General features: G+C 67.8%; 46 protein-coding genes and 1 pseudogene (2 of these 47 running past the window's edge). 26 read left to right on the forward strand and 21 right to left on the reverse strand.

Annotation, left to right across the window (positions count from 1 at the left end; translation table 11 throughout):
- On the forward strand, positions 1-80 hold the end of the coding sequence (locus tag QUV35_RS05960; RefSeq protein WP_300871587.1) for a response regulator. Its footprint begins 406 nt before the window's first position; 80 of the gene's 486 nt are visible here — the last part of the coding sequence; its start codon lies beyond the left edge, outside the window; it ends in the stop codon at positions 78-80.
- A gap of 6 nt (positions 81-86) precedes the next feature.
- On the opposite strand, the pseudogene QUV35_RS05965 reads toward QUV35_RS05960, so the two are convergent.
- Both QUV35_RS05965 and QUV35_RS05970 read right to left on the reverse strand, forming a co-directional pair.
- Positions 87-1,901: pseudogene (locus tag QUV35_RS05965) on the reverse strand (carboxyl transferase domain-containing protein); the annotation flags it as partial.
- A 119-nt stretch (positions 1,902-2,020) separates the two neighbouring features.
- The gene (locus QUV35_RS05970) at positions 2,021-2,326 is read right to left on the reverse strand and encodes an RNA-binding protein (protein ID WP_291216099.1); all 306 of its coding nucleotides are present in this window, start codon (positions 2,324-2,326) and stop codon (positions 2,021-2,023) included.
- A gap of 245 nt (positions 2,327-2,571) precedes the next feature.
- Between QUV35_RS05970 and QUV35_RS05975 the strand changes: the two genes are divergently transcribed.
- On the forward strand, positions 2,572-5,559 hold the full coding sequence (locus QUV35_RS05975) for a bifunctional diguanylate cyclase/phosphodiesterase (RefSeq protein WP_300871589.1): 2,988 nt from the start codon (positions 2,572-2,574) through the stop codon (positions 5,557-5,559).
- A 96-nt stretch (positions 5,560-5,655) separates the two neighbouring features.
- On the opposite strand, the gene QUV35_RS05980 is transcribed toward QUV35_RS05975, so the two are convergent.
- The gene (locus QUV35_RS05980; RefSeq protein ID WP_300871590.1) at positions 5,656-7,014 is read right to left on the reverse strand and encodes a glutamine synthetase family protein; all 1,359 of its coding nucleotides are present in this window, start codon (positions 7,012-7,014) and stop codon (positions 5,656-5,658) included.
- Positions 7,015-7,081: 67 nt separating this feature from the next.
- Positions 7,082-10,162 carry an L-glutamate gamma-semialdehyde dehydrogenase gene (locus tag QUV35_RS05985; protein ID WP_300871591.1) on the reverse strand — a complete coding sequence of 1,027 codons (3,081 nt, stop codon included), beginning with the start codon at positions 10,160-10,162 and terminating at the stop codon, positions 7,082-7,084.
- 104 nt (positions 10,163-10,266) lie between these two features.
- Here QUV35_RS05985 and QUV35_RS05990 point away from each other — a divergent pair, with 104 nt between their 5' ends.
- The gene (locus tag QUV35_RS05990; protein WP_300871593.1) at positions 10,267-10,740 is read left to right on the forward strand and encodes an Lrp/AsnC ligand binding domain-containing protein; all 474 of its coding nucleotides are present in this window, start codon (positions 10,267-10,269) and stop codon (positions 10,738-10,740) included.
- A gap of 28 nt (positions 10,741-10,768) precedes the next feature.
- Here the strand turns inward: QUV35_RS05990 and QUV35_RS05995 are convergent, their stop codons facing one another.
- From QUV35_RS05995 to QUV35_RS06010, 4 genes are all read right to left on the reverse strand, one after another.
- Positions 10,769-12,322 carry a hypothetical protein gene (locus QUV35_RS05995; protein ID WP_300871594.1) on the reverse strand — a complete coding sequence of 518 codons (1,554 nt, stop codon included), beginning with the start codon at positions 12,320-12,322 and terminating at the stop codon, positions 10,769-10,771.
- A gap of 31 nt (positions 12,323-12,353) precedes the next feature.
- On the reverse strand, positions 12,354-12,893 hold the full coding sequence (locus QUV35_RS06000) for a hypothetical protein (RefSeq protein WP_300871596.1): 540 nt from the start codon (positions 12,891-12,893) through the stop codon (positions 12,354-12,356).
- A 195-nt stretch (positions 12,894-13,088) separates the two neighbouring features.
- The gene (locus QUV35_RS06005; RefSeq protein WP_300871597.1) at positions 13,089-13,466 is read right to left on the reverse strand and encodes a hypothetical protein; all 378 of its coding nucleotides are present in this window, start codon (positions 13,464-13,466) and stop codon (positions 13,089-13,091) included.
- Positions 13,467-13,470: 4 nt separating this feature from the next.
- Positions 13,471-14,010, reverse strand: coding sequence for a hypothetical protein (locus QUV35_RS06010; RefSeq protein ID WP_300871598.1), 540 nt, complete (start codon positions 14,008-14,010; stop codon positions 13,471-13,473).
- Positions 14,011-14,222: 212 nt separating this feature from the next.
- On the opposite strand from QUV35_RS06010, the gene QUV35_RS06015 reads away from it, so the two are divergent.
- Positions 14,223-14,765, forward strand: a complete 543-nt coding sequence (locus tag QUV35_RS06015) for a DUF3617 domain-containing protein (RefSeq protein ID WP_300871600.1) — start codon at positions 14,223-14,225, stop codon at positions 14,763-14,765.
- On the opposite strand, the gene QUV35_RS06020 is transcribed toward QUV35_RS06015, so the two are convergent.
- Positions 14,749-15,465 carry a YggS family pyridoxal phosphate-dependent enzyme gene (locus QUV35_RS06020; protein ID WP_300871602.1) on the reverse strand — a complete coding sequence of 239 codons (717 nt, stop codon included), beginning with the start codon at positions 15,463-15,465 and terminating at the stop codon, positions 14,749-14,751. The two genes, QUV35_RS06015 and QUV35_RS06020, sit on opposite strands and share 17 nt — an antisense overlap.
- Before the next feature lie 39 nt (positions 15,466-15,504).
- Between QUV35_RS06020 and QUV35_RS06025 the strand changes: the two genes are divergently transcribed.
- From QUV35_RS06025 to QUV35_RS06035, 3 genes are all read left to right on the forward strand, one after another.
- Positions 15,505-16,548 (forward strand): type IV pilus twitching motility protein PilT, encoded by a 1,044-nt coding sequence (locus QUV35_RS06025; RefSeq protein WP_300871604.1) that lies wholly within the window; start codon positions 15,505-15,507, stop codon positions 16,546-16,548.
- A 146-nt stretch (positions 16,549-16,694) separates the two neighbouring features.
- Positions 16,695-17,831 (forward strand): PilT/PilU family type 4a pilus ATPase, encoded by a 1,137-nt coding sequence (locus tag QUV35_RS06030; RefSeq protein WP_300871606.1) that lies wholly within the window; start codon positions 16,695-16,697, stop codon positions 17,829-17,831.
- Between the two features lie 114 nt (positions 17,832-17,945).
- Complete coding sequence (locus QUV35_RS06035) at positions 17,946-18,848, forward strand: NAD(P)-dependent oxidoreductase (protein ID WP_300871607.1); 903 nt, start codon at positions 17,946-17,948, stop codon at positions 18,846-18,848.
- Between the two features lie 96 nt (positions 18,849-18,944).
- On the opposite strand, the gene QUV35_RS06040 is transcribed toward QUV35_RS06035, so the two are convergent.
- The 3 genes from QUV35_RS06040 to QUV35_RS06050 are packed head-to-tail and all read right to left on the reverse strand — an operon-like array spanning position 18,945 to position 20,641.
- Positions 18,945-19,583 (reverse strand): BON domain-containing protein, encoded by a 639-nt coding sequence (locus QUV35_RS06040; protein ID WP_300871608.1) that lies wholly within the window; start codon positions 19,581-19,583, stop codon positions 18,945-18,947.
- Positions 19,580-20,200 (reverse strand): SIS domain-containing protein, encoded by a 621-nt coding sequence (locus QUV35_RS06045; RefSeq protein ID WP_300871609.1) that lies wholly within the window; start codon positions 20,198-20,200, stop codon positions 19,580-19,582. Before QUV35_RS06045 ends, QUV35_RS06040 begins: the two co-directional genes overlap by 4 nt.
- Before the next feature lie 27 nt (positions 20,201-20,227).
- Complete coding sequence (locus tag QUV35_RS06050; protein WP_300871611.1) at positions 20,228-20,641, reverse strand: YraN family protein; 414 nt, start codon at positions 20,639-20,641, stop codon at positions 20,228-20,230.
- Here QUV35_RS06050 and rsmI point away from each other — a divergent pair.
- On the forward strand, positions 20,641-21,570 hold the full coding sequence (gene rsmI, locus QUV35_RS06055; protein ID WP_300871613.1) for a 16S rRNA (cytidine(1402)-2'-O)-methyltransferase: 930 nt from the start codon (positions 20,641-20,643) through the stop codon (positions 21,568-21,570). The two genes, QUV35_RS06050 and rsmI, sit on opposite strands and share 1 nt — an antisense overlap.
- Positions 21,571-21,574: 4 nt before the next feature.
- Here rsmI and QUV35_RS06060 read toward each other — a convergent pair whose 3' ends face one another.
- Positions 21,575-21,931, reverse strand: a complete 357-nt coding sequence (locus tag QUV35_RS06060) for a hypothetical protein (RefSeq protein ID WP_300871615.1) — start codon at positions 21,929-21,931, stop codon at positions 21,575-21,577.
- A gap of 219 nt (positions 21,932-22,150) precedes the next feature.
- On the opposite strand from QUV35_RS06060, the gene QUV35_RS06065 reads away from it, so the two are divergent.
- The 4 genes from QUV35_RS06065 (at position 22,151) to QUV35_RS06080 (ending at position 27,151) form a co-directional block, all read left to right on the forward strand.
- Positions 22,151-22,771 (forward strand): DUF502 domain-containing protein, encoded by a 621-nt coding sequence (locus tag QUV35_RS06065; RefSeq protein ID WP_300871617.1) that lies wholly within the window; start codon positions 22,151-22,153, stop codon positions 22,769-22,771.
- The gene (locus QUV35_RS06070) at positions 22,768-25,455 is read left to right on the forward strand and encodes a bifunctional acetate--CoA ligase family protein/GNAT family N-acetyltransferase (RefSeq protein ID WP_300871618.1); all 2,688 of its coding nucleotides are present in this window, start codon (positions 22,768-22,770) and stop codon (positions 25,453-25,455) included. The genes QUV35_RS06065 and QUV35_RS06070 overlap by 4 nt, the downstream gene beginning before the upstream one ends.
- Positions 25,452-26,078, forward strand: a complete 627-nt coding sequence (locus tag QUV35_RS06075; RefSeq protein ID WP_300871619.1) for a protocatechuate 3,4-dioxygenase — start codon at positions 25,452-25,454, stop codon at positions 26,076-26,078. The genes QUV35_RS06070 and QUV35_RS06075 overlap by 4 nt, the downstream gene beginning before the upstream one ends.
- Positions 26,079-26,140: 62 nt before the next feature.
- Positions 26,141-27,151, forward strand: coding sequence for a metal-dependent hydrolase (locus QUV35_RS06080; RefSeq protein WP_300871621.1), 1,011 nt, complete (start codon positions 26,141-26,143; stop codon positions 27,149-27,151).
- Positions 27,152-27,206: 55 nt separating this feature from the next.
- Here QUV35_RS06080 and QUV35_RS06085 read toward each other — a convergent pair whose 3' ends face one another.
- Entirely contained in the window at positions 27,207-27,677 is a 471-nt protein-coding gene (locus tag QUV35_RS06085; protein WP_300871622.1) for a CopD family protein, read from the reverse strand.
- A gap of 28 nt (positions 27,678-27,705) precedes the next feature.
- Positions 27,706-30,045: an ATP-dependent DNA helicase DinG gene (gene dinG / locus QUV35_RS06090; RefSeq protein ID WP_300871623.1), complete on the reverse strand. Its 2,340-nt coding sequence runs from the start codon at positions 30,043-30,045 to the stop codon at positions 27,706-27,708.
- Between the two features lie 102 nt (positions 30,046-30,147).
- On the opposite strand from dinG, the gene QUV35_RS06095 reads away from it, so the two are divergent.
- On the forward strand, positions 30,148-31,239 hold the full coding sequence (locus QUV35_RS06095) for a patatin-like phospholipase family protein (protein ID WP_300871624.1): 1,092 nt from the start codon (positions 30,148-30,150) through the stop codon (positions 31,237-31,239).
- Entirely contained in the window at positions 31,236-32,630 is a 1,395-nt protein-coding gene (locus QUV35_RS06100) for a GntP family permease (RefSeq protein WP_300871625.1), read from the forward strand. The genes QUV35_RS06095 and QUV35_RS06100 overlap by 4 nt, the downstream gene beginning before the upstream one ends.
- 10 nt (positions 32,631-32,640) lie before the next feature.
- On the opposite strand, the gene QUV35_RS06105 is transcribed toward QUV35_RS06100, so the two are convergent.
- A complete protein-coding gene (locus tag QUV35_RS06105) occupies positions 32,641-33,561 on the reverse strand; it encodes a LysR family transcriptional regulator (protein WP_300871626.1) in 921 nt (306 codons plus the stop codon).
- A gap of 72 nt (positions 33,562-33,633) precedes the next feature.
- Between QUV35_RS06105 and QUV35_RS06110 the strand changes: the two genes are divergently transcribed.
- From QUV35_RS06110 to QUV35_RS06120, 3 genes are all read left to right on the forward strand, one after another.
- A complete protein-coding gene (locus QUV35_RS06110) occupies positions 33,634-34,632 on the forward strand; it encodes a sodium-dependent bicarbonate transport family permease (protein ID WP_300871628.1) in 999 nt (332 codons plus the stop codon).
- A 62-nt stretch (positions 34,633-34,694) separates the two neighbouring features.
- Entirely contained in the window at positions 34,695-34,994 is a 300-nt protein-coding gene (locus QUV35_RS06115; protein ID WP_300871629.1) for a hypothetical protein, read from the forward strand.
- A gap of 15 nt (positions 34,995-35,009) precedes the next feature.
- Positions 35,010-35,435, forward strand: coding sequence for a PACE efflux transporter (locus tag QUV35_RS06120; protein ID WP_300871697.1), 426 nt, complete (start codon positions 35,010-35,012; stop codon positions 35,433-35,435).
- On the opposite strand, the gene QUV35_RS06125 is transcribed toward QUV35_RS06120, so the two are convergent.
- The 3 genes from QUV35_RS06125 to QUV35_RS06135 all read right to left on the reverse strand — a co-directional run bounded on the left by QUV35_RS06125 (position 35,418) and on the right by QUV35_RS06135 (position 40,258).
- The gene (locus QUV35_RS06125; RefSeq protein ID WP_300871630.1) at positions 35,418-37,862 is read right to left on the reverse strand and encodes an ATP-binding protein; all 2,445 of its coding nucleotides are present in this window, start codon (positions 37,860-37,862) and stop codon (positions 35,418-35,420) included. The genes QUV35_RS06120 and QUV35_RS06125 overlap by 18 nt on opposite strands.
- A gap of 158 nt (positions 37,863-38,020) precedes the next feature.
- Positions 38,021-38,698: a MarC family protein gene (locus QUV35_RS06130; RefSeq protein ID WP_300871631.1), complete on the reverse strand. Its 678-nt coding sequence runs from the start codon at positions 38,696-38,698 to the stop codon at positions 38,021-38,023.
- A gap of 30 nt (positions 38,699-38,728) precedes the next feature.
- A complete protein-coding gene (locus tag QUV35_RS06135; RefSeq protein ID WP_300871632.1) occupies positions 38,729-40,258 on the reverse strand; it encodes a BCCT family transporter in 1,530 nt (509 codons plus the stop codon).
- A gap of 520 nt (positions 40,259-40,778) precedes the next feature.
- On the opposite strand from QUV35_RS06135, the gene QUV35_RS06140 reads away from it, so the two are divergent.
- The 5 genes from QUV35_RS06140 (at position 40,779) to QUV35_RS06160 (ending at position 49,992) form a co-directional block, all read left to right on the forward strand.
- Entirely contained in the window at positions 40,779-42,110 is a 1,332-nt protein-coding gene (locus tag QUV35_RS06140; RefSeq protein WP_300871634.1) for a sulfatase-like hydrolase/transferase, read from the forward strand.
- A 161-nt stretch (positions 42,111-42,271) separates the two neighbouring features.
- Positions 42,272-43,933 carry a SulP family inorganic anion transporter gene (locus QUV35_RS06145; RefSeq protein ID WP_300871636.1) on the forward strand — a complete coding sequence of 554 codons (1,662 nt, stop codon included), beginning with the start codon at positions 42,272-42,274 and terminating at the stop codon, positions 43,931-43,933.
- A gap of 256 nt (positions 43,934-44,189) precedes the next feature.
- Positions 44,190-44,582 carry a response regulator gene (locus QUV35_RS06150; protein ID WP_300871638.1) on the forward strand — a complete coding sequence of 131 codons (393 nt, stop codon included), beginning with the start codon at positions 44,190-44,192 and terminating at the stop codon, positions 44,580-44,582.
- The gene (locus tag QUV35_RS06155) at positions 44,579-48,772 is read left to right on the forward strand and encodes a PAS domain S-box protein (protein ID WP_300871639.1); all 4,194 of its coding nucleotides are present in this window, start codon (positions 44,579-44,581) and stop codon (positions 48,770-48,772) included. The genes QUV35_RS06150 and QUV35_RS06155 overlap by 4 nt, the downstream gene beginning before the upstream one ends.
- On the forward strand, positions 48,769-49,992 hold the full coding sequence (locus tag QUV35_RS06160; protein WP_300871641.1) for a hybrid sensor histidine kinase/response regulator: 1,224 nt from the start codon (positions 48,769-48,771) through the stop codon (positions 49,990-49,992). The genes QUV35_RS06155 and QUV35_RS06160 overlap by 4 nt, the downstream gene beginning before the upstream one ends.
- Here the strand turns inward: QUV35_RS06160 and QUV35_RS06165 are convergent.
- Positions 49,942-51,156, reverse strand: coding sequence for a glycosyltransferase (locus QUV35_RS06165; RefSeq protein ID WP_300871642.1), 1,215 nt, complete (start codon positions 51,154-51,156; stop codon positions 49,942-49,944). The genes QUV35_RS06160 and QUV35_RS06165 overlap by 51 nt on opposite strands.
- A gap of 269 nt (positions 51,157-51,425) precedes the next feature.
- Between QUV35_RS06165 and QUV35_RS06170 the strand changes: the two genes are divergently transcribed.
- From QUV35_RS06170 to QUV35_RS06180, 3 genes are all read left to right on the forward strand, one after another.
- The gene (locus tag QUV35_RS06170; RefSeq protein ID WP_300871643.1) at positions 51,426-53,447 is read left to right on the forward strand and encodes a PAS domain-containing sensor histidine kinase; all 2,022 of its coding nucleotides are present in this window, start codon (positions 51,426-51,428) and stop codon (positions 53,445-53,447) included.
- Positions 53,448-53,523: 76 nt separating this feature from the next.
- Complete coding sequence (locus tag QUV35_RS06175) at positions 53,524-54,507, forward strand: NADPH:quinone reductase (RefSeq protein ID WP_300871644.1); 984 nt, start codon at positions 53,524-53,526, stop codon at positions 54,505-54,507.
- 22 nt (positions 54,508-54,529) lie between these two features.
- The gene (locus QUV35_RS06180; protein ID WP_300871646.1) at positions 54,530-55,438 is read left to right on the forward strand and encodes a delta(1)-pyrroline-2-carboxylate reductase family protein; all 909 of its coding nucleotides are present in this window, start codon (positions 54,530-54,532) and stop codon (positions 55,436-55,438) included.
- Between the two features lie 15 nt (positions 55,439-55,453).
- On the opposite strand, the gene QUV35_RS06185 is transcribed toward QUV35_RS06180, so the two are convergent.
- On the reverse strand, positions 55,454-55,873 hold the full coding sequence (locus QUV35_RS06185; RefSeq protein ID WP_300871647.1) for an Lrp/AsnC family transcriptional regulator: 420 nt from the start codon (positions 55,871-55,873) through the stop codon (positions 55,454-55,456).
- Positions 55,874-55,995: 122 nt separating this feature from the next.
- Here QUV35_RS06185 and QUV35_RS06190 point away from each other — a divergent pair, with 122 nt between their 5' ends.
- Positions 55,996-56,749, forward strand: partial view of an ornithine cyclodeaminase gene (locus tag QUV35_RS06190; protein WP_300871650.1) — the 5' portion only. It continues 305 nt past the right edge of the window; the window shows 754 of its 1,059 coding nt (coding positions 1-754); it begins with the start codon at positions 55,996-55,998; its stop codon lies beyond the right edge, outside the window.

A 56,749-nucleotide genomic window follows, 5' to 3' on the forward strand; every position in this document is an offset into this window, starting at 1 on the left:
TCTGGATCAACATCAACCAGACGGCGCCGCAAACCGTCAATGCCGCGGTGCGCAACACGGGCTTTGGCGACCTCATCTGAGGTGCCTCACCAGGTGTCGATGAAGCGGGCGCCCGACGCGTCGGCCACCTTCGCTCCCGCAAGACCCTGCACCAGCCAGTGGCGCGTCAGCGCCGGATCGATCACCGCATCGATCTCGAGGGTTGTGGCCATCTGTTCGGCCGAACCCCTGGCGTATTGCTCGGCCACCAGCCGCTGGTACAAGGCCTCGCGTTCGGGGCCGTCGGGCACGGCCTGCAGTTCCTTGCGATAGCCCAGGCGCACCGCGCCTTCCAGGCCCATGGCGCCGAATTCGCCGGTGGGCCAGGCCACCGTGAACACCGGCCGGTGAAAGCCGCCGGCCGTCATCCCCATGGCGCCCAGGCCATAAGCCTTGCGCAACACCACGCTGAAGAACGGCACCCGCAGTTTCGCGGCCACCACGAACAGGCGGCTCACATGGCGCACCTGGGCCTGCGCTTCCGCCGCCGGTCCCACCATGAAACCCGGCGTGTCAACCAGGCTCACGACGGGCAGACCGTGCGCATTGCACAGTTGCATGAAACGCGCGGCCTTGTCGGCTGCGTCGGCGTCGATGGCGCCGCCCAGGTGCAGCGGGTTGTTGGCCATCAGGCCCACGGCATGGCCCTCGATGCGCGCCAGCGCGGTGTGGATGCCCGATCCGAAACCGGTGCGCAGGTCCAGCAGGCTGCCCGCATCGACCAGCCCGCGCATCACGCCGCGGGTGTCGTAGGCGCGCAACCGGTTCTCGGGCACGGCATCGCGCAGCGCCAGCGGGTCGGGCGCGGTCCAGGCCGCCAGACGACCCTGAAAGAACGACAGGCAGTGCCGTGCGGCCGCGACAGCCTGTGCCTCGTTGTCCACCAGCACGTCGATCACCCCGTTGGCGTGCTGCACATCGCTCGGTCCGATCTCCTCGGGGCGGTAAATCCCCAGTCCCCCGCCCTCGACCATCGCGGGCCCGCCCATGCCGATGTTGCTGCCGCGCGTGGCGATGATCACGTCGCTGCAGCCCAGCAGCGCGGCGTTGCCGGCGAAGCACCGCCCGCTCACGACGCCCAGCACCGGCACCTCGCCGCTGAGTCGGGCAAAGGCCGCAAACGTGGTCACATGCAGTCCTGCCACGATGGGCATGTCGGTGTCACCCGGCCGGCCACCGCCGCCCTCGGCGAACAGAACCACGGGCAGTTTCTGCGCCAGCGCGATGTCCAGCAGGCGATCGGTCTTCTGGTGGTTGCGCATGCCTTGCGTGCCGGCCAGCACGGTGGCGTCATAGGCCAGCACCACGGTGCGCGCCTGCCCGGGGCCGACCTGCGTCGCATTGACCGATCCGATGCCGGTGACCATGCCGTCGGCCGGCGTGTTGGCCACCAGATCCTCGGCGCTGCGCCGGGTCCGTTGTGCGGCCACCGCCAGCGCTCCGTACTCGATGAAGCTGCCGTCGTCGCACAGGTCCGCGATGTTCTCGCGGGCGGTGCGCAAACCCAGTGCATGACGGCGCGCCACCGCCTCGGGGCGGGCGGCGTCACGGGTCAGGGTGTCACGCGTCAGCATGGCCTGCAGGTCGGGCCGTGGCTCATGGCTGGCGCGCATCGGGGGTCCGGCGGGCCCGGCGTCGACGGTCGGGATGACGGCCAGGGACTCGAGGTGCAGCAGGACGTCGCCCGATCGGACCGGCTCCCCCGCCTCGAACAGCCGTTCGACCACCCGCCCGTCTGCGTCGGCACGCAACTCGTGCTCCATCTTCATGGCCTCCAGCACGACCAGCAGGTCACCACGTCGCACGGCGTCACCCGGCTCGACGAGCCATTGGACGATCTGGGCCTGCAAGGGAGCGCGCACGGTTTTCATGGCGGAATTCTGCGCCGCCGGCCGCGCCGCAGCGGTCGACGGCGCGACAGCGCGGCCACCATGCAAACAGGCCCTCAAAAGGGCCTGTTTGCAAGGAGCGCGCGAGGGCGTCAGTAGATGTCGGAGTCGGCCCACTGCGACGAAGGACCGAAATCGTCGGCTGTCACGGGCGTGTTGAGGTTCAGGACAAAGACCACTTCACCGCCGAACCGGCCCACGCCCAGGCTCTTCATGAGCTGCTGCTCCTGTTCGGGCCGCTCCATGCGCAGGAAGCAGATGGCCTGCTTGGTGCCCTCGTGCATGGCGGTGAGGATGTCAAGGCGCGTGATGCGGCCGAACTCGCTGCAGAGCTGGTGCAGCGCGGACTTCAAGCTCGGCACATCGCTGTGTTGCCTGAGTTCTGCAAGTGTGCTCACAATGGACTCCCGAAGTTCGTTTCTGTCGTCGCATCCACGCCCTGCTGCGGACATGGCATCCTTGGATGGATCGCCATGGTAGAACAGAAGTAACGAAAAATCAGTGAAATGTTACAAATTGCCGGACTGGCTGCTGCTCTTGTGATCTTGTTCACGATCTCTGCGTGAAGCATGAACAAACGGTGTGATCGCATCGTGACAACACCCCGTCTTCCCGAACTCCCAACCCTGCGGGCCTGACCTCCATGCGAAACGGATCCTCCACGCCAGACGGTGCGCTGATCAAAGAGACCGACTTCGAAGTCGCTGGCGCCTGGTCGAGTGCCAGGGACTTCACGGGCTTTCATCGGCTGGCGCAACTGGCTGCCAGGCTGGGGGAATGCGAGGCTGCCGTGGTGCTGGACACCGCGCAGTGGCCGCCCCAGGTGCTCGGCGTGCACGGCCTTGCCGGCGACACCGCCGAGGAGGCGGCCCGCTACAGCGGGCAGGCCTTCTCGCAGCGCAGCGGAGAAACCTGGGTGGACCATCGTGGCGGTCCCGGCGCATCTGCCCAGCTGCCCGACGATGACTGGAGCCCCGATTGGCGAGCGATCCAGCAGGCGCACTGGTTGCCCGTTGCGCCATCCGGCGGCCCACCGGGCCTGGCCCTGCTGCTGCTGCACAAAACGGTCCGCCAGGACAGGTCCCTGGCCGACAGCACGCTGAGCCTGTTGACGGCCCACGCGGGCGATGTGCTGGCGCTGTGGCGCCGCTGTGAAGTCAGCGAGCAGTACAACCTCAACGTGCTGCGCGAGAGCGAGAGCCGGCTCAACCTCACCGAGCACACCGCCGGTGCGGGCAGCTGGTCAATGCAGGTGTCCACCGGTCTGGTCGCGCACTCGGACGAGTTCGCCACCATCCTGGGCCTGCCGGACCACAGCCATGTGGTCTCGATCGATTCCATGGTGCAGCGCTACAACCCGGAGTGGCGCAGCGGCATCCGCCAGCGGCTGGAGCGGTGCAGGACCAGCGGCGAGGGTTTCGACGAGGAAATCCAGATCATGGTGGAGGGCGGAACGCCGAAATGGGTGCGCACCGTGGGCACCGCGGTGCGCAACATGGACGGAGACATCCTGCGCATCCAGGGTGCGATCCAGGACATCTCGGCGCAGAAGCAGGCCCAGCAGGACACCTTGCGGCTGGCCATGCGCCTGACCACGACGCTGGCCAGCATCACCGAGGCGTTCGTGACGCTGGACCGCCAGTGCTGCTTCACCTACCTGAATCAGGAGAGCGAGCGGCTGCTGCAGAAAACCACTGCCGACCTGCTGGGCGAAGAGGTGTGGAAGGACTTCACCGGTGGGCTGGCCGAACGGCTCAAGGAGAAGCTCACCCGCTCCCTGCACACCAACCGGCGCATCGAGCTGGAAGATTTTTTCCCCACGCTGGGCAAGTGGCTGGAAGTTCGCGCCTACCCGTTCGCCGAAGGCCTGGCGGTGTATTTCCGCGACGTGACCGAACGCCGGCGCTCGCAGGAGCAGCTGATGCTGCTGGAGACCAGCGTGTCCCGGCTCAACGACATCGTGGCCATCGCCGAGACCGGCGCCAGCGCCCAGGAGCCGCGCATCGTGTTCGTCAACGACGCCTTCGAACAGCACACGGGCTACAGCCGCGCCGAGGTGCTGGGCCAGACACCGCGCATGCTGCTCGAGCTCGATCCGTCCATCGCCAAGCTGCAGGGGCTGGCCGCCGGCCTGCAACAGAACCAGCAAGCCCGCACCGAGTTGATGGTGCGGCGCAAGAACGGCGCCTTGTTCTGGGTCGAACTGGAAGTGGTGTCGGTGCAGGCCAATGCCGAGGAAGTGACCCACTGGGTGGCGGTGGGACGCGACATCACCCAGCGCAAGACCGCCGAGGACATGATCCGCCACCTGGCCTTCTACGACGCGCTGACCGATCTGCCCAACCGCCAGCTGCTGCTCGATCGCCTGCAACAGGCGCTGGCGGCCAGCGCGCGGTCGGGCCAGCACGGCGCCCTGATGTTCATCGACCTGGACAACTTCAAGATCCTCAACGACACGCTGGGTCACCACATGGGCGACCAGTTGCTGCAGAAAGTGGCCTCCCGCCTGACCCGCAGTGTGCGCAAGAGCGACATGGTGGCGCGCCTGGGCGGCGACGAGTTCGTGGTGATGGTCGACGACCTGAGCACCGACCCCGACGCCGCCGCCTACAAGGCCCGGGCCCTGGCGGAAAAAGTCCTCAACACGCTGCGCGAGCCCTTCCAGCTCAATGGCCACCAACACTTCGCCACCCCCAGCATCGGCGTGACCTCCTTCAATGGCGACCAGAGCGACGTCGGTGAGCTGCTCAAGCAGGCCGATCTGGCGATGTACCAGGCCAAGTCGCTCGGGCGCAACACCGTGTGCTTCTTCGACCCCGGCATGCAGGCGACGGTGAGCGCCAACGCCACCGTGAGCTCGGACCTGCGGGTCGCCCTGCGCGAGACCCAGCTGGTGGTGCACTACCAGCCGCAGGTGGACCGGGTGGGTGTGATCACGGGCGTGGAGGCGCTGGTGCGCTGGCAGCACCCGGAACGAGGCCTGGTGTATCCGGCCGACTTCATTCCGGTGGCCGAGGACACCGGCCTCATCCTGCCGCTGGGCCAGTGGGTGCTGGAGACCGCCTGCGAGCAGCTCGCCGCCTGGGCCACCCGCCCGCAGACCGCCAGCCTGAGCATCGCGGTGAACGTGAGCGTGCGGCAGTTCCGCCACCCCGATTTTGTGGACATGGTGATGGCCGCCATCCAGCGCACCGGCATCCGGCCGCACCGGCTCAAGCTGGAGCTCACCGAGAGCCTGCTGGCCGACCGCATGGAAATCACCATCGACAAGATGGGCATGCTCAAGGCGCTGGGTGTCACGCTGTCGCTGGACGACTTCGGTGTCGGTTACTCATCGCTCTCGGTCCTCAAGCGCCTGCCGCTGGACCAGCTCAAGATCGACAAGGGTTTTGTGGCCGACGTGCTGACCGACCCGAACGACGCCGCCATCTCGCGGGCCATCATCGCGCTGGCTCAAAGCCTGAGCCTTCAGGTGGTGGCCGAAGGTGTGGAGACGCAGGAGCAGCGCGACTTCCTGGCGTATCAGGGCTGCGACCAGTTCCAGGGCCACCTGTTCTCCAAACCCCTGCCCATCGAAGCACTCGACTCCCTGTTGCAGAACCCGACCTCAGGGATGCTCGTGATGTCGTAGCCGCGACGGGCACGCCGCCGGGCCGCTCCCAAGGCGGGCCCAGCCCCCTCGGGGGGCAGCGGACCTCGCGCGGCGGGGGAGCGTGGGGGCTTGTTGCTAAACGTGGAGCAACAGGAAGCGCCGCTCCCACGGGCTGATCACGTCGAAGAACTCGCGGTATTCGGTTTCCTTGATCGCGCTGTAGGTCTGGATGAAGTGTTCACCGAACAAGTCCACCAGGGGGGCGCAGCCCATGAGTTTTTCGATCGCGTCGTCGAGGTGGCGCGGTAACTGGTGGGGCTGCTCGTAAGCGCTGCCCTTGAGAGGATCGTTCGGCTTCAGCCCTTGCTTCATGCCCAGGTAGCCGCAAGCCAGGCTGGCCGCAATGGCCAGGTAAGGATTCACGTCCACGCCGGCCAGTCGGTTCTCGACGCGGCGGTCCTGGGGTCCCGAGTGCGGCACACGCAGTCCGCAGGTGCGGTTGTCATAGCCCCAGCTCAGGTTGATCGGCGCCGAGGTGAAGCGCGACAGCCGGCGGTAGGAATTGACATAGGGCGCAAAAAATGCGGTGGCCGCCGGCAGGTAGGTCTGCAGTCCGCCGATGTAGTGGAAGAACGCATCCGAGGGTTCGCCATCGGCCTTGCTGAAGATGTTCTGCCCACCGTCGATGGCCACCACGCTCTGGTGGATGTGCATGGCGCTGCCGGGCTGCCCCTGCATGGGCTTGGCCATGAAGGTGGCGTACATCTGGTGGCGGATCGCCACCTCGCGGATGGTGCGCTTGAACAGGAACACCTGATCGGCCAGCGGCAGCGGGTCGCCGTGGTCGATGTTGATCTCCATCTGCGCCGTGCCCATTTCGTGGATCAACGTGTCGAGCTGGATGCCCTCGGCCTCGCACCAGTCGTACATCACATCGAAGATGTCGTCGTACTCGTTGATGGCATCCATCGAAAAGCTCTGCATGCCGGCTTCGGTGCGCTTCGTGCGCCCCACCGGAGGCTTCAGCGGAATGTCCTCGTCGGGTTCGATCTGCACCAGGTAGAACTCCATCTCGGGCGCGACGACCGGCTTCCAGCCCTCGTCGGCGTAGAGCTTGAGCACGCGGCGCAGCACGTTGCGCGGCGACAGCGCAAACGGCGTGCCGTCGAACGCAAAGCAGTCGTGGATGATCTGCGCGGTGGGCTCCTTGGCCCAGGGCACCGGGCGCAAGGTGTTCGGGTCGGGCTTCAGGAGCATGTCCGGGTCGGCCACCGAGGTGAAGTCTTTCTCGGGGTAGTCGCCGGTCACCGTCATGGCCAGCACCGCCTCGGGCAGGCGCAGGCCCACGGCCGGGTTGTACTTGTGGCGCGGCACGATCTTGCCGCGCGCCTGCCCCGCCATGTCGGGGATCAGGCACTCGACTTCGGTGATGCGGTGCTCGTCCAGCCACTGCTGGATGCGTTGGGCGTCGGAGGGGTCGGTGATGTCGGCCATGGGCGTGAAAGTGTTGAAACGGTGGCGCCACTGTAAGCCCGCGCCCTCCCTGCACCCGGGCCGCTTCTCAAGCGGTGAACAGCGCCACGTTGCCACCGGCCGCGGTGGTGTTGATCGTCAGCGTCTGCTCGGCACAGAAGCGCAGCAGGTAGTGGGGCCCGCCCGCCTTGGGTCCGGTGCCGCTGAGGCCCTCACCGCCGAACGGCTGAACGCCCACCACGGCACCGATCATGTTGCGGTTGACATAGACATTGCCCACGCGCGCCGCGCCCGCCAGGGCCAGGGCACGGCTGTCGATGCGGGTCTGGATGCCCAGCGTGAGCCCGTAGCCGAGCGCGTTGATCTGCTGCACCACCGCCATCGGGTCGCCCCCCCAGCGCACGACCTGCAGCACCGGGCCGAAGATCTCCTGCGTCACCTCGGCGATCGACGCCACCTCGAACATCTGCGGCGCGATCCCGCGAGGCAGGGCCGGCATCGCACGGCGGCCGCCCGGCAACGGCTTGGCGTCGGTGTGCAGTCGCTGCAGATGGCGCGTGATTCCATCGAACGCCTCGGCGTCGATCACCGGCCCGAGATCGGTCGCCAGATCGGCCGGGTTGCCGGTGACCAGCTCCTTCATCGCGCCGGCGATCATGTCGATCACGCCATCGGCAATGGCCTCGTGCACGCACAGCAGGCGCAAGGCCGAGCAGCGCTGGCCGGCGCTGCGAAACGCGCTTTGCACCACGGCGTCGGCCACCTGCTCGGGCAGGGCGGTGCTGTCCACCAGCATGGCATTGATGCCGCCGGTCTCGGCAATCAGCGGAACGATGGGCCCGTCGCCGGCGGCGAGCGCGCGATGGATGATCCGGGCGACCTGGGTGGAGCCGGTGAACACCACCCCGGCGATGCCCTCCTGGGCCACCAGCGACGCTCCCACGGTTTCGCCCGGGCCGTGCAACAGTTGCAGGGCGTCGGCGGGCACGCCGGCGGCGTGCAGCAGCTTCACCGCTTCGAATGCGATCGCCGGCGTCTGCTCGGCCGGTTTGGCGAGCACCGTGTTGCCGGTGGCCAGCGCGGCAGCCACCTGCCCCGTGAAGATGGCCAGCGGGAAGTTCCAGGGGCTGATGCAGACCCAGGAGCCCCGGCCTTCAAGGCGCAAGGTATTGCTCTCGCCGGTGGGCCCGGGAAGGGTCAGGGGAGCCATCACGCGCTCGGCTTCATTGGCGTAATAGCGCAGGAAGTCGATCGCCTCGCGCACCTCGGACACCGCGTCGCCCCAGCCCTTGTGCGCCTCTTTCACGAGCATGGCGCACAGGTGCGGCAACTGCTGCTGCATGGCATCGGCAGCACGTCGCAGCGTGGCGGCGCGCTCGGCCACCGGGGTGTGGTTCCAGCCGGCAAAGGCCGCTGCCGCCCTCTCGACGCCTGCCTGCGCGTCGGCGGGCGTGGCCTCGGGCACAGTGGGCAGCACCAGCGCGGTGTGCGCCACCAGCAGCGGGGCGCGGTGGGCGGTCACAGCCAGGTCCAGGCCCTCGCTGTTCGGTCGTGTCGGTCCGTACAGAACCGTTGGCAATGGCAGCGCCGGTGTCGAGGCCTGTGTTTGCGACTGTTCCAGCGGCGAGATCAGCAGCTCGTCCAAGCCCACCGATTCGTCGGCGAGCTGGTGCACGAACGACGAGTTGGCACCGTTCTCCAGCAGACGGCGCACCAGGTAGGCCAGCAGGTCGCGGTGCGCGCCCACCGGTGCGTAGACCCGGCAGGAGACGCCCGGCTTCTTCAGCACCTCGCGGTAGATGCCCTCACCCATGCCGTGCAGGCGCTGCAGTTCAAACCTGGGCTGCGATCCGCGCAGCGGCGCAGCGTGGGACTCCGTGACCGCGGCCATCTCGAGGATGGCCGCAATGGTTGCGGCGTTGTGCGTGGCGAACTGCGGGAAGATCGCATCGGGGGCATCGAGCAGCGCCCGCGCGCAAGCCAGGTAGCTCACGTCGGTGTGCGACTTCTGGGTGAACACCGGGTAGCCGGGCAGGCCCAGCTCCTGCGCACGCTTGATTTCTGCGTCCCAGTAAGCCCCCTTGACCAAGCGGCACATGAACTTCAGGCGGTACTGCCGCGCCAGCGCCGCCACGTGTTCGACCAGATCGACAGCACGCGTCTGATAGGCCTGAAGCGCCAGGCCAAAACCCTGCCACTGGGGGCAATGTTGGGCCACCAGCCTGGCGAGCGCCTCGAACACGTCGAGCGAGAGTTCGAGCCGGTCCACCTCTTCTGCATCGATGGTGAGATTGAGGTTGGCCGCAGCAGCGCTCTCGCACAGCAGCCAGACGCGGGGCACCAGCTCCCGCATCACGCGCTCGTGCTGGGCGTCTTCGTAGCGCGGGTGCAGCGCGCTGAGCTTGATCGAGATGCCGTCGTTCTCGCTCGGCGGGCGCTTCGGATCGGCGGTGCTCGCGATCGCGGAGATGGCGTTGTGGTAGCTGGCGAGGTAACGCAGTGCGTCATCGTGGGTGCGGGCGCCCTCGCCCAGCATGTCGAAGCTGAAACTCAGCCCCGCCTGGCGCCGGCGCGTCGACGCGGCCTCCTTCATGCCCTCCTCGATCGTCTGCCCCAGCACGAACTGGCGACCCAGCAACTGCACCGCGCGCAGCGTGGCGGCCACCACCGCCTTGGCACCCAGCCTGCTCATGAGTCCCGTCTCGTTGCCGGCTTCAGGCAGGAACTTCTTCGACATCGCGATGGCGGTGGACGACAGGCGCGCCAACGTCGAGGACTGGCCGCCAGCCCTGGCTTCAACAGACCCCCCGAGAGGGTTCAACCGCTCCCGGGTCAGCCCGCCGACCGGCTGGGCCGCGCCATCAAAATCCGCCCGGCCGAGCTGGTCGGCCGTGAGCGCGATCGCGGTTTCGGCATCGGGCACACGCAGCAGCGCCTCGGCCAGACGCATCAGGGCCAGGCCTTCGGCACTGGAAATCGGGTACTCCTTCAGCAGGCTCTCCATGGCCCAGAACGGCGGTGGGTTCTCTCGCACCTCGCGCACCCAGGGTGCGGCGGCATCGGCAACGGCCGACCAGTCGAGCGCGCCCTGCAGGGCGGCCAGGCGGTGGGCCAGTACGCCGGCTTCGGGGCGATAGGGAAACGGAAGGCGGTCTGCGGTGCGGGACATCGAAAGCTCCAGAACGGACGGGAATTGGACAATCTGCGTATGTTCCCGGCTTTGAAACCGCACTTTTCACCAAAACTTGCTGCTTGACCGGATAATTGTTTGCCATGGAACCCAGCCCCGGCGCTCTCGACCGCATCGACCTCAAGATCCTCAAGCTGTTGCAGGCCGACGGCCGCACCACCAACCTCAAGCTGGCCGATGCGGTGGCGCTCTCGCCCACCGCCGTGCTTGCGCGCACCCAGCGGCTGCAGCGCGACGGATTCATCCTCGGCTATGAAGCGCGGCTGAACCCGCTCAAGCTCGGTCGCGCCATGCTGGTGTTCGTCGAGGTTTTGCTCGACCGCACCACGCCCAATGTGTTTAACGAGTTCAAGGCCGCGGTGCAGGTGCGCGACGAGATCATGGAATGCCACATGGTGGCCGGTGGCTTCGACTACCTGCTCAAGACCCGCATGGCCGACATGGCGGCCTACCGCGACTTCGCCGGCAGCGTGCTCTGGCAACTGCCGGGCGTGCGGGAAACGCGCACCTATGCGGTGATGGAAGAGGTGAAAAACAGTTCGCGGCTGCCGCTGTGATGGTCTTCAATCGCACCGGGGCTCCGTGTCAAGCGGAAGGCGACATGCAGCGTCGGCGCTTCTCTTCGTACTCATCCCTTTTCACCGCGTGGCTTTCGTACCGGCGATTTTCCTCTCGTCGATATGCCTCGTGGGCGGCATCCCATGCGAGGATTTCGGGCGTGTTCAACACGGGCCCGAGGCCTATCCACTGATAAGGCTCGCGCCAGTGATGCCTTTCATATTGATTCCAAAGACCGTCAATGCCGGAATAAAACGAGATGACAGGGCGGAAAGCGAAAGATATGTTGTGTGACGAGAAGTTGAGGGTTGTCAAACTCACCACAGTGCCGACGGGCGCATCACGGAAAAGACCCAATTCGTCCGGTTGAGATGACCCTGCAAGTAAAACAGCGCCCATGAACATCCTTTCATAAGTGCACTCCTTTTGATGCAACGTCCCAGGACTCTCCGGGTAAGGGTGGTCGTCCCATTCACACGTCTGATAGCCACCCATCCCCGGGCCCAGAATGCGCCAGGTTTCCGAGTACTTTTGCGGGTATTGAACAGGTTCCTTGAACCATCCAGACGTGGTTTTGACAAAGACTTGGGGAACGGTGGTTTCATATACGACCTTGTCAACGCGGTGTGAGGCGACACTCGGTCCAAGCCTCTCCATAGGCCTGAACCCTCCCAACCAGGGGTTTGAGATGAGATCCGGGTACGGCGGCATCGGCTTGCGGGGTGCGGCGTCGAGTTCGTGCAAGGCGGCCACCACATCATCGCGAATCCTCCCGGCCGTCGACAGCGCCGGATTGAGATAGATCTCGAGCAGCCCGTGCCCGATCAGATCGCGCGAACCGTTGAGCCCGGCGGGGCGGTGCACATAGCCCGGAATCAGGTCTGTGATGGCGGCCACGGTGCCGGTCAGCCTCAGTGCATTGATGACACTGTCCTTGTCCGCCAGGGTGTGCCGGCCCGACAGGGTGGGGGAAGCCGGCGCCACATGGACCACCCGCACATGCTCGTTGCCGGTGCGGCCCACAGCGTGCGTGCGGGCCTGGTTCACAAACAGGTTGCCCTGGGAGTGCGCCAGGAACAGCATCTTGCGATTCAAACCGGCCCAGCGGTCGATCTGTTCCTTGTGCCTGGCCGACACGCTGGCCATGCCGGGCTCACCCACACCCGATATCAGCCCCTTGACGGCGGCCGTGGTGTACGCGTCGAAGAAAGACCCGAGCAAGGCCGCCAACGACGGGATGGCAGAAGTCAGCGCATTCCACCATCCGCCTTCACCCTGCGTGGCCGAAAAAAACAACTCGAACCGGCCAGCCAGCAGACCGTTCTGCTCCTGCAGCCGCTGCTCGAAGGTCTCCACAAAATCCGTGAAACCCTGGGTGTCGTTGTAGAAGAGTTCGTAGGTGATGGGTTCGCCGGCGGGGGTGGTGGGGCCGTAGAGGTCCTCCAGCTTGCGCCTGGCTTCGTTCGCTTGCGACACTGTCGTTCGAACACCGTTAAAGAATCCGAATACAGCACCGCTGCCTTCACACTGCTCCTGCCCCAAGGCGGGGATGGGCAGCAGCAGTGTGACGGACAAGATCATGCTCACTGGATTGCAAAGGAGGAGCACCTTTTCAATCACAGCCATTCCCCTTGAATGAACCAGAAACCGATCCGCTGGCTGCACGGTTAAATTCTAGGTAGCTCGTTAGGCGTCTTCTGCTGTTCGTGGTTATGGCTTCCAACTCTCGAGACATTTGAGATCCGCGCGCGAATGCATCGATATCCACGAAGGTGTCAAAAATGCAGTCAACTGCCTTGGAACTGATACGAACCACCTCTTCCACTGCAAGTGAATCCCGCTTGTCCACCAACAGCATCTGTTGGTACGCCCGCGCCATCTGCATCGCCGCCGCTCTCTCCGCCGGCACGGTGTACTTCCTCTCGATGTGCTGCTCGATGTCGTCCCGAACGCCGTTCGCATTCGCATCGGTCCCCGCGATGCTGTCGCCGCGCTCCAGCGTAGGCAGCACGCCGCTGGCTTCGAGCCGGGCAACCTGTTCTTGCGGAGTGAGCACCGGCCCCGCGTCTGCGGCCTTGCCTCCGCCACCACAGGCCGTCACGGCAAAAGCGAGCGCCAACCCGCACACACGGATTCCCTTCACTTCTTTCATGGTGTCTCCTCCCTGAATCGATGGTTCGCCTGGCTTCAACACGGGTGGCGTTGAACAGCCGGCGCTCGGCAGTATCGAATCAAAGAACCCCACCATGGACACTGGGGGAGGTACAGAAATCGCATCTTTTTTGCAAAGACCAGATCGGGATGGGGACCCATGCTCGCCGATCGGTCTGGCTGTCGACAGGCGCCCTCAACTCCGTCGATGGTCGCGTGCAACCTTCACACCCTGCGTGGCCGAAAAAAACAACTCGAACCGGCCAGCCAGCAGACCGTTCTGCTCCTGCAGCCGCTGCTCGAAGGTCTCCACAAAATCCGTGAAACCCTGGGTGTCGTTGTAGAAGAGTTCGTAGGTGATGGGTTCGCCGGCGGGGGTGGTGGGGCCGTAGAGAATTTCCAGATGATCGAAGGCCGTTTGCTTGGCTTGTTGCTCTGTGGTTTTCACACCGTTGAAGAATCCAAACACCACTCCTGCGAAGCAGCTTTCTTCAGCTGCAGCGCAGATCGGAAGCAGCGCCAGGACCAAGGCCAAGGCCAGCCTTCTCATTGCGGCAGCGGGCGCGGTGCGCATGTGTTCATTCACAGCTGCCTCCCTTTGGCATCGTGGAAACCGTTCCGCTTCGTGCCTTGTTGTATTCAAGGTAAGCAAGGAGGCGCGCTTTGGTGTTGGTGGTCATGGACTCAAGCTCTGCACTCATCCGCGACCGATCCAACAAACCGTCGACAGCAACGAAGGCCGATCTGGCGCAAACAATCGCCAGCGAGCCCGCTTCAGAAGCTGCATCCAATGCCACTGCATCGCTCTTGTCCACCAGCAGCATCCGCTGGTACGCCCGCGCCGTCTGCATCGCCGCCGCCCTCTCCGCAACCACGGTGTACTTCTTCTCGATGTGCTGCTCGATGTCGTCCCGCACGCCGTTCGCATTCGCATCGATCCCCGCGATGCTGTCGCCGCGCTCCAGCGTAGGCAGCACGCCGCTGGCTTCGAGCCGGGCAACCTGTTCTTGCGGAGTGAGCACCGGCCCCGCGTCTGCGGCCTTGCCTCCGCCACCACAGGCCGTCACGGCAAAAGCGAGCGCCAACCCGCACACACGGATTCCCTTCACTTCTTTCATGGTGTCTCCTCCCTGAATCGATGGTTCGCCTGGCTTCAACACGGGTGGCGTTGAACAGCCGGCGCTCGGCAGTATCGAATCAAGGAACCCCACCATGGACACTGGGGGAGGTACAGAAATACGCAGAAGCTGTTTTATGTGATCGAGTGGCGCATGTGTTGACAGGCGCACAGGCCTTCGCACAATGGCTCAACCCCCCACCTGGAGTCACCATGCCACGCACCCTCACCCTGCTGCTCGGCGCCCTTGTCCTCGCCTCCATGGCCCATGCGCAGAGCACCAGGCCCGGCCTGTGGGAAATCAACCAGAAGGTGGGTGGCAATGCGGAGATGGATCAGGCCATGGCGCAGATGCAGCAGCAGATGGCCGGCCTGTCGGCGGCAGAGAAAAAAATGATGCAGGACATGATGGCCAGGCAGGGAGTGACCTTGCCCACGCCGGGTGCCGGTGGCGGCATGGTGATGAAGGTCTGCATCACGCCCGAGATGGCGGCGAAGCAGGACATGCCGGTTCAGACCGAAGGCGAGTGCACCACCACGATCACCTCGCGCAGCGCCAACACCCTCAAGATGAACGTCGTCTGCAAGAACCCGCCGTCTTCGGGAGAGGGCACCTACACCTTCAGCGGCGACACCGCCTACACCATGAAGATGCTGATGAAGACCACACACCAGGGCAAGCCGGTGAGCACGACGCTGGACGGCCAGGGCAGGTGGCTGTCGGCTTCTTGCGGAACCGTCAAACCGGTGAAGTGACCTTGGCGGGTCGGCTGCCGAACACGGCCCGGCCCACCCGCACCATCGTCGAGCCGGCGGCCACGGCGGCTTCCATGTCGTCGCTCATGCCCATGGACAAGGTGTCCAGGCCCATGCCCTGGGCGTTGAGTTCGTCGAACAAAACCTTGGCGCGCAGAAACAGCGCTCGCTGGCTGTCGAACTCCGGCGCCGGCTCCGGAATGCACATGAGCCCGCGCAGGCGCAGGCGGGGCAGGCGGGCGACCGCGCGGGCCAACCCGGCCAGTTCGTCAGGCGCCACACCCGACTTGTTCGCACCGCCATCCACATTGACCTGCAGGCAAACCTGCAGCGCTGGAAGCTCCGGGGGACGCTGTTCGCTCAATCGCTGCGCAACCTTGAGGCGATCGACCGATTGAACCCAATCAAAATGCTCGGCCACCGGCCGCGTTTTGTTGCTTTGCAACGGTCCGATGCAGTGCCATTGCAACGCGGCATCGGGACGACGCTGGCGCAAGAGGGCGATCTTTTCCGTGCCTTCCTGCACATAGTTCTCGCCAAAAGCATGCTGGCCGGCATCGAGCGCCAGACAGACGGCATCTGCGTCAAACGTCTTTGAAACAGCGAGCAAGCTCACGCTGCCCACATCGCGCCGCGCAAGGTCGCAGGCCTGCTTCAAGCGCGCTTTTACCTGTTGGAGATTGCCTTCAATCGTCGTCATAATCTGCCGTCATACCTCAACACCGCACGGGACCCCGGGATGGATATCACCCAATTGCTCGCCTTCAGCGTCAAGAACAAAGCATCCGATCTTCACCTCTCGGCCGGTCTTCCACCCATGATACGGGTGCATGGAGATGTGAGACGCATCAACGTCGAACCGCTGGACCACAAGCAGGTCCACGGCATGGTGTACGACATCATGAACGACAGCCAGCGCAAACAGTATGAAGAGTTCCTGGAGTGTGATTTCTCGTTTGAAATCGAGGGGCTCGCGCGCTTTCGCGTCAACGCCTTCAACCACAACCGCGGCGCCGGCGCCGTGTTTCGAACCATCCCGAGCAAGATCCTCACGCTGGAACAGCTCAACGCGCCCAAGATCTTCGGCGACCTCGCCCTTCGACCGCGCGGCCTGGTGCTGGTGACCGGTCCGACCGGCTCGGGCAAGTCCACCACGCTGGCCGGCATGGTCAACCACCTCAACGAAACCGAGTACGGCCACATCCTCACCGTGGAGGACCCGGTCGAGTTCGTGCACGAATCCAAGAAGTGCCTTGTGAACCAGCGTGAGGTGGGTCCGCACACGCTGAGTTTTGCCAACGCGCTGCGCTCGGCCCTGCGCGAAGACCCTGACGCGATCCTCGTGGGCGAAATGCGCGACCTGGAAACCATCCGCCTGGCCATGACCGCGGCCGAAACCGGCCACCTGGTGTTCGGCACGCTGCACACCTCGAGCGCGGCCAAGACCATCGACCGCATCATCGACGTGTTTCCGGCCGAAGAGAAAGACATGGTCCGCGCCATGCTGTCCGAATCGCTGGTGGCCGTCATCTCCCAGACCCTGTGCAAGACCAAGGACGGCTCGGGCCGGGTGGCGGCGCACGAGATCATGCTGGGCACCAGTGCGATCCGCAACCTGATCCGCGAGGCCAAGGTCGCGCAGATGTACTCGGCGATCCAGACCGGCAGCAACGTGGGCATGCAGACGCTGGACCAGAACCTCTCGGAGCTCGTCAAGCGCAACGTGATCAGCCCGGCCGAAGCACGCGGCAAGGCGAAGATCCCGGAAAACTTCCCCGGCTGAGCATGAGGGCCCCCACGCTCCACCGCTGCGCGGGTCGCTGCCCCCCGAGGGGGCTGATTCGCCTTGGGACGGCCCGGCGGCGAATCGCCTCTGCCCCAACGCTCCACCGCTGCGCGGGTCGCTGCTGCTGATCTAAAGGACTTTTCATGGAACGCGACCAGGCATCCAAATTCGTCAACGACCTGCTGCGCCTGATGCTCAGCCGCGGTGGCAGCGACCTTTTCCTCACCGCCGAGTTTCCGCCCGCCATCAAGGTCGACGGCTCGGTGGTCAAGGTGTCGCCGCAACCGCTCAACGCCTCGCACACCCTGGCGCTGGCGCGCGCCATCATGAACGACAAGCAGGCCGCCGAGTTCGAGCGCACCAAGGAGTGCAACTTCGCCATTTCGCCACCGGCCATTGGCCGCTTCCGCGTGAGCGCATTCATCCAGCAAGGCAAGGTCGGCATGGTGATGCGGACCATTCCCGCCGTGCTGCCCACCATCGACAAACTGGGCCTGCCCCAGGTGCTCAAGGATGTGGTCCTGTCCAAGCGTGGCCTGTGCATCCTGGTGGGTGCCACCGGCTCCGGCAAGTCCACTTCGCTGGCGGCCATGGTCGACTGGCGCAACGAAAACACGCACGGCCACATCATCACCATCGAGGACCCGGTGGAGTTCGTGCACCCGCACAAGAACTGCGTGGTGACGCAACGCGAAGTGGGGCTGGACACCGAGAGCTGGGAAGCCGCGCTGAAGAACACGCTGAGGCAGGCCCCCGATGTCATCCTGATGGGCGAGATCCGGGACCGCGAAACCATGGAGCATGCGATCCAGTTCAGCGAGACAGGTCACCTGTGCCTGGCCACCCTGCACGCCAACAGCGCCAACCAGGCGCTGGACCGCATCATCAACTTCTTCCCTGAAGAGCGCAGAGCCCAGTTGCTGATGGACCTCTCGCTGAACCTGCGCGCCCTGGTGTCGCAACGACTGATTCCACGCCAGGACAACAAGGGTCGCCACGCAGCGGTGGAGATCATGCTGAACTCGCCACTGATCTCCGATCTGATCTTCAAGGGCGATGTCGCCGAGATCAAGGAGATCATGAAGAAGAGCAACCAGATGGGCATGCAGACGTTTGACCAGGCGCTCTTCAATGCCTTCGAGGCCAACCTCATCACCTTCGAGGATGCCCTGCGCAACGCAGATTCGCTCAACGATCTGCGCCTTCAGATCAAGCTCAACAGCCAGCGCGCCAAAACCCTGGATCTGGCTGCGGGCACCGAGCACCTTACCATTGTGTAATCCCCGCGCCGCGCCTGCGGCGCGTCACCCCCGAGGGGGCAATGCCTGCGGCCTGGCGGAGCCGGTTCTGCGGCATTCCTGAATTGAATCCCTTCCAACCTCCGAGAGCTTTTCATGAGCAACATTGCCGAACGCACTTACGAATCCACCGCTGCCCGCAAAGTTGCCTTCATTGGTTTGGGTGTCATGGGCTACCCCATGGCAGGGCATCTGGCGCGTGCCGGGCATGCAGTGACGGTCTACAACCGGTCGAGTGCCAAGGCCGCGGCCTGGGTGGCTGAATTTGGTGGTGCGCACCAGCCCTCGCCGCGCGAGGCGGCTCAAGGTGCCGACATCGTGTTTGCCTGCGTGGGCAACGACGATGACCTGCGCTCCATCACCCTGGGCGCGGACGGCGCATTCGCCGGCATGGGCTCTGGCGCCATTTTCGTGGACCACACCACCGCGTCGGCCAACGTCGCGCGCGAGCTGTACTCGGCCGCGAAAACGATCGGCCTGTCGTTTGTCGACGCCCCTGTGTCAGGCGGCCAGGCGGGCGCCGTCAATGGTCTGCTCACCGTGATGTGCGGTGGAGACGCGCCGGCCTTCGACGCTGTGAAGCCCGTGGCCATGGCGTTCTCGCGCGCCTTCACGCTGCTGGGCGACAGCGGCGCCGGCCAGCTCACCAAGATGGTCAACCAGATCTGCATCGCCGGCCTGGTGCAAGGCCTGTCCGAAGCGATTGCCTTTGGCCAGAAGGCCGGGCTGGACATGAACCAGGTGCTCGATGTGATCGGCAAGGGTGCCGCGCAAAGCTGGCAGCTCGACAACCGGGGCAAGACCATGGTGGCCGACAAGTTCGATTTCGGCTTTGCCGTGGACTGGATGCGCAAGGACCTGGGACTCGTGCTCGACGAGTCCAGGCGCAATGGGGCGCGCCTGCCGGTCACCGCCCTGGTCGACCAGTTCTACGCCGACGTGCAGGCCATGGGTGGCAACCGGCTGGACACGTCGAGCCTCATCAAGCGCCTGAAGTAAAGCTCCCCCCGCGCCACGCCTTCGGCGTGTCACCCTCCAGAGGACAACACCTGCGGCCTGGCAAAGCCAGTTCCGCGGTGTTCTTGCCCGAGACAGTTACCTGGCAGACTCAGGCTGCATGTTGGCGAGTTCCTGCTCGGTGATGGTCTCGAACACGCGCACCACGCGTGTCACCCCGGGCGTGAAGCGCGCGAGCTCGGTGGCTCGGTCGGCTTCACGCTGCGTCACACGACCCATCAGGTACACCGTGCCGCGCTCGGTCACCACCTTGAATGCGCTGGCCGACAGGTCTTTGGCATCCACCAGCGCGGCCTTGAGACGGCCGGTGATCAGCGTGTCGGTCGCGCGCTCCTTGAAGGAAGGGCTGCTGGTCACGCCAAGCTCGTTGATGACCTCGCGAACGTTGTCCACGCCCGAGACGATCTGGGTGATCTGTGTCTTCACCGCTTCGCTGGCCGCTTCGCCGGTGAGCAGGACGCGGCGGTTGTAGCTGGTGACGGCCACGCGGGCGCGCGCATCGCCGAGCTCGTCCTTCAGGCGGTTGGACGCCCGCAGTTCGATGCCCTGGTCGTCGAGCTGGGCGCCCGAGGTGCGGCGGTCCACCGCCACCATGGCACCCACGGCGGCGCCCCCGACCACCAGCGGTGCGCAGGCGCTCAGGGTGGCGCCCAGGGCAGCCAGCACCAGGGCCGAGGCGGCGATGCGTTGCAGGGAAACAGGTTTGACGGCTTTCATGAGGCACTCTCCATATGGGGGTTTGACACGTCGGGCAGACCGAGCAGCTGGGCGTCCACGCCGTCGCAAATGCAGTGCATCACGAGGTGGTGCACTTCCAGAATCCTTGCCGCGAGTTCGTGCGGCACACACACGTGCACGTCGGTGTCGCGCAGCAGCAGCGCCAGCTGGCCACCGCGCGCGCCCGTGAGCGCCACCACCGTCATGTCGCGCTCATGCGCGGCTTGCACCGCTGCAAGCACATTGGGCGAGTTGCCCGAGGTGGTGAGCGCCAGCAACACGTCGCCCGCCTGGCCGAGCGCACGCACCTGGCGGGCGTAGACCGAACTCACATCGAAGTCATTGGCGATGCCTGTGAGCACCGCCGCATCGGCCGAAAGGGAGAAGGCGGCGAGTTCGGGGCGCTCCCGGTCGTAACGGCCGACAAAGCTCGCAGCAAAATGCTGCGCCGCCGCTGCCGAGGCACCGTTGCCGCACGAAAGCACCTTGCCGCCGCCCGTGACGCTGGCCAGAACGGCATTGGTGGCCGCTTCGACCACGGGCGCAAGCGACTGCGCGCACTGGTATTTCAGATCGGCACTGTCGATGAACTGTTGCTGGATGCGTTGCAGGAGCATGGGACGATCATAGCGGTGGGGGGTGTATCAAAATGCGCCGGAGGCGTCGAAGGCAGCACGCAGCCAGTCGATCTGGCCGCCGCTGCCGTCGATCAGCACCACATCGAAACGGCACGGTGGCTGTGACCCCAGCCGCAGCAGAAAGTGCCGCGCGGCCAGCACGATGCGGCGTTGCTTGACCGGGGTGATGCTGGCACCGGCACCCCCATGGCGCTGGCTGGCGCGCTGGCGCACCTCGACGAAGACCAGCGTGCCACCGGGCTCACGCATAATCAAATCGATCTCGCCACCACCGCGCCCCGGGGTCTTGAAGTTGCGCTGAACGAGCTTCAAGCCCTGCCGTTGCAGGTGCCCGAGCGCGGCATCTTCGGCAGCATCGCCGCGCGCCTTGGTGGTCGGCGCCGGCGTCACCGGCGGGCCCTGTTTTCTGGAACTCCACATTGTCTGCAAGTTCTCCATCCCTGTTGGCGGCCGCTCGCGACGCAGCGGCGCACCAGCATTATCCGCAGGGCGCGCTCTACATGGTCGCCACGCCCATCGGCAATCTGGCCGACATCGGGTTGCGCGCGCTCCAGGTGCTTTCGCTGGTGGACACGGTGGCCTGTGAGGACACACGCCACACCGCGGCACTGCTGCAGGGCTACGGACTGCACAAACCGCTGCTGGCGCTGCACGAGCACAACGAAGCCGACGCCGCGCAGACGGTGGTGCAACGCCTGCAGTCCGGCCAGCGCGTGGCCTACGTGAGCGACGCCGGCACACCGGGCGTGAGCGACCCGGGCGCGCGGCTCGTGGCCGCAGCGCAGGCCGCGGGCCTGCGCTGCGTGCCGGTTCCGGGCCCCAGCAGCATCACCGCCTTGCTCAGCGTCTCGGGCACCGTGGCCGGAATGGGCGGCTGGGACGGACGCTTCGTGTTCGCGGGCTTTCTTTCTTCCCGGGCGAGCGAGCGCCAACGCGAGGTGCAGCTGATGGGCGCCGATGCGCGGGCCAGCGTGTTGCTGGAGGCACCCCACCGCATCGAGGCCCTGGCCAAAGACCTGGCCTTGCTGGGTGAGCGCATGCTGACCGTGGGGCGCGAGCTGACCAAACAGTTCGAGGAGGTGGCGCACCTGAAGGCGCAGGACTTCACCGCCTGGCTGCAAGCCAACGCCAACCGCACCCGCGGCGAATTCGTGTTGCTGATTCACCCGCAGAGCGCGCCGGCCGGGGCCGAGGGTGGCATCGATGCGGCAGCGCTGCGCACGCTGGACCTGCTGTTGAAGGAACTGCCCCTGAAGACCGCGGTGAAGCTGTGTGCCGAGATCACCGGCCAGCCCCGCAACGCGCTCTACGACGCCGCACTGGCGCGCCGCCTGGGCACCGACGACTGAGGCGTCAGCGCATCACGCGCGACATGGGGTCCGACCCCGAGCGCGGAGGCGATTCGCGCGGGGCTGGCGCATCGGGCACCTCGTGTGCCTGCACATCGACCACATCACCCATCGGCCGGCCAGCCGGCCCCCGCCCAGGCCACACACCCTGGGTGTAACGCTGCGAGGTCTGCCGGAAACGGTTGAACACCACCACGGGGGCAGGTTTGCGGCCGGTGATCAGCGCCCACAGGGAAACGCCCAGCACCACCACCAGCGTGGCGAGCAGCAGGCTGAGCACGAACACCAGCGCGGCCAGGCCCAGCGCAAGCTTGAGGATGCCGCGCAGCAGGCGCGCGAAGAAGTCGAATAAACCGTTCATGAAAGACTGAGCCCCGAGGGCCGGTGTTGGTTCCACGGGCAACAAGCGCGCCGGTCCGGCCCCCACCGGTTTGCGGGCCAAACGGCCTGTACCTTGGGCCATTGTCCCCGCCTGCAAGGCCGGGCCCGCACCGGCCGTCGTCACACAGGCATCAGTTGGCGCTGATATGCTGGCCGCTGCTTGCGCGCACGGGCTGCGCAAGGTCCATCAAGGCCCCCCATGAAACCGATTTACCAGTACTTTTTCCGCGGCCTGATCACCTTCCTGCCGTTGGCCATCACGGTCTACGTGCTCTATCTCACCGTGGCCTGGATCGAGTCGATCGCGATGTGGCTGATCCGGCCTTTCATCGGCGACTTCTACCTGCCCGGCCTGGGCATCATGCTGGGCGCAGCGCTCATTCTGGGCCTGGGCTTCCTGATCTCGCAGCCCCATGTCGCGCGCTGGCTCTCCTGGATCGAACTGCCGTTCACCAACCTGCCGGTGGTCAAGAGCATCTACTCGTCGCTCAAGAGCTTTGCCGACTACTTCTCGCCCCACAAGGAAACACCGCAGCAGGCGGTGGTGGTGCTGCGCATGCCGGGCAACGAGTTGTCCATCGTCGGGCTGGTCACGCGGCAGAACATGCAGGGCCTGCCGGCCGCGCTGGCCGAGCTGGACCAGGTCGCCGTCTACCTGCCCATGGGCTACATGATCGGCGGCTACACGGTCTTCGTGCCGCGCAGCTGGATCACACCGATCGACATGTCGGTCGAGGAGGCCATGCGCTCGTCGCTGCTGGCCTGGATGGCCGCCAGCCGCAACGGTGAACAGACCCCCGGCGGCGGTGGCGCACCATGAGCATCCGTCACCTCGACGCCCTGTTTTCGCCGGCCTCGGTGGCCGTGATCGGCGCCTCGATGCGTCCCGCCAGCGTGGGCGGCACGGTGTGGCGCAACCTGAACAATGGCGAATTCAAGGGTGCGCTGTACGCGGTCAACCCCAAACACGCCGAGCTCGGTGGCGTGAAGGTCTGGGCCTCGGTGGCCGACCTGCCCGAGGCGCCCGAACTGGCCGTGCTGTGCACGCCGGCGGCCAGCGTGGTGGGGCTGATCACCGAGCTCGGCGCGCGCGGCACCCGCGCCGCGATCGTGCTGACCGCCGGGCTCGACGCCGCACAAAAGCAGGCCATGCTCGATGCGGCGCGGGTGCACACCCTGCGCATCCTCGGGCCCAACTGCATCGGCATGCTGGTGCCGCACCTGGGACTCAACGCCAGCTTCGCGCACACCGGCGCGCTGCCGGGCGAGCTGGCATTTGTGTCGCAGTCGGGCGCGCTGGTCACGGCCATGCTCGACTGGTCCGGCTCGCGCGGCATCGGCTTCTCGCATTTCGTCTCGCTGGGCGAACGCGCCGACGTCGACTTCGGCGACATGCTCGACTTTCTGGGCAGCGACGCAAAAACCCGCGCCATCCTGCTCTACATCGAGAGCATCGAGGAGCCGCGCAAGTTCATGTCGGCCGCGCGTGCGGCGGCGCGCAACAAGCCGGTGATCGTGGTCAAGGCCGGGCGCTCGGCCGCCGGGCAGCAGGCTGCGGCCTCGCACACCGGTGCACTGGCCGGGTCTGACGCGGTGTTCGACGCGGCGATCGCACGCGCCGGCATGTTGCGCGTGAGCACCCTGCAGGACCTGTTCCTCGCCGCCGAAACACTCTCGCGCTTCAACGGCAACCACGCAGAGCGCCTGATCGTGCTCACCAACGGCGGCGGTGCCGGCGTGATGGCGGCCGACGCCGCTGCCACCGAGGGCGTGCCGCTGACCGTGCTCGATGACGTTCTGCGTGCAGATCTCGACGCCGTGCTGCCGGCCAACTGGTCGCACGCCAACCCGGTGGACATCATTGGTGACGCACCGGCCACGCGCTACGTGCAGGCGATGCAGGCCTTGGCCCAAGACCATGAGAGCGCGGTGCTCTTCATCCACGCGCCCACCGCCATCGTGCCCAGCCTGGAGATCGCGCAGGCGCTGCTGCCAATGGCCAGCACGAACCCGAAGCGGTTGCTGGGCTGCTGGCTGGGGGACGGCGCGGTGGCGCAAGCCCGCGCGCTGTTTCGTGGCGCGGGGGTGCCCGACTTCAACACACCCGAAGACGCGGTGCGCGCGTTTTCACTGCTGCGCACCTACCGCGAGCACCAGACGGAGCTGCTGCAGACCCCGCCGGCCCGCAGCGCGGTGCACGCGGTCGACCTGCCGCGCATCCGCGCCATCGTGCAAGGCGTGCTCGCCAGCGGGCGCGAGCTGCTCACCGAGCCCGAAGCCAAGGACCTGCTCGAAGCCGCCGGGCTGCCGGTGGTGGCCACGCGCGTGGTGGGCCCCGATGCACAGCAGGCGCAGGCAGCGGCCGATGCGCTGGGCTATCCGGTGGCGCTCAAGATCCTGTCGTTCGACATTTCCCACAAGTCCGACGTGGGCGGCGTGCGCCTGAACCTGGGCAGTGCCGCCGAGGTGAACGAGGCCTGCGCCACCATGCTGGCGCGGGTGCGTGAGCAGCGCCCGGACGCCACGGTGGAAGGCTTCACGGTACAGACCATGGTGCGCAAGAAGCACGCCCACGAGCTCATCGTCGGCGCCAGCGTCGACCCGGTCTTCGGCCCGACGATCCTGTTCGGCCAGGGGGGTGTGGCGGTGGAGGTGCTGGCCGACACCGCGCTGGCCTTGCCGCCCCTGAACACCACGCTGGCGCTCGCACAGATCGCGCGCACCCGCGTGGCCAGCCTGCTGCGCGGCTACCGCGACGAGCCCGCTGCCGACCTCGACGCCATCGCGCAGGTGCTGGTGAGCGTGTCGCAACTGCTGGCCGACGTGCCCGAGCTCGCCGAGCTCGACATCAATCCGCTGCTGGCCAACCACGAAGGAGCGGTGGCCCTCGATGCCCGGGTGCGCGTGTCGGCCAGCCGCCCGGCGGGCGCCCATCATTTCGCCATCCAGCCCTATCCGCAGGAGCTGGTGGAACGGTGGGACTGGCAGGGCGAGCCCGTCACGCTGCGCCCGATCCGCCCCGAGGACGAAGCGCAACACCGGCGCTTTCTGGAGCAACTCGACCCGGAAGACATTCGCCTGCGCGTGTTCTACAGCCGCCGCAGCATCGAACACAGCGAACTGGCTCGGCTCACGCAGATCGACTATGCCCGCGAGATGGCCTTCATCGCCACGCGCACGGAGCCCGGCGGCACGGAGGAAACCCTGGGCGCGGTGCGCGTGGCGGTGGACCCGGACAACGACACCGCCGAATTCGGCGTGATCGTGCGGTCCGACCTCAAGGGCAGCGGGCTGGGACATCGCCTCATGAGCAAGATGATTCAGCACCTGCGCGCCCGCGGCACGCGACGGATGGTGGGCACGGTGCTGCGCATCAACCACGGCATGCTGGAACTTGCGCGCTCGCTGGGCTTCCAAGAGACGCCCAACCCCGGCGATCCCGGCGACCGCGAAACGCGTTTCGTCGCGCTGGACCTGTCCACCCCCGCCGCACCGACGCCATGAAACACACCCCCACGCGCCGCCGCATCCTGCTCGCCAGCGCCGCAGCGCTGGCCGCCCCGGCCTGGTTGCCGTCCGCCCTCGCACAGGCGAACACGCTGCGCCCCACCCCCAGCCAGACCGAAGGCCCGTTCTACCCCGTGGCCCTGCCAGCCGACAGCGACGCCGACCTGCTCAGGAACGGCAACGCGAACTACGGCCGGGGCCAGCCCGCCTGGGTCGAGGGCACGGTGGTCGATCTGGCGGGCGTGCCGGTGTCGGGGGCGGTGGTCGAGATCTGGCAGTGCGACCACGCAGGGCACTACCACCACCCGGGCGACGGTGGCCGCGCCGATCCGGCGTTTCAGGGTTTCGGCAAGGTCGCGGTGGGCCGCGACGGGCGCTACCGCTTCCGCACCATCCGGCCGGTGCAGTACGGCGGGCGCACGCCCCACATCCATGTGAAGGTGCGGCTGGACCGCATGGAATTGCTGACCACGCAGCTGTACGTGGCGGGCGACCCGGGCAACGAGCGCGACTTCCTGTGGCGGCGCCTCAACGGGGACGCTCGCGCGGCACTCACTGTGCCCTTCACATCCAGCAGCGACGGCGTCAGGGCCATGTTTCCCATCGTCGTGCAAGCCTAGCTTCACCGCTGGAAAGCCCGCGCAGGCCCCGGGGCTCTGCACCCGCATTTAAGCTCGCGCCCATGGATTCACTCTCTCAGATTGCCCTCGGGTCGGCCATTGGCGTGGCCGTGATGGGCCGGCGCACGGCGGTGTGGAAGGCCGCGCTGTGGGGCGCCGTCGGCGGCACCCTGCCCGACCTCGATGCCTTTGTCGACCACGGCGACGCCATCCTCAACATGACGCGCCACCGCGCCGAAAGCCATTCGCTGTTCATCCTCACGCTGGCCGCGCCCGTGCTGGCGTGGATCGCCTCGCGCGTGCACGGTGAGGCGGCGCTGTTCAAGCGCTGGTGGCTGGCGATGTGGCTGGTGCTCGTCACGCACCCGCTGCTCGACACCATGACCGTGTATGGCACCCAGTTGCTGCAGCCCTTCACCGACCACCCCTATGGCGTGGGCAGCATCTTCATCATCGACCCGCTCTACACCCTGCCCCTGATCGTGGGCGTGATCGCCGCGCTGCGCCTGAAGAACACCCGGGGGCTGGGCTGGAACGCGTTCGGGCTGGCGCTCAGCACGCTCTACCTCGCCTGGGGCGTGGGTGCGCAGCAGCACGCCACCCAGGTGGCGCGCGCCTCGCTGCAACAGGACGGGGTGGCGGCCACCGGGCTGCTGGTGACGCCCTCGCCGTTCAACACGGTGCTCTGGCGTCTGGTGGCCACCACGCCCACGCACTACCTGGAAGGCCACTACTCGCTGATGGACGATGACCGGCGCATCGTCTGGACGCGGCACGAGCGCGGCGCCGGCCTGCTGGAGCGGCACGCCGACGAACCGTCGGTGGCGCGCATGGCGGCCTTCACGCACGGCTTCTACAGCGTGTCGGAAACCGGGGGGCGCCTGTTCGTCACCGACCTGCGCATGGGCCAGGAACCCAGTTACACCTTCCGCTTCGACCTGGGCACCGAAGCCGCGCGCGCCAACGGCGGCCACCGGCCCACGCTCGAGGGCCGACGGCCCGACATCGGCACGGCACTCGACTGGCTGTGGCGACGCATGTGGGGTGAACGCATCCCGTCGCCCGGCGCCTGAGCCTGTGGCCGGCAGGCCGGTGCAGCGCGCACCGGCTCTGGCGCGGCGACGCGGGTCAGCCCAGCAGGAAGGTCGCGCCGATGGTGGCCACGCCCAGGATCAGGTTGACGCCGACCCAGGTGCGGATGCTGGCCAGTGCGGCGCCGCCGGCGGGCCAGTCGCTGGCACTCACCGCCCGCGACAGGCGCTTGAACAGCGCGAAGCGGATATGGCCGAAGACCACGATCATGAGGATGCCCAGCGCGGCCATGACGGTCCAGCCCAGCGGCATGTTGAACGGCAGGCCGGCCTGCACCGTTTCCTTGGCCACGCGCCCGATCATCCACAGACCCGAAAACAGCACCAGCAGGACGACCACCTGCACGGTGCCGAAAAAGCGCCCGAGCACGTCGTGCATGAGGCGGATGCGCACCGGCGGCTCCAGCGATTGAACGGCCGGGCGCAAGAAGGCGTGAGCGAAATACATGCCGCCGATCCACAGCACGATGGACAGGACGTGGATGAGCTTGAGAGAGGCGTAGATCATGAAGTCACTTTCTTGGGAGCTGAGGGAATCAAACATCGGACAGCAGGCCGCCCACGCGGCGTTGCAGGCGGTAGGGCGGCAGGCCTTGCAGCATGCGCCGGCCGTAACTCTGGCGCAGCAGGCGCGCGTCGTAGCAGACCACCACCGCCTCGTCGGTTTCGCTGCGCAGCGCACGGCCCGTCCATTGCAGCAGCCGCGCGCCGGTGGCCGGCACCACGAGTTCGCTGAACGGGTCGCGGCCTTGCGCCTTGAGCCAGTCGGCCCGCGCCTGGCCCACCGGGTCGCTCGGTGAGGCGAACGGCAGCTTGGTGATGAAGACCCACTCGCACAGCTCACCGGGCAAGTCGAGACCTTCACCGAACGACTGCAGGCCGAACAGGATGGAAGGGGTTCCTTCGGCCACGCGCCCGGCGTGGCGTCGCAACAGCACGGTGCGCGAAGCGTCGCCCTGCACCAGCACCCGATCGCGCAGCCCGGCGTGTTCACCGCGCTCCAGCAACCCCTGCGCCTGACGCATCTGCGCCCGGGAGGTGAACAGCACCAGCGCGCCGCGCTTCACCTCGCGCAGGTCTTCCATGAGCGAGGCCAGCATTTCGCGCGTGTAGGCCTCCACGTCCTTGGGGTCGGCCACGGTCTGCACCACCACCAGACGGCCCTGGCGCGCGTGGTCGAACGGGCTCTGCACCTCGCGCGTGGCCACCGCGTCGTCGTAGGCCAGGCCCGACTCGTGCAGAAAATGATCGAAGTTGCCGCAGGTCGTCAGCGAGGCCGAGGTGACCACCGCCGCGCGCACCTTGTTCCACAAATGGTTGCGCAGCAGGCTGCCGGGCTGCAGCGGACAGGCGTGCGCGGTGAGCGTGACCAGCCCGTGCTGCACGCCGGCCTCCAGCCACTTGGCCAGCGGTGGCTGGCCGTCGGTGGGCGCCTGCATCCACAGCGTGGCGGTTTCCTGCGCGCTTTGCAGGCGCGGCGCCAGCACGCCCAGGCGGCTGTAGAGCCTGGCACAGCGCGCCGCATCGCCCGGGTTCTCGCGCGCGTTCGCCTTGAGTTGTGTGGCCAGCGCCTCGAACACCTTGAGCAGGGCGCTGGCGTTGGCGTGCATCTGTGCCACCACCTCGGTCCACCCGGGCGGCAGCAGGCCGCCATCGAAACGGTCGACGATGGGCGAGGCGTCACCCCACCGTTCGGGCTGGGCCATGTTCCGTTCGGGGCGAACGCTGGTGTGGGTTCGCCCGGTCAGCTGAGCCCAGGCCGGCAGCGCGCCGATGCGCTGCATCGCCAGGCGCGCCAGTTCGCCCTGGGCGGTCTTGAGGTCCCTGGCGAGTTGCGCCACGTCCGACGTGGGTCGCGCATCCAGCGCGCCGGCCACCTCGTCCACCGCGCGCGGCAGCTTGTCCAGCCAGTGGCTGCGCATGAGGTCCATGGACGCGGTGAACTGGCCCTGAGCCACCGAGCCCAGGTGGTGCGCTTCGTCGAACACCACATAACAGTCCTGCGGCGCGGGCAGCGCGTGCAAGCCGAGCGTGGAGAGCAGCAGGTCGTGGTTGACCACGATCACCTGCGCCTGCGCCAGCCTGGCGCGCGCCTGGTAGTAGCTGCAGCTGTTGTAGCTCGGGCAGTGGCGCGCGGTGCAGGTGTGGCGTTCGGCGGCCACCGGCGACCACAGGCTGCCGTCGGGCGGCTCGTCCAGGCGGTCGCGGTCGCCGTCCCAGCTGCCGCTGTCCAGCGCATCGGTCCAGGCGGTGTATTGCGCGCCCCGCTCCTGCCATCTCGCAGCCGCCGAGGCCGAGGCCACGGCGCGCGCCGCCACGCCCGAGGCGCTGGTGTCGGCGGGGGCGTCGTCGCTGTCGAACAGATCGGCACTGGCCGCATCGCCGCCGCCGAGCTGGTCGAGCTTGAGGCGGCACACATAGCGCCCGCGTCCCTTGGCCAGCGCAAAGCTGAAGGGCTGCGGCAGCGTGGCGGCCAGGGCCGGCAGGTCCTTGGCGATCAGTTGCTCCTGCAGCGCCACGGTGGCGGTGGAAATGATCACCCGCTTTTGCTGGGCCAGTGCCAGCGGGATGACGGTGGCGGCATAGGCCGCCGACTTGCCCACCCCGGTGCCGGCCTGCACCACCGCGATGCCGCGCGCGGGCAGGGCCGCGTCGCTGGCCACCGCGTCGTCGCCCGGCGTCACGCCCGAGAGCGTGTGCGCGATGTGGGCCGCCATCTCTCGCTGCCCCGACCGGGCGCGGTAGCCGCCGGCATGCGCCACCACGTGGTCGAACGCGGCCAGCGCCAGTGCCTCGCGCGCCAGCGGCCCGGCGGGCAGGTCGGCGCCGGGGGCTGGGATGTCTTCGACGGGCGTCTCGAGGGTGGTGGTGGACATGCGGCGCAGGCGGGCCTGAAGGCAAAGCGCGATTGTCCCAGACGCCCGGGGCGGCATCGGGATCATGGTGCAATGCACCGTTTTCATGTCCGGATGTTCCCCATGCCCAGCCAATCCCGCGCCAGACGCAAGCCCAGCCCCCGCACCGCCAGCGGCAAGCTGCCGATCGACCTCGCCCTGCAGGGCGGTGGCTCGCACGGCGCCTTCACCTGGGGCGTGCTCGACCGCCTGCTGCAGGAAGAGTGGCTGGAGATCGCCGCCATCAGCGGCACCAGTGCCGGCGCGATGAACGCCGTGGCGCTGGCCGCCGGCCTCATGGACGGCGGGCGCGAAGGGGCGCAGCGCGTGCTGCGCCAGTTCTGGACGCGCGTGGCCGAGCTCTCGCCCTTTCACTCCCTGCAAAGCAGTCCGGTGGGTGCGGCGTTCGCGCCCGCCCAGGCGCTGCTGGCGCCGTGGCTGGCACCGTTCAAACAGTTCAACGCGGCCCTGGGCAGCCAGCTCTCGCCCTACCAGCTCAACCCGCTCAATCTCAATCCGCTGCGCGACGTGTTGCTGGAGACGGTGGACTTCCAGCGCGTGTGCGCCTGCCACAAGACACAGCTGTTCATTGCCGCCACGCAGGTTCGCACCGGGCAATTGCGCGTGTTCGGCCAGCACGAGCTCACCGCCGACATGGTCATGGCCTCGGCCTGCCTGCCGCTGATGTTCCAGGCGGTGGAGATCGACGGCGAGGCCTACTGGGACGGCGGTTATGCGGGCAACCCCTCGCTGCTGCCGCTGATCACCGACAGCCCGGCCGACGACCTGCTGCTGGTGCAGATCAACCCGGTGCAGCGCGACACCGTTCCCCGCAGCGCGAGCGACATCCTGGACCGGATCAACGAGGTGACCTTCAACGCCAGCCTGCTCAAGGAAATGCGCACACTGGCCCTGATGCAGCAGCTGGTGGGCTCCGAACGCATCGCGGGCGGGCCGCCGCTGTTTCGGCGCGTGCAGGACTTGCGGGTGCACATGATCGACGGCGGTGAATCGCTCGCCCCGCTGGGTGCCGACAGCAAGACCGACACCGGGTGGGCCTTCCTGTCGAAGCTGCACGACCTCGGCCTGGAGGCGGCCGACCGCTGGCTCCATGCCAACCGGCAGGACGTGGGCCAGCGCAGCAGCTTCGATCTCTCCAGCGTGTTGCAGGCATGACCAGCATCGCCGGCATCGTGCTCGCGCTGGTGCTGTTGATGGCGCTGGCCTGGCGCGGTGTGAGCGTGCTGCTGCTGGCACCCCTGATGGCCCTGCTGGCCGTGCTGTTCAGCCCCGACACGCCGGTGCTGGCCAGCTACACACAGGTGTTCATGAAGGCGCTGGGCGGCTTCGTGGTGGCGTTCTTTCCGCTGTTCCTGCTGGGCGCGGTGTTCGGCAAGCTCATGGAGGATTCGGGCGCGGCGCGCGTGATCGCGCACGGCATCGTGCGCTGGCTGGGCAGCTCGCGCGCGGTGCTGGCGATCGTGCTGGCCTGCGCGGTGCTCACCTATGGCGGTGTGTCGCTGTTCGTGGTGGCTTTCGCGGTCTACCCCATCGCGGCGGCGCTGTTCCGCCAGGCCGATCTGCCCAAGCGGCTGATCCCGGGCACCATTGCCCTGGGCGCCTTCACCTTCACCATGACGGCCTTGCCGGGCACGCCGGCGATCCAGAACGCGATCCCCATGCCCTACTTCGGCACCACACCGTTCGCCGCGCCCGGCCTGGGCTTGATCGGTGGCGCCGTCATGCTGGTGCTCGGTGTGCTCTGGCTGACGCGCCGGGCTGCGAGCGCCCGCTCGCGTGGTGAAGGCTATGGCGAATCCGACGACAACGATCCCGCCCCGACCACAGCACCCGCGTTCAGCGGCGCCCTGTTTGCCCGCGCCATGGCCCCGGTGGTGCTGGTGATCGCGCTGAACTACCTGCTCGCCACCTGGCTGCTGCCGGCGCTGGACACCCGCTACCTGGCCGAAGCGGTCTACGGCAGCACCCACATCGACGCGGTGCGCGGCATCTGGGCGGTGATCGTGGCACTCGCCGCCGCCACCCTGCTGCTGGTGCTGCTGCAGCGCCAGGCCCTCACGGGGCTGGCGAAGACACTCGACCACGGTGCCGGCAGCTCGGTACTGCCACTGCTGAACACCGCCTCGCAGGTCGGCTTTGGTGCGGTCATTGCGTCGCTGGCGGGCTTTGCGCTGATCCGCGATGCGGTGCTGTCCATCGCGCCCGACAACCCGCTGGTCTCCATGTCGATCGCGGTCAACATCCTCGCCGGCATCACCGGCTCGGCCTCGGGCGGCATGAGCATCGCGCTGCAGACGCTGGGCGACACCTGGCTGGCCATGGGGCAGGCAGCCGGCATTGCGCCCGATCTGTTGCACCGGGTCACCGCCATCGCCACCGGCGGACTCGACGCGCTGCCGCACAACGGCGCGGTCATCACCTTGCTGTCGATCTGCGGACTCACGCACCGCCAGTCCTACCTCGACATCCTGGTGGTCGCCGTGGTGTTTCCGCTGGTGGCGCTGGCGGTGGTGGTGGCGCTGGGCACCGCCTTCGGCTCTTTCTGAGGGCAGGCCGTCAGCCGCGGGCCTTCTGGCGCTCTTCGTAGTGGCGCCGTGCCGAGTGTTCGATGTGCTCGAGGAACACGCCGGCCACCGGCGACAGGCGCTTGCCGCGGGGATACAGCGTCCACCAGTTGGACTGCACCGGGAAGCCGGCCACCGGCAACTCGACCAGGCGCGCGTCGGCCAGCGGTGTGGTCAGCGCATGGCGGGACACCACCGCCAGCCCCATGCCGGCGGCCACCGCTTCCTTGATGGCTTCATTGCTGCCCAGCTCCAGCCGCACCTGGGGCACGAAGTTCTGGGCGGAAAAATGGGCGTCGCAGGCCAGGCGCGTGCCCGAGCCGCGCTCGCGCATGATGAAACGCTCGGCCGCCAGATCCTCCAGCGCCAGCCGGGGACGCTGAGCCCAGCGATGCGCGGCGCCGGCGATCACCACCAGCGGGTTGGGCAGGAAGGCGTGCTTCTCCAGATCGATGTCCGCTGGCGGCATGGACATGATGTAGAGGTCGTCGCGGTTGTGGCGCAGCCGCTCCACCACCCCGTCGCGGTTGAGCAGTTCCAGCGCGATGTCGATCCCGGGATGGGCATCGCAGAAGCTGCCCAGCAGGCTCGGCACGAAGTACTTCGCCGTGCTCACCACCGCCAGCCGCAGGCGGCCGCGCGTGAGCCCTTTCATGGCGTCGATGCGTTGCTCGAACGCCGCCCAGTCGTCTTCCATCAGGCGCGCGGTGTCCACCAGGGCCTCGCCGGCCTCGGTGAGGAACAGCCGTTTGCCGATCTGCTCGTACAGCGGCAGGCCCACCGCATCGGCGAGCTCCTTGAGCTGCATCGACACCGTGGGCTGCGTGACATGGCAGGCCCGCGCCGCCGCCGTGATGCTCTTGTGCTCGGCGAGCGCCAGAAACAGCCGGAGTTGCCTGAAAGTGAAGTTCATAGAGTTTTATCGATGTAAACCATCAGGAGAATTGATTTTTAATTATCAAGCAGTCCCCCTAGGATCGCGGCCATGCTCAACCTGCTCGACCCTGCCATCCTGTTTTTTGTTTTCGGCCTGCTCGCCGGCACCGTGAGGTCCAACCTGGAGATACCGCCCCAGATCTCGCGTTTTCTGTCGCTCTACCTGTTGATGGCGCTGGGCCTCAAGGGGGGGTTTTCGCTGGCGGAATCGGGGCTCACCGCCGAGGTGGCCACCACCCTGGGCCTGGCTGTGCTGCTGGCGATCGTCGTTCCGGCCGTCAGCTACCAGCTGCTGAAACGCCGCCTGGGCGGGTTCGACGCGGCGGCCATCGCGGCCACCTACGGATCGGTCAGCGCCGTGACCTTCATCGCCACCGTGCAGTACCTGGAGAACCAGGGCACGGAATTCGGCGGCCACATGGCGGCGGCCATGGCCCTGATGGAGTCGCCCGCGATCATCATGGCGGTGCTGTTTGCCAACAGCCTGCGCAGCCAGGCGGTGGCCGGCGGGGCCGGTGGCGGCGCGATCGCCCTGCGCGCGAGCGCGGCCACGCCGATGCGGCTGGGCAAGATCCTGCACGAGTCGTTCACCGACGGCGCCCAGCTGCTGCTGCTCGGCGCCATGGTCATCGGCATGATCACCGGCGCGGCCGGCGAGACCGTGATGGCCCCGTTCTCCACCGACCTGTTCAAGGGCATGCTGGCTTTCTTCCTGCTCGACATGGGCCTGATGGCCGCGCGCAACCTGGGTGAGCTCCGGGGCAAGCCGATGTGGCTGCTGGCCTACGCCGTGCTTGCGCCGCTGGCCCACGCCGCCCTGGCGCTGGGCCTGGCCGCCGCCGCCGGTGTCGGTGCGGGCAATGCCGCGCTGCTGATGGTGCTGGCTGCCAGCGCCTCCTACATCGCCGTGCCCGCCGTGCTGCGCCACGCGATCCCCGAAGCGCAGCCGGCGCTGTACTTCGGCATGTCGCTGGGCATCACCTTTCCGTTCAACATCGTGGTGGGCATTCCGCTGTACGTGGCCATTGCAACGCGGGTGCTGGGCTGAGCAGCCTGCAGCGAGACGCGGGTTTCGGTACACTCGCCGGCCCACTCGAAGATTGCTGCCTCATGCCCTATTCCGTCTCTCACCACAAGCTCAACCAGATCCTGTCGGCCCATGGCCTGAAAACGGGTGACGCCGGTGGCATCGACAAACTCTTCGGCGGCAACGACGGCTACTACTGGTTCGGCACCGTGCGCGACCTCTGCCCGCCCGGCAAGACCCTGGTCTGGGAATCCCAGTACGACATGGTCAACGCCATCCAGGCGCACGAGAACGCCACCGCGGCCGAGGACGAGATGAAACCGCAGGTGCCCAGCGCGGCCAACATCGCGGCCCTGTCCAAGGCCCTGCACGATCCGCTCTGAGTGAGCGCCCGCAGCCTGCAAGGCGCCTGGCGACGGGTCGTCTACATCAGCCTCTACGAGATCCTGGCGATCGCACTCGCCGGGCTGGGCCTGATGCTGATGTCGGGCGAAAGCCTGCTGGCCAGCGGCGCGCTGGCCACGGCCACCTCGGCCGTGGCGGTGGCCTGGAACCTGGTCTTCAACAGCCTCTTCGAACGCTGGGAAGCGCGCCAGCCGAAGAAGGGCCGCAGCGTGAAGCGCCGGCTGGCCCACGCCGTGGCCTTCGAGACCGGCCTGGTGCTGATGCTCGTGCCCCTGATCGCCTGGTGGCTGGGCATCGGCCTGCGGGAGGCGCTGGTCATGGACCTGGCCCTGGTGGTCTTTTTCCTGGTCTACACCTTCGTTTTCAACTGGGTCTTCGACGAAGTCTTCGGCCTGCCTGCCTCAGCCCGCCCGGTCTAGCCAGGGCACACTGAAACAGAACGAGGCACCGCGCCCCACCGCACCCTCGCCACGCACCCGACCGCCGTGGCGCTCGATCACCCGGTACACCGTGGCCAGCCCGACGCCCGAACCTTCGAACTCGTGGTGCGCGTGCAGGCGCTTGAAGGGCTCGAACAGCTGTTCGACATATGCCATGTCGAAACCCGCGCCGTTGTCGCGCACGCAGAACTCCACCGTGCCATCGGGCCGGATGGACTGGGTGAACGCGATCTCGGCGCGCGGCGTCTGGCCGGTGTATTTCCAGGCGTTGCCCAGCAGGTTCTGCACCACCACGCTCATGAGACCCGCGTCTGCCCAGACCCGCATGCCTTCGTCGATGCGCCACTGCACCTCGCGACCGGAATCGGCGCTGGCGAGTTCGCGCGCGATGGCGTGGGCCAAGCGGCTCAGGTCCACCCACTCGCAGCGCAACTCGGCGCGGCTCAGGTGGGCCAGCGCCAGCAGGTCGGAGATGAGTCGCCCCATGCGGCGGGATGATGTCCGGATGCGGTCGACGTAGGCCCGGCCGGCCTGGTCGAGGGTGGTGCCGTACTCTTCTTCGAGCAGGCTGGCAAATCCCTCGATGCTGCGCAGGGGCGTGCGCAGGTCGTGCGACACGCTGTAGGCGAAGGCCTCCAGTTCGCGGTTGAGCACCGACATCTCGCGCGTTCGCTCGGCCACCCTCAGCTCCAGCTCTTCGTTCAGGCGCCGGAGCGCTTCTTCGGCCGTGTGCACCTCGGTGATGTCCTGCACCGTGCCCACGCTGCGCAGCGCAAGCTCACCGTCGAACTCGGTGAAGCCCGACACCCGAACGTGCTTGACACGCCCATCCGGCATGAGCAGGCGGTGCACCAGTTCGTACGACTCGCGCGTGTCGACCGAGTGCTGGTAGGTGGCGCCCACCAGGGCGCGGTCGTCGGGGTGCACGCCGGTGATGAAGATCTTGTAGGTGGGTTTGACCGTGGGGTTCACCTCGAAGATGCGGAAAATCTCATCCGACCAGACCAATTCGCCAGAGGCAATTTCACGCTTCCAGCTGCCCACGCGCGCCAGCCGCTGCGCCTCCTTGAGCCGGGTTTCGCTTTCCTGCAAGGCCGCTTCGGTGCGTTTGCGCAGGCTGATGTCCTGCATGGTGAACTGCACGAGCGGGCGTCCGTCCAGCTCGAAGGCCATCAGATAGCCCTCCCCGTCCCACTCGGTCCCGTCGGGGCGCAGGTGGCGCCACTCGAACACCACCACGCCCGAGTGCCTGGCCAGCTCGATGTAGGCCACACCCTTCTCCCCCGAAGGCCTCCCGTCGGGTTGCAGCGCGGTCGAGATGTCCAGCGGCGTCTTGCTCAAGATCGCGTCGCGGCTCGGATAGCCATACAGGCGCAACGCCGCTTCGTTGCAATCGACGAAACGGTTGGTCCGGATGTCCATCACCAGCATGCCCAGCGGCGAGCTTTCAAATTGCCGCAGGCGCAGCACCTTGATGGCCTCCAGCGCCGATGCCTTGCGCCCCAGGTAGACCAGCAGCGCGACGATCAGACCACCGCCGAGCAGCAGCAGCGTGATCAGTGCAGCGCTCACCTGGCGGTTGCTCTCCAGCGCCGGCGCCAGCGGCGCCAGCACCGCCTGGTCGGCAATGCCGATGGCCATCACCAGCCCCAGCGTGTCCAGGCGAAACCAGCCGTAGGTGCGCGAAATGCCGTCCACCAGGCCCTGGGTGTGAAAGCTGCCACTGCGTGTGGTTCGGTCGATGAGGAACGGCCGCTCCGCCGGCACGCTGGTGCCCATGGCGCCTTCGTGGTCCCGGCTGCGGGCCAGAAAGGCGCCATCGGGCGCGAGCAAGGCCACCACGTCCTGGTCCGAGAGCTGCAAGGCCGCCAGCTTGCTGGCCAGGAAGGTGGTGGAGACCATCATCTGAACAGTGCCGTCGAAGCGCCCGTTGCGAAGGATCGAGCGGTTGACCACGACCACCCAGCCATCGGCAATGCGTGACCGCACGGGCTGCCCGATCACCAGAACGTCCTGGGTGGCGCCTTCGCGCTGGGCCTGGAAGTGCGCCCGGTCGCCGATGTAGGTCCTGCCGGACGAGCCCAGGCTGTCGTAGATCACCTGACCCCCGGCCGTGGCCACCGAGATGTGGGTCACCAAACCGGGCGGCAGGGCCTGCAGCACACCCTGCGCGACCTCATCGAAGTCCGCGGGGCTGCGCAACCATTCGCGGCGCAGGTCGCGCAGCTGGAGATCGAGCGTGGTGATCAGGCCGCTGACCTGCCCGCCCATGGCGTCGGCCAGATGCACGCTGCGTTTCTCGGCCTGCAGCAGCACCTGCTCGCTCAACATCGCCTGGGACCGCTCGGACTGCCACCACAGGAACGCCGCAGCCAGCACCGTGAACAGTGCCACCAGAACCGGCATGAGACGAGCGCGGACGCTCACACAGCGGGCCCGCTCGCTGGGCGGGTCGACATGGCGCGGTGAACGCTGAAGGGCATGAAAAGTGGCGAACGGCCGGCGGGCCGCCGGGTTGGCAAAAATATACCCTGCGGGGCACACACCCGCGCAGCGGATTCACCCTAGACCAGCAAACCCCGCAACAGTTCGCTCAACCCGTCCCACACGATCTGTACGCCCAGGCAGAGCAGGATGAAGGCCGACAGGCGCAGGAAGATCACGCTGCCGGCCTCGCCCAGCGGCTTGAGCAACTGCTGGGCGTAGCGGAACGCCAGGTACAGCAGCACACCGATGGCCAGCAGCGCCAGCACCCCGCCGCCCATGCGTGCCAGCGACATCGCCAGGCGGGTGTCGTTCAGCGCCACCCCCACGGTGATGGCCGCGGCAATGGAGCCGGGCCCGCAGCTGATGGGAAAGGTGAGCGGATAGAACGCCTGGCGGCGCGCCTGTTCGGGCGTGAACGACTCGGCCAGCACCGTGCGCCGGTCGTCGCTGGCGTGGCTGGCATTGAGCAAGCGCCACGCAGCAGCCGCCACGATGAGCCCGCCGCCCACCCGCACGATGGGCAGCGAGATGCCGAAGAACTCCAGCACATAGGAGCCCACCAGCATCGAGCCCACCATGAGGGCAAACATGTTGCGCGCGATGCGCCGGGCCAGCAGCGCCCGCGTGCTCGGCGAGGCGCCTTCGGTCAGCCCCAGAAAGATCGGCGCCGTGGCGGCCGGATTCAGGATCGGCAGGATGGCGGCGAACACGAACAGAAAGCTCTTGCCCACCGCCAGCAGCAACTCGGCGGTCATGGAATGGCCCGTGTCATCGGGTGACGGGCGTCATGCTGCGGGTGGCTGTTCGAGCATGTCCTTCATGCGCCGACGCAGCGCCTTGTCGCGTCGCTGCTCTTCGTTCCAGTCGTCGCGCACGCCGCGCCACAGCGCCACCGCCATGAGCACGATCACCAGCGTGAACGGCAAGGCGAACACGATGGTGGCGGTCTGCACCGCCTTCACACCACCGGCCAGCAGCAGGCTGATGGCGATGCCCGAGACCAGCACGCCCCAGACGATCTTCACGCGGGCACTCGGGTTGGCCTGCCCGCCGGTGCTCATCATGCCCAGCACCAGCGTGGCGGAGTCGCCCGAGGTGACGAAGAACACCAGCACCAGCACGGTGGCAACACCCGAGAGCAGTCCGCTCATGGGCATCGACTCGAACATGGCAAACATCGCCGTGGAGACGTCCGCACCCACCGCTTCTGCCATCGGCAGGCCCTGCATGATTTCCTGGTTGAGCGCGGTGCCGCCGAACACCGAGAACCACACGAAGGCGGCCAGCGTGGGCGCCAGCACGGTGCCCATGATGAATTCACGGATGGTGCGGCCGCGCGAGACGCGTGCGATGAACAGGCCCACGAACGGCGACCAGCTGACCCACCAGGCCCAGTAGAAAACCGTCCAGCCGCTGACCCAGCCGCTGTCGCGAAACGGCGTCATGCGCAGGCTCATGCGCACGAAGTCGCTCGCGTAACTGCCCAGCGTGCTGGTGAAGGTGTCGATGATGGCCACGGTGGGGCCCATCATGAACACGGCCAGCGTGAGCAGGGCCGCCAGCACCAGGTTGATGTTGGAGAGCCACTTGATGCCCCTGGTCACACCGGTCACGGCCGAGGCCAGGAACAGGACCGTGGTCACCAGGATGATGCCGACCTGCGAGAGGCTGCCCACCGGCAGGCCCATGAGCGAGTTCAGGCCGCTGTTGATCTGCAGCGCGCCCATGCCCAGCGAAGCCGCCACACCAAAGGCGGTGGCGATCACCGCCAGCACGTTGACCACCGGGCCCAGCTTCTTCAGCGGCGCCCACGGCAGGGACTCGACCGCCGTGCTCACCAGCGCCGAGCCGCCCTTGCGGAACTGGAAGAAGGCGATGGCCAGCGCCACGATGCTGTAGACCGCCCAGGGGTGCAGGCCCCAGTGGAAGAAGCTGTAGCGCATGGCGGCGTTGGCCGCCTCGGGCGTGTTGGCCGCGATGCCGGGCGGCGGCGCGCCGTAATGCGAGATCGGCTCGGCCACGCCCCAGAACACCAGCCCGATGCCCATGCCGGCGGCAAACAGCATGGCGAACCAGGAGCCGATGGAGAACTCGGGTTCGTCGTCTTCGGCACCGAGCTTCAGGTCGCCATAGCGGCTGAAGGCCAGCACCATGGCCAGCACCACCAGGCCCAGCACCACCCACAGGTAGAGCCAGCCGAAGTCGCGCGTGATGACGGCCAGCAAGGTGTCGAACACCCCGCCCAGCGAGGCGGGGGCGATCACGCCCCACAGGACGATGGCCAGGATGAGCCCGGCCGAGACGATGAGTTGCATGGGAAATGTCCTCCAGTGATGGTGTGCGCGCAGGTATGCGTCGCGGCGCGCAAAGGGTCTGTCTGGCCGGACACGCAAGGTGTGGCCACTGCAAGGGCAGGAGACGGGATGGGGCGGGCGACGGCGGCGGTGGCCCGATGTGTCAGGGCTCCCGCCAGGACCCCGCACGGGGCGCCTGGACACCAACCGCCAGGGTCGTGTCGTTGCGGGGCTGTCAGCAAGGGCCGGCACCGCCAGCGCCGGGAAGGGGCGCCGACCGTGCCGTCAGAGTAGTCGCACATTGTCGCCGATGCACGGGCGCCACGGGGGTCCAATGTCGGCGCGGCCCAAGGGCCCAAAGCCGCAAGCCCCGGGTTGCCTGCGGCGCACCCCTAGGGTAAACACCCGCAATGATTGATTTCTGCAATCGACGCGCCCTGCATAGCATGCACAGCAGCGCCGGGACACCCCCGGTCACCCGCGAGACCCACCGGCCCCGCCTTCGCTGGCTGCCCCGAGCCTCTTCCTGTTCATCTTTCCCATGACCCTGCAGCACCCCAACATCATCTACATCGTCTGCGACGACCTGGGCTACGCCGACCTGGGCTGCTACGGCGGGCGCAGCGCCGACTTCGGCCCGGTCTCGCCCCACATCGACCGGCTCGCCGCCGGCGGCGTGAAATTCACACAGGGCTATGCCAACTCACCGGTGTGTTCGCCCACGCGGTTTGCGCTCATCACCATGCGCTACCAGTACCGCCTGCGCGGCGCCATGGAAGAACCCATCAACAGCCGCAGCAGGGGCAGCACCACGCTGGGCCTGCCGCCCGAGGTGCCCACCCTGCCCTCGCTGTTGAAGAAGGCCGGCTACCACACCGCGCTCATCGGCAAGTGGCACCTGGGCTACCCACCCTCGTTCGGCCCGCTGCGCTCCGGCTACGACCAGTTCTTCGGCATCATGGCCGGCGGGGTCGACTACTTCACCCACTGCTCGTCCAGCGGCGAGCACGACCTCTACATCGACGAGGACGAACACCACGAGGTGGGCTACCTCACCGACGTGCTCTCGCAACGCGCGGTGGACCTCGTGGGCGAGCGGGCCGCCGACGCCAGGGCGGGCAAGCCCTTCCTGCTGAGCCTGCACTACACCGCGCCGCACTGGCCCTGGGAAACACGCGACGACGCGCACGTGGCGCCCGAGGTGGCGAAGAACCTGTTCCACCTGCACGGCGGCGACATCCACAGCTACCGCCGCATGATCCACCACATGGACGAAGGCATCGGCCGCCTGATGGCGGCGCTGCGCGAGCACGCTCTGGAAGACAACACGCTGGTGGTCTTCACCAGCGACAACGGCGGCGAGCGCTTTTCGGACAGCTGGCCGCTGGTGGGCGGCAAGATGGACCTTACCGAAGGCGGCATCCGCGTGCCATGGATCGCGCACTGGCCGGCGGTCATTCCCGCCGGCACGGTGAGCACGCAGCACTGCATGAGCATGGACTGGTCGGCCACGCTGCTGCAGGCCGGTGGCGGCCAGGCCGACCCCGACTGGCCGCTGGACGGGGTGAGCCTGCTGGACGTGTTGCGCGAGCCGGCCAGGCCCTTCGAGCGGGCGTTGTACTGGCGCATGAACCACCGCGGGCAGCGCGCGCTGCGCGAGGGCGACTGGAAGTACCTGCAGGTCGACGGCCACGAGTACCTGTTCAATATTGCGAAGGACGAGCGCGAGCGCGCCAACCTCGCCGCGCGCGAGCCCGAACGCCTGCAGCGCATGCGCTCGCAGTGGCTGGCCTGGGACGCAAGCATGCCGCCGATCCCGGCCGATGCCAGCGTGAGTCTGGGCTACTCGGTCAAGGACATGCCCCAAAGGTAGGAAACACCCCCCTGCGCCGCTGACGCGGCCTCCCCCCTCTGGCGCGCCTTCGGCGCTGGGCGTGGGGGCGGCATCCTGGGCCGGCGGAGCCGGACCCTCGATGCCTCTGGATGGGGCACTTCTCCCGCGGCATCTGCAACTCACCCCGGTACGATCGGCGCATGTCCCGTCTGAAACGCATGCTTCCGTTCCTCAACTGGCCGCGCCCCGACGCGAAGCTGTTGCGCGGTGAAGCCATGGCCGGGCTCACCGTGGGCCTGATGGTGATTCCGCAAGGCGTGGCCTATGCCGCGCTGGCCGGCATGCCGCTGGTCACCGGCATCTACGCCTCTTTGCTGCCCGCACTCGTGGCGGTGCTGTTCAGTTCGTCGGTGCGCCTGTCGGTCGGGCCCACTGCGCTCACCTGTCTGCTCATCAGCGCCTCGCTCACCGGCCTGGCCGAACCGGGCAGCGCGCAGTGGATCGCGCTGGCCGTCTGGCTGGCCCTGCTCAGTGGCCTGCTGCAGGTGGTGCTGGGTTTCGTGCGCTTCGGCTGGCTGCTCAACCTGGTGAACTCGCCGGTGCTCATGGCCTTCACCCAGGCCGCGGCGGTGCTGATCATTGCCTCGCAGCTGCCGGCCCTGCTCGGCCTGGGCGCCTGGGACAGCCTGGCCTGGCCGGCGCAGGTGCACCTGCCCTCGCTGGCCTTCGGGCTGGGCAGCCTGGCCGCACTCATGCTCGCGCGCCGCTGGCGCCCGGGCTTTCCCACCGTGCTGGCGGTGGTGGTGGCCAGCGGCGGCATCAGCCACGCGATCGGCTTCGAGGCGGCGGGCGGCACGGTGATCGGCACGCTGCCGCAAGGCCTGCCTCTGCCTTATGTGCCCGAGTGGCCGGGCTGGGGCGTGCTGGGGCAGCTGGTGCTGCCCACCCTGGTGATCACGCTGGTGAGTTTTCTGGAAACCGCGTCCAGCGCCAAGGTCGACAGCGGTCAGCGCGGCCAGCGCTGGGACCAGGACCAGGACCTGATCGGCCAGGGTCTGGCCAAACTGGCCTCGGGCCTGTGCGGCGCCTTTCCCACCAGTTCGTCGTTCTCGCGCTCCGCGCTCAACCTGTACGCCGGCGCACGCACCGGCTGGGCCACGGTGTTCTCGGTGGTGGTGGTGCTGCTGGCGCTGCTGGTGCTCACGCCGCTGCTGCACCACGTGCCGATGGCGGTGCTCGCGGCCATCGTGCTGGTGGCCATCCTGGGTCTGATCAAGCCGCGTGCGTTCGCCCGCCTGTGGTCGATCTCGCGGGTCGAGGCCGCCATCGCCGGCATGACGTTTGCCGTGACGCTGCTGGCCGCGCCTCGGCTGTACTGGGGCGTGCTGGCGGGCGTGCTGATGGCCTTGAGCCATTTCCTCTACCTGCGCCTGCACCCGCGAATCATCGAGGTGGGCCTGCACCCCGACGGCAGCCTGCGCGATCGCCACCTGTGGCTGCTGCCGCCGCTGGCGAGCGACCTGTACGCGCTGCGCATGGACGCCGCGCTCGACTTCGCCACCGCCAACGGATTCGAGCGAGCGATCAGCGAACACATCACCGCCCACCCCGAAACGCGCCACGTGATGTGGATCGCGCACCCGATCAACTGGATCGACGCCACCGGCACCGAAGCCTTCGGCCGCCTGCGCGAGCAACTCGACGACCGGCGCATCGACCTGCACCTGGTGGGCATCAAGCTGCCGGTGGAGCAGGTGCTCCAGCGCGCCGGGTACCTGAACGAGGGACCGCGGCTGCACCTCTACCGGACAGAAGCCGAGGCCTTGCGCGCCGCAGCGAAGCTGCCGACCGGCCTGACCTGATACCGCTGGCCGCCCGGTGGCCGGACCGGGTTCAAGAAAACCGCATCCGGTGCCGATATCCAGACAAACCCGTGTTGTTGCGCCGCACCGCAGGGGGTGACAGCGTTCACTGGCTGGGTTCCAATCGTCCCGGCCGAGTTGTTGGCATGCTCATGATTCATCGGGCGACCCCGGGTCGCTACCGCCGAACCGTCTGCCCGCCCGGCGCGCCAGCCAATCAGGGTTGAACAAAAAGATTGCCTTCACTGGAGCCCCGATGAGCTGCCGCGTGCTGATGGTTGACGACAACGAGAACGACCTGCTGTTCACCCGCATCGCCCTGGAGCGCAGCGGGGTTGACTACCAGGTGCGTGCCTTCGAGCGCGCACAGGAAGCGCTGGACATGCTGGAGCGCGAGCCTGGGCACGGCATCGACCTGATCCTGCTCGACATCAACATGCCGGTGATGGACGGCTTCGGCTTCCTCTCGGCCTTCGAGGCACTGCCGGTGGCGCACCGGGGCCACGCGGTGGTGGTGATGCTCTCGTCGTCGTCCGATCCGGTCGATCGCAACCGCGCCGAACAGCACGCCTGTGTGCGCGACTTCGTGCGCAAACCCCTGAAGAAGGACACGGCCGCCGGGCTGGTGAACCTGATCGGCCCTCGATGAGACCCGAGATTCCGCCCGGATTGCGTGGCCTGGCGCCCCGGCCAAAGCTGCCGCCGGGCTGGCACCCCAGCCATCCGCCGGTGCACCTGTTCGCGTTCCTGCGCAGCCCGCTGGCCGTTCGGGCCTTGCTCGGGTTTGCCGTGGCGGTGTTGCTGCTGCTCGGCCTGGACTACCGGATGCAATTGCAGCAGCAGCATGAACAAACCGCCCGGACCTTGCAATCCGCGGTGGACTCGCTGGCGCAGAACGCAGAGAACAAATACCTCGAGCGGCGACGCAGCCTGATGTTTCTGGCCACCACCCCGCTGATCAAGGGGCTGGTGCGCGCGAGCGAAGCCGGCGGCACGGATCCTCAGGGGTGGATCACCGCAGTGCAGTACCAACTGCGGATGCAGCAGATCTTCTCGGCCTACCTGGCGGCCACGCCCGAGGTCTACCAGGTGCGGTTCATCGGCGTGGCCAACCGCGGGCGGGAACTGGTGAGCGTGGAGCGCCAGGGTGAGCGGACAGCCATCAGACCGGCACACACGCTGCAGGACAAGGCCGACTCGGTCTACTTTCGCGAAGCCCTGGGCGTCGGCGAAGGCACGGTGTTCGTGTCCGACGTCGATCTCAACCGGCAACACAACCAGGTCGAACTGCCTCACCGCCCCACCATCCGGTACGCCACGCCGGTGCACAACGACGAAGGCCAGGTGTTCGGCGTGATCGTGATCAACGTCGACCTCACGGGCAGGCTCGGGGTGCTTCCCGGCAAGGCGGCGCAGCCGCAGGTGTTCGTGACCAATGCACAGGGCGACTTTCTGGCCCACCCGGATTCCGGGCGCACCTTTGGTTTTGACCTCGGGCAAAGGCACCGATGGACCGATGAGTTCGAGCCTGCGGCGCCGACCCCTGGCGCCGGCCGGACCAGCTGGTGGACCGGACCGGGCGGGCTGGCCATGGCGGCCCAGTCCACCGTGACGGGCAACCCGGGGTCGTCCACCGGTGTCCTGAACTACACCGCCATGCGCCTGAAGAGCGATCTGACCGCCGCTGCCATGGCCGGCACGCGCGAGCGCATGGCACCGCTGCTGACCGCCGGCCTGGCCGGCGGACTCATGCTCTACCTGTACTGGGTCGGGGCGCAGCGCAAGCTGCAGGGCCGCAGCGATCGGCTGAAGATCGCGGCCATCGTCGACCAGTCGCCCGACGCGATCATCGGTCTGGACAACGAAGGCCGCGTGACCTCCTGGAACAAGGGCGCGCAGCGTCTGTTCGGTCACTCGAGACAGGAAGCCGAGGGCCGCCTGCTCGACGCGCTGATCCTGCCGCCAGCACAGCCCGGGGGAGGCCTGTTGGCGCTCGACAAGCTGCCGGGTGCGGGCGACGCTCCCCCGATGGAGCTGTGGCGGCAGACACGCAACGGCCAGCCGGTGCTGGTGGCCATGACCGTGTCCCGGGTGGACGGGGAAGACGGGGAGGCCATCGGGGTATCGGTCTTCGCGCGCGACATCACCGCCGAGCGCGCCGCGCAGCGCAAGGTCGTGGAACTCAAGGAGGGGCTGGAGCAGGAGGTGGCGGACCGCACCGCCGCCCTCGCCGACGAACGCGAGCGCCTCGACAACATCCTGCGCGGCACCGACGCGGGCACCTGGGAATGGAACGTGCAGACCGGAGAAACCCGGTTCAACGAGCGCTGGGCCAGCATCATCGGCTGCACGCTCGACGAACTGCAGCCGACCTCCATCGACACCTGGACAAGATTCGTCCACCCGGACGACCTGGCGGCATCCGGCCAGCGTCTGCAGGCGCACTTCAAGGGAGAGAGCGATCTGTACGAATGCGAAGCCCGCATGCGCCACCGCGACGGGCACTGGGTCTGGGTGATGGACCGTGGCCGCGTGCGCAGCTGGAGCGCCGACGGCCAGCCGGAATGGATGTACGGCACGCACCAGGACATCTCGGATGCCAAGCGGGCGCAGGAGATCGTGGCGCAAAGCGAATCCCTGCTGCGCGGCGCCATCGACGCGGTGGACGAAGCCTTCGTGCTGTACGACCCGGACGACCGAATGGTCTTCTGCAACGAACGGTACCGCAAGGTCTACCCGAACGTGGCCCACCTGATGGTGCCGGGCGTGTCCTTCGAAGCCATCGTGCGCGCCAGTGCCGAACTCGGTGACTACCCCGATGCCGTCGGTCGCGTGGACGAATGGGTCGCCGAGCGCATGGCAGCGCACCGCAGCGGCCACACCGAGTTGCTGCAGCGGCTGACCAGCGGCCGCACGATGCGCATCATTGAACGCCGCATGCCCGATGGACACACCGTGGGTTTTCGCATCGACATCACCGACCTGGTGCACGCCCATGAGCAGGCCCAGGAGGCCTCGCGCATCAAGGGTGAATTCCTGGCCAACATGAGCCACGAGATCCGCACCCCGCTCAACGCCATGATCGGCATGACCCACCTGCTGGGCGACACGCCGCTGAGCAGCTACCAGGCCCAGCTGCTGTCCAAGTCCAGGGTGGCCAGCCGCTCGCTGCTGGGTCTGGTCAACGACGTGCTCGACCTTGCCAAGATCGAGGCCGGCGGTCTCGACCTGGATGTCCAGCCGTTCAGCCCGCAGGACCTGCTCGGCGAGATGGACGCGCTGTTCCGCGCCCAGGCCGAAGCCAGCGGCATCCGCTACACCGTCAGCGTGGCGCGCCAGGTGCCGCCGGTGCTGCTGGGCGACGCCCAGCGCGTGCGACAGATCTTCACCAACCTGATCGGCAACGCCTGCAAGTTCACCCATGGCGGCAGCGTGGCGGTCTCGCTGGACATCGTGGCGCCGCCTCGGGACGCCGACCCGCGGCAGGTGCGCCTGCGCGGCATGGTGCGCGACAGCGGCGTCGGGATCGACAGCGAAACCCAGGCCCGGCTGTTCAGCCCCTTCACCCAGGCCGATACCTCGTCCACCCGCCGCTTCAGCGGCACCGGCCTGGGCCTGTCCATCGTGCGCAAGCTGGCCGTGATGATGGGCGGTGAAGTGGGGCTGCAGAGCGTGCCGGGCGAAGGCAGCGAGTTCTGGTTCGAGCTGGTGCTGGGCAAACCTTCGCCAGCCGATCTGGTGTCACTCAACAAGCTGCTGCTCGACGATGCGGCGCGCCCTGCGGTGCGAGATCAGGCGCTGCGACATCTCAATCTGCTGCTGGTCGACGACAGCGAGATCAACCTCGAGGTGGCAGCCGGCCTGCTGCAACGGGAGGGCGCACGGGTCTGTCTGGCACGCAACGGTCGCGAGGCGGTCGAGGCGCTGCGCGCCACACCGCAGGCGTTCGACGCCGTGCTGATGGACCTGCAGATGCCGGAGATGGATGGACTGGAGGCGACGCGGCGCCTGCGCAAGGAACTGGGGCTGACCGATCTGCCCGTGATCGCACTGACCGCCGGCGCACTGGCCGAGGAGCGCCAGCAGGCGTTTGCCGCGGGCATGAATGCCTTCCTCACCAAACCGCTGGACCCCGAGCGGCTGGTGCGAACGGTGCACGACTGCGTTCACCAGGCCCGCGGCGTGTCCACCCCTGCGTCCGAGCCGGCAGCCGCGTCGGCGTACCACCCCCTGCCCGACGCCTGGCCACAGATCCCGGGGGTCGACACCACCGAGGCCGCGCAACGCCTGGGGGGCGATCTGGACCTGTTCCTGAAGTCGCTGCAGCGTCTGCTGACCGAGTTCGGCGAGTGGGGCAACAGCGACAGCGCCCTGCCCGGCAGCGACCGCGAACAGACCGTGCTGGCGGCGCGCCTGCACAAGCTGCGCGGCATCGCCGGCACACTGGGCGTCACCGGGCTTGCCCGGCTCGCGCAGGCGCTGGAGGCCGGACTCACGCAGCCCGAACCGGCGCCCATGCTGGCGCAGCGGTGGCAGGCACTGCAGGACGCCATGGCGGCGTTGCAGCGCCACAGCGGGCCCCTGCTGCGCGCAGCGTTGCAGCCCCGCGCGGGCGAAGCCGCCCCGGCCAGGGTGGACGAAGCCGAACTGGCGCATTTCATGGCGCTGTTGCAGCGCCAGGACCTCGATGCGCTGAGCTGGTGGAAACGCCGCCGCGAGGCCCTGCGTGAGCGCTTGGGCGACACCCTGCTCGAACGCGTGGGTGCGCAGCTGGACGACCTCGACTTTGCGGGCGCCAGCACCGCCCTGACGGCCATGTCACGGAACCCACAGCCATGACGCCCACCCCTCCGGGAAACCACAGCCCCGAGGAAGCCTCGCCGCCTGGCGACGCATCGGCACCCGACATCCTGATCGTCGACGACGACCCCGGCATGGTGCAGACGCTGGCCCGGGTCATCCGGCCGCTGGGCCGACTGCGTTTTGCCACACACGGTCTCGACGCCCTGCGGCTGATGACCCAGGCACCCCCCGACCTGGTGCTGCTGGACGCCCAGATGCCCGGCATGTCGGGCTTCGAGGTGCTCGATGCCATCAAGCGCGACCCGCAGCTGGCCGACATCCCGGTGATCTTCGTCACCAGCCAGGCCGAGGCCCAGTTCGAGCAGACCGGACTGGAAAAGGGCGCCGCCGATTTCATCGCCAAACCGATCCGCCCGGCCATCGTGCAGGCGCGCGTGCGCACACAGCTGCGGCTCAAGCAGGCCAACGACGCCCTCAAGCAGGTGGCCGCCACCGACCGCCTGAACCTGGCCGATGCGCTGGCCGAGCTGCGCAAGAGCCATGCCCAGCTGCAAAAGACGGCCGAAGAACTCAGGCTCGCCAACGAAGGCCTGCTGCAGTTCGTGCGCATCAGCTCGCACGATCTGCGCGAACCCCTGAACACGGTGGTGCAGTTCATCGCTCTGGTGGAAGAAGACCACGGCGCCACCTTGCCGGCCGATGCGCGCCACTACCTCAAGCTGGTGCACAGCGCCGGCGAGCGCATGCGCACGCTGCTCGACGATGTGGTGCGCTATGCACGCCTGCAGCGCGGGGAGACCGAACCCCGCTCGCCCGTGGCACTGGAGCCTCTCATGGCCGAGCTGTGCGAGGCCCTGGCCGCGCAGCTCACCGCCAGCCAGGCCCAGCTGCACATCGGGGAACTGCCGGTGGTCAACGGGCATGCGAGTCTGCTCTCGCTGCTGTTCCAGAACCTGGTGTCCAACGCACTCAAGTTCATGCCGGCCGAACGTGCGCCCCGCATCGAGATCACGGTGCAATGCAGCGACGGCATGGCCACCATCGTGGTGAAAGACAACGGCATCGGCATTGCGCCCGAAGGGCATGACAAGCTGTTCCAGCCGTTCGTCCGGCTGAACCTGCGGCGCGAATTCGAAGGCTCCGGTCTGGGCCTGGCGATCTGCCGCCAGATCGCCGAAGCCCATGGCGGCACGATCACCGTTCGCTCACAGCCGGGCGAGGGTTCCGCGTTCGAGGTGCGTCTGCCGCTGGCCTGAAGCCGCGGCGGTGCCGGGGCTGCGGGCCACGCCGACGATGCCGTCCAGGATGTCCGGGATCTCGAACAGCGCGCGGTTGTCCATGCGCCGCACGTTGGCGCGGAATTCCTCCAGACGCGCGAGCAATTGGTCCACGGCCCGGTCGATGGTCTTGAAGCTGCGGTGCACGATGCCCAGCCCGTGTTCGGTGATCCACTGCGCGTTGTAACGCTCCTGCGGCATGGTCCAGGCGTTGTCGACCACGATCACCGGCAGGCCCTGCTGCACCGCTTCGCTGATGCTGCCCGGCCCGGGTTTGCCGATGAAGAAATCGGCCAGCTGCATGTAGCGCGGAATGTCGGGAGCGAAGCCGACCACCAGCCGGGGCGCACCGGCAGGCAAGGCGTTGAGCTGCCCGGCCAGTGGCCGGTTGTGGCCGCACACCAGAATCAGCTGGGTGCTGCTTCCCAGGCGCTTCGCGATGCCGAGCATGGCCCTGGAGCCGTGGCCACCGAACAGCACCAGGGCGGTGGGACGCTGCGGGTCCAGCCCGAGGCGGCGCATCTCGGCGGCGCGGTCCAGCGCCGGTGCGTCGTAGAACTCGGGGCGGATGATCATGCCGGAGGTGGCGTGCACCCGGGCGGCGCCGTGACCCAGGCTGTGCGCCTGTGCCACGGCGCGGGCGCTGCCGCAGATGAAGTGCTGGCGCTGGCCGCGTTCGATCCAGAAATGCGGCGGGATGTCGGCCAGGTCGGTCAGCACGGTGGCGTAGGGCACGCCGGGCAGCGTGCTGGCCAGGCTCTCGAACAGGAGGCGGTTGAAATTGGGCACGAGCGACACCACCAGGTCGGGTTCGGTGCGCAGCCAGTGCTGCTGCAGGGGCTTCATGAGCGTGCCGTGACCCAGCCGGATCAGGCCCTGCAGGAGCTTGAGTTCCTGCGCCATGCCGATGGTCCAGCCCCGCGCCAGGCGCTGGTTGTACCAATCCTCCGGCGCGCTGCCGGTCATCTTGCGAAAGCGGTCCTGCGGGTCGAGCACCTCGAACAGGTTGACCAGCCGCACCCGCCAGCCGCGGGGGTGTCGCGCCAGCGCCGACTGCAGCGCCAGTGCCGAGGCACGGTGGCCGCCGCCGGCATTGAAATAGACCAGGTCGATGGTGGTGGGGGTGGGGGCGGGAGTGGGCATGAGGCGCTCGCTGGAAGGACCAGGCGCAGCGGCAGGGGCTGCGCCCGGCGGGCTCCAGTAGAGCGTTCTTGTGTGACACAACGGTTTCAAACGGCCCGCCGCCCGGCGGCGGCGCCCCCCGGTCGCGTCAAGAAATGCACGTTCGGTGCCGATAGCCCGGAAACAATGCCATGGCCGGCGGGCACGCACCGCCATATTCATTTACAAAGCATGACCGCCCGGCCTGTTGCAAGCCGAGGCACCAGGTGATCGACCGCTGGAGACCGCTGTTGTTGACGATCCCACCCGACCCCGCCGGGAACCCCCACCCGCTCGACGAACTGACCGAACTGGTGCCGGGCGCCCTGTTGCGCTACCGCGTGCATCGGGACGACCGGGCGGAGTTGCTCTACATCAGCCGCTACGCCATGGACATCTGGGGTGTCACGGCGCAGGCGGCGCTGGCCGACGAATCCCTGCTCTGGGCCACCGGATGCCGCGATGACCAGATCGCGGTGCGGGAGTCCTTCCTGCAGGCGGTGCGCCAGCGCCGGATCTGGTGGCACGAATGGCGCATCAAGGACGCGCAGGGCCGCTTGAAGTGGCTGCGCGGCACCGCCAAACCCGTCGAGCAGGAAGACGGCAGCGTGCTGTGCACCGCCTTCATCATGGATGTCAGCGAGAGCCTGCGCGCCCGCGCGCTGGAGAGCGCCGGAGACGAACGCCCCCGCCAGATCTTCGACCACGTGCCCGGCCTGGCGGTGCAGGGCTACGGGCCCGACCTGATCGTGACCTACTGGAACGCCGGCTCCGAGCGGCTGTACGGCTTCACCGCGCAGGAAGCGCTGGGGCGCAGCATGCTCGACCTGGTGGTGCCGCCCCACATGCACGCAGCGTTCCAGGCAACGGTGCAGCACATGATCCAGACCCGCACACCGGTGCTCTCGGGGGTGCAGTGGCTGCAGCGCAAGGACGGCTCGCCAGTGGAGGTGCACTGCAACGAGGTGTTCATGGAGCATCCCGAGCGCGGCACCGAATGTTTCTGTGTGGATTTCGACCTGACCGAGCGCCGCGCCGCCGAAGACCAGCGGCTGGCGCTGGAGATGCAGTTGCGTGAATCGCAGAAACTCGAAGCCCTGGGCACGCTCGCCGGGGGTGTGGCGCACGATTTCAACAACATCATGGCGGCCATTCTGGGCAACGCGCGGCTGGCGCTGGAAGACGTGCAGGACAACGACCCGGCGGCCATCAGCCTGCAGGAGATCCTCAAGGCCGGCTCGCGTGCGCGCGACCTGGTGCAGCGCATCCTGTCCTTCAGCCGGCGCCAGGTGCTGCAGCGCCGCGTGATCGCGCTCGGTGCGGTGGTGGACGAGTCGGTGCGCCTGCTGCGCGCCACCCTGCCCCGGACCTTCGAGCTGCAGGTGGTGTGCGACCCCCGCACACCCACGGTGCTGGCCGACCCGACGCAGATGCAGCAGGTGCTGCTCAACCTGTGCACCAACGCCTGGCAGGCCGTGCCCGATCTGGCCAGCGGCCGGTTGCAGATCGAGCTCAAACCGCACCGGGGTGCACCGCCGCAACCCCGGCTGGCCGGCGCGGCGCCGGATGCCCCCGCCGACTGGCCCGAGGTCAACGTGTGCCTGACGGTGAGCGACAACGGCGCAGGCATGGATGCGCAGACGCTGGCGCGGCTGTTCGAGCCCTTTTTCACCACCAAGCCTCCGGGCGAGGGCACGGGCTTGGGGCTGGCGGTGGTGCACGGCATCCTGCGGGACCACCAGGCGGCCATCCAGGTGGACAGTGCACCGGGCCGCGGCACGACCTTTTCGCTGTACTTCCGTGCGGCCGGGCAGCTGGACGCTCAGCCCGATCCGCCCGAGGACCAGCACCGCCCTGCGCCGGCGCAGCTGGGCGAGGGACTGGCGGGCACACGCATCCTGTACGTGGACGACGACGAGCTGATCAACCACCTCATCGGGCGCATGCTGCGGCGCAGTGGCTTCCAGGCGCTGGTGTACCAGGACCCCCGCCAGGCCCTGATCGACGTGCGCGAGGGCACCGCCTGCTACGACCTGGCGATCACCGATTTCGCCATGCCCGGCATGTCCGGGCTGGAGCTGGCGCACGAGTTGCGCGCGCTGCACCCGGAGCGCCCGGTGGCCATCACCTCGGGCTTCATCCCCGAGGAGCTGCGGCGCCTGGCACCCGCCGCCGGCATCGCCGACCTGATCCCCAAGCCCAACACCTGCGAAGAGCTGTACAGCGCCATCGAGCGGCTGGCCAGCCGGGTCTGCCGTTCCCCTCTGCCCTGAACCTTGGCGTCAGGCGCAGCGGGCCGCGCCGACGACAATGGCGACCCGATCGATGACCACCCCGCAGGAGACCCCCATGAAAGCCGCCTGGTACCGCCGCAATGGCACGGCAAAGGATGTTCTGGAGGTGGGCGAACAGCCCACGCCACAGCCCGGTGCGGGCGAGGTGAGGGTTCGGATGAGCACCTCGGGCGTCAACCCGTCGGACGTGAAGTCCCGCCTGAGGCGGCCGCTGAACGCCGGGCTGATCGTGCCGCACAGCGATGGCGCCGGTGTCATCGACGCGGTGGGCGAGGGTGTGCCTGAACAGCGCATCGGCCAGCGGGTCTGGCTGTGGAACGCCCAGTGGCAGCGGCCCTTGGGCACCGCCTGCGAACAGGTGGCGCTGCCCGCCGCCCAGGCCGTGCCCCTGCCCGACAACGTCCACTTCGACACGGCCGCCTGCTTGGGCATTCCCGCGCTCACCGCCTTGCAGGCGGTGCACCTGGCCGGCCCGCTGCAGGGCAAGACGGTGCTGGTCACCGGCGCGGGCAATGCCGTGGGGCACTGCGTCACCCAGCTCGCGGTGCTGCAGGGCGCGCGCGTGATCGGCACCGCCGGATCTCCCGCTCGGCAACAGCACGCCCGCGACGCGGGCGCGGCGCATGTGATCGACTACAAACAGATGTCGGTGGCCCAGGGCGTGGCCGGGCTCACGAACGGACTCGGTGCGGACGTGGTGATCGACATGGATTTCTCCAGCACCGCCGCGCTGCTGCCGCACAACATCCTGCGCCCGCACGGGCAACTGGTGTGCTACGGCTCCAACGAGGCCGGCGAGGTGGCGGTGGACTTCCGCACGCTGCTGGTCAACTCCTTGCGGCTGAACTTCTTCATCGTCTACGAACTGCTGCCCGCCGATCGGGCACGCGCCATCGCCGAGCTCGACGGGCTGCTGCGCACCAACCGCTTGCGGCTCACGGTGGCGCAGAGCTTCGCGCTGGACGACATCGCCGCCGCACACGAAGCGGTGGAGAACGGCAGTGCGGTGGGCAACGTGGTGATCCGCCTGCGGGACTGAACGGCCGCAAGACACCCGCGGCATGAACCCGTCACTCACCCCTGCACAGACAGCCGCAGCGCTGCCCTACCCGGCGCTGGCCGACGAGATCGAAGCCCTGCTGCGCGACCCCGGCGTGGTGGTGCCCGCGCGCACGGTGCAGGCGCTCGCCGGGGGTGGCAGCCTGTTCGTGATGCCCGCCGCCGACGCGCGCGTGGCCATCACCAAGCTCATCACCTTCATTCCCGACAACGCCGCGCGCGGCCTGCCGGCGATCCAGGGCGACATCGTGGTGTTCGACGCGGTCACCGGCCAGCGCACCGCCCTGCTCGACGGCCCCACGGTGACGGCGCGGCGCACGGCGGCGGTGTCGCTGCTGGCCGCGCGGCGGCTGGCGCCACGCACCGACGGGCCCTTGCTGATCGTGGGCGCCGGCGTGCAGGGCCGCTCGCACCTCGAAGCCTTTGGTGAAGGCCTGGGGGTGCGGGAGGTGTGGGTGGCCTCGCGCAGCGCGGCCAGCGCCGACGCGCTGGTGCAGCACGCGCGCCACCTGGGCCTGCGCGCACGCCGCGTGACGGATGCCGACGCCGCGCTGGCCGACTGCCCGCTGGTGGTGAGCTGCACCTCGGCGCAAGGGATCGCGTTGCGCGCCAGGCCCCGCGGCGACGCCTTCGTGGCGGCGGTCGGGGCGTTCACGCCGCGCATGGTGGAGTGGGCGCCCGAGGTCTGCCGCTGGCTGGCCGCCGAGGGCCGGCTGGTGGTGGACACGCGCGACGCCGACCATGAAGCGGGCGACCTGCTGCAGGCCGGCATCGACGTGCCCGCCCTGCCCAGCCTGGCCGACCTGGTGCGCGGACCGGCCACGCACCGGCACAGTGGACCGGTGTTCTTCAAGAGCTGCGGCTGGGCCGGCTGGGACCTCGCGGCGGCCCGGCTGGCATTGCGACCCTAGCGCCGGCGCGCAGGCTCAGCGGTAACTGGCCAGGTGGATGCTGGTCTCGGTGCTCTGGATGCCCTTGATCAGCCGGATGCGCTCGAGCACCTGCGAGAGTTCGGTCATGGAGCCGGCGCTGAGCTCGGCCAGCAGGTCCCAGCGGCCGTTGGTGTCGTGCAGCGCGGCCACACCCGGCTCACCCAGCAGGCTGGCGATCACGGCACGGGTCTGGTTGCCGTCCACCAGCACCGCCATCCAGGCGCGGATGCGTTCGGGCTCGGCCTCGGGCCGCAGGCGCACCGTGTAGCCCACGATCAGCTGCTGGTCTTCGAGCTTGCGGATGCGGTTGGTCACCGTGCCGCGCGACACCTTGAGGCGGTGTGCGAGCTCGGCCACGGTGGCGCGCGCGTTCTGGCGCAGCTGGGCAATCAGAGCCTGGTCAATGTCGTCCATTGGCACATTCTGGCAGCCTACGCTGCCGTTTCGCTCTGTTTCCTCTGTTTTTGACAAGTTTTTGCCAATTCACATTGCCACGGGCCTGCGGGACACTGACTCTCATGACGCCGAGCCCCACCATGAACCCCGCCCACACCCTGTTTCTGAGCGCCCCCGCCGCCGCCGAGCTGATCCAGCGCCACGGCATTGCGCAGACCCTGCGCGGCATGCGCGATGCCATCGCCGAAGACTTCGGGCGCTGGGCCGATTTCGACAAATCGGCCCGGGTGGCCAACCACAGCGCGCAGGGCGTGATCGAGCTCATGCCCATTGCCGACGACCGGCTCTACAGCTTCAAGTACGTCAACGGTCACCCGGACAACACGCGCCTGGGCCTGTCCACGGTGATGGCCTTCGGCGTGCTCGCCGACGTGGCCACCGGCACGCCGCTGCTGCTGTCCGAGCTCACGCTGACCACCGCGCTGCGCACCGCCGCCACCTCGGCGCTGGCCGCGCAGACCCTGGCCCGGCCCGGGAGCCGGGTGATGGCGCTGATCGGCAACGGCGCCCAGAGCGAATTCCAGGCACTGGCTTTCCAGCACCTGGTGGGCATCAGCACGCTGCGCGTGTTCGACCTGGACCGCGCCGCCACCGACAAGCTGGTGGCCAACCTGGCCGGCAGCGGCCTGCACATCGTGGTGTGCGCCAGCGCGGCAGACGCCGTGCGCGGTGCCGACATCGTCACCACCCTCACCGCCGACAAGACCAACGCCACCATCGTCACGCCCGACATGCTCGAGCCCGGCATGCACATCAACGGCGTGGGTGGCGACTGCCCCGGCAAGACCGAGTTGCACGCCGAGGTGCTGCGCCGCGCCAGCGTGTTCGTGGAGT

It is taken from the genome of Hydrogenophaga sp. (assembly GCF_030373225.1).
Classification (GTDB): domain Bacteria; phylum Pseudomonadota; class Gammaproteobacteria; order Burkholderiales; family Burkholderiaceae_C; genus Hydrogenophaga.

What these genes read in the sequence shown, in the direction of transcription:
- QUV35_RS06075 (WP_300871619.1), top strand. Translation starts at nt 25,452, where the DNA reads ATGAAACACACCCCCACGCGCCGCCGCATCCTGCTCGCCAGCGCCGCA.
- QUV35_RS06100 (WP_300871625.1), top strand. Translation starts at nt 31,236, where the DNA reads ATGACCAGCATCGCCGGCATCGTGCTCGCGCTGGTGCTGTTGATGGCG.
- QUV35_RS06020 (WP_300871602.1), bottom strand. Translation starts at nt 15,465, where the DNA reads ATGACGACGATTGAAGGCAATCTCCAACAGGTAAAAGCGCGCTTGAAG.
- QUV35_RS06135 (WP_300871632.1), bottom strand. Translation starts at nt 40,258, where the DNA reads ATGCAACTCATCGTCTCGGCCGGGCTCATCCTGGCCATCGTCCTGTGG.
- QUV35_RS06000 (WP_300871596.1), bottom strand. Translation starts at nt 12,893, where the DNA reads ATGAAAGAAGTGAAGGGAATCCGTGTGTGCGGGTTGGCGCTCGCTTTT.
- QUV35_RS06080 (WP_300871621.1), top strand. Translation starts at nt 26,141, where the DNA reads ATGGATTCACTCTCTCAGATTGCCCTCGGGTCGGCCATTGGCGTGGCC.
- QUV35_RS06150 (WP_300871638.1), top strand. Translation starts at nt 44,190, where the DNA reads ATGAGCTGCCGCGTGCTGATGGTTGACGACAACGAGAACGACCTGCTG.
- QUV35_RS06070 (WP_300871618.1), top strand. Translation starts at nt 22,768, where the DNA reads ATGAGCATCCGTCACCTCGACGCCCTGTTTTCGCCGGCCTCGGTGGCC.
- QUV35_RS06155 (WP_300871639.1), top strand. Translation starts at nt 44,579, where the DNA reads ATGAGACCCGAGATTCCGCCCGGATTGCGTGGCCTGGCGCCCCGGCCA.
- QUV35_RS05995 (WP_300871594.1), bottom strand. Translation starts at nt 12,322, where the DNA reads ATGATCTTGTCCGTCACACTGCTGCTGCCCATCCCCGCCTTGGGGCAG.
- QUV35_RS06130 (WP_300871631.1), bottom strand. Translation starts at nt 38,698, where the DNA reads ATGACCGCCGAGTTGCTGCTGGCGGTGGGCAAGAGCTTTCTGTTCGTG.
- QUV35_RS06125 (WP_300871630.1), bottom strand. Translation starts at nt 37,862, where the DNA reads ATGCCGGTTCTGGTGGCACTGTTCACGGTGCTGGCTGCGGCGTTCCTG.
- QUV35_RS06015 (WP_300871600.1), top strand. Translation starts at nt 14,223, where the DNA reads ATGCCACGCACCCTCACCCTGCTGCTCGGCGCCCTTGTCCTCGCCTCC.
- QUV35_RS06045 (WP_300871609.1), bottom strand. Translation starts at nt 20,200, where the DNA reads ATGCTCCTGCAACGCATCCAGCAACAGTTCATCGACAGTGCCGATCTG.
- QUV35_RS06010 (WP_300871598.1), bottom strand. Translation starts at nt 14,010, where the DNA reads ATGAAAGAAGTGAAGGGAATCCGTGTGTGCGGGTTGGCGCTCGCTTTT.
- QUV35_RS05975 (WP_300871589.1), top strand. Translation starts at nt 2,572, where the DNA reads ATGCGAAACGGATCCTCCACGCCAGACGGTGCGCTGATCAAAGAGACC.
- QUV35_RS05990 (WP_300871593.1), top strand. Translation starts at nt 10,267, where the DNA reads ATGGAACCCAGCCCCGGCGCTCTCGACCGCATCGACCTCAAGATCCTC.
- QUV35_RS06065 (WP_300871617.1), top strand. Translation starts at nt 22,151, where the DNA reads ATGAAACCGATTTACCAGTACTTTTTCCGCGGCCTGATCACCTTCCTG.
- QUV35_RS05980 (WP_300871590.1), bottom strand. Translation starts at nt 7,014, where the DNA reads ATGGCCGACATCACCGACCCCTCCGACGCCCAACGCATCCAGCAGTGG.
- QUV35_RS05985 (WP_300871591.1), bottom strand. Translation starts at nt 10,162, where the DNA reads ATGTCCCGCACCGCAGACCGCCTTCCGTTTCCCTATCGCCCCGAAGCC.
- QUV35_RS06060 (WP_300871615.1), bottom strand. Translation starts at nt 21,931, where the DNA reads ATGAACGGTTTATTCGACTTCTTCGCGCGCCTGCTGCGCGGCATCCTC.
- QUV35_RS06185 (WP_300871647.1), bottom strand. Translation starts at nt 55,873, where the DNA reads ATGGACGACATTGACCAGGCTCTGATTGCCCAGCTGCGCCAGAACGCG.
- QUV35_RS06115 (WP_300871629.1), top strand. Translation starts at nt 34,695, where the DNA reads ATGCCCTATTCCGTCTCTCACCACAAGCTCAACCAGATCCTGTCGGCC.
- QUV35_RS06165 (WP_300871642.1), bottom strand. Translation starts at nt 51,156, where the DNA reads ATGCCCACTCCCGCCCCCACCCCCACCACCATCGACCTGGTCTATTTC.
- QUV35_RS06180 (WP_300871646.1), top strand. Translation starts at nt 54,530, where the DNA reads ATGAACCCGTCACTCACCCCTGCACAGACAGCCGCAGCGCTGCCCTAC.
- QUV35_RS06050 (WP_300871611.1), bottom strand. Translation starts at nt 20,641, where the DNA reads ATGTGGAGTTCCAGAAAACAGGGCCCGCCGGTGACGCCGGCGCCGACC.
- QUV35_RS06145 (WP_300871636.1), top strand. Translation starts at nt 42,272, where the DNA reads ATGTCCCGTCTGAAACGCATGCTTCCGTTCCTCAACTGGCCGCGCCCC.
- QUV35_RS06030 (WP_300871606.1), top strand. Translation starts at nt 16,695, where the DNA reads ATGGAACGCGACCAGGCATCCAAATTCGTCAACGACCTGCTGCGCCTG.
- QUV35_RS06040 (WP_300871608.1), bottom strand. Translation starts at nt 19,583, where the DNA reads ATGAAAGCCGTCAAACCTGTTTCCCTGCAACGCATCGCCGCCTCGGCC.
- QUV35_RS06085 (WP_300871622.1), bottom strand. Translation starts at nt 27,677, where the DNA reads ATGATCTACGCCTCTCTCAAGCTCATCCACGTCCTGTCCATCGTGCTG.
- QUV35_RS06160 (WP_300871641.1), top strand. Translation starts at nt 48,769, where the DNA reads ATGACGCCCACCCCTCCGGGAAACCACAGCCCCGAGGAAGCCTCGCCG.
- QUV35_RS06175 (WP_300871644.1), top strand. Translation starts at nt 53,524, where the DNA reads ATGAAAGCCGCCTGGTACCGCCGCAATGGCACGGCAAAGGATGTTCTG.
- QUV35_RS06105 (WP_300871626.1), bottom strand. Translation starts at nt 33,561, where the DNA reads ATGAACTTCACTTTCAGGCAACTCCGGCTGTTTCTGGCGCTCGCCGAG.
- QUV35_RS06005 (WP_300871597.1), bottom strand. Translation starts at nt 13,466, where the DNA reads ATGCGCACCGCGCCCGCTGCCGCAATGAGAAGGCTGGCCTTGGCCTTG.
- QUV35_RS06035 (WP_300871607.1), top strand. Translation starts at nt 17,946, where the DNA reads ATGAGCAACATTGCCGAACGCACTTACGAATCCACCGCTGCCCGCAAA.
- QUV35_RS06095 (WP_300871624.1), top strand. Translation starts at nt 30,148, where the DNA reads ATGCCCAGCCAATCCCGCGCCAGACGCAAGCCCAGCCCCCGCACCGCC.
- QUV35_RS06110 (WP_300871628.1), top strand. Translation starts at nt 33,634, where the DNA reads ATGCTCAACCTGCTCGACCCTGCCATCCTGTTTTTTGTTTTCGGCCTG.
- QUV35_RS06140 (WP_300871634.1), top strand. Translation starts at nt 40,779, where the DNA reads ATGACCCTGCAGCACCCCAACATCATCTACATCGTCTGCGACGACCTG.
- dinG (WP_300871623.1), bottom strand. Translation starts at nt 30,045, where the DNA reads ATGTCCACCACCACCCTCGAGACGCCCGTCGAAGACATCCCAGCCCCC.
- QUV35_RS06025 (WP_300871604.1), top strand. Translation starts at nt 15,505, where the DNA reads ATGGATATCACCCAATTGCTCGCCTTCAGCGTCAAGAACAAAGCATCC.